The sequence below is a fragment of the Paenibacillus sp. Soil787 genome (assembly GCF_001429545.1).
GTDB lineage: Bacteria > Bacillota > Bacilli > Paenibacillales > NBRC-103111 > Paenibacillus_E.
Genome location: NZ_LMSP01000034.1, coordinates 1 through 57,671 on the forward strand (window position 1 = coordinate 1; position 57,671 = coordinate 57,671).

39 protein-coding genes and 7 pseudogenes (1 of these 46 running past the window's edge) are annotated in these 57,671 nt (G+C 41.8%); 9 read left to right on the plus strand and 37 right to left on the minus strand.

The annotated features are described in order from the left end of the window. Window positions 1-333 precede the first annotated feature (333 nt). The 3 genes and pseudogenes from sigK (ASG93_RS23850) to ASG93_RS23860 all read right to left on the minus strand — a co-directional run. Window positions 334-855 (minus strand): annotated as a pseudogene (gene sigK, locus ASG93_RS23850) (RNA polymerase sporulation sigma factor SigK); the annotation flags it as partial. 395 nt (window positions 856-1,250) lie between these two features. After that, window positions 1,251-1,858, minus strand: a pseudogene (locus tag ASG93_RS23855) (SGNH/GDSL hydrolase family protein); the annotation flags it as partial. 110 nt (window positions 1,859-1,968) lie between these two features. Next, window positions 1,969-2,298, minus strand: coding sequence for a peptidylprolyl isomerase (locus tag ASG93_RS23860; protein ID WP_056835959.1), 330 nt, complete (start codon window positions 2,296-2,298; stop codon window positions 1,969-1,971). Between the two features lie 191 nt (window positions 2,299-2,489). Here ASG93_RS23860 and ASG93_RS35370 point away from each other — a divergent pair. Next, window positions 2,490-2,622 (plus strand): annotated as a pseudogene (locus tag ASG93_RS35370) (IS1595 family transposase); the annotation flags it as partial. Here the strand turns inward: ASG93_RS35370 and sda are convergent. The 10 genes from sda to ASG93_RS23910 form a co-directional block, all read right to left on the minus strand. Further along, complete coding sequence (gene sda, locus ASG93_RS37245; RefSeq protein ID WP_056835963.1) at window positions 2,593-2,787, minus strand: sporulation histidine kinase inhibitor Sda; 195 nt, start codon at window positions 2,785-2,787, stop codon at window positions 2,593-2,595. The pseudogene ASG93_RS35370 and the gene sda overlap by 30 nt on opposite strands. Before the next feature lie 312 nt (window positions 2,788-3,099). Next, complete coding sequence (locus ASG93_RS23875; protein WP_200984522.1) at window positions 3,100-3,690, minus strand: carbohydrate ABC transporter permease; 591 nt, start codon at window positions 3,688-3,690, stop codon at window positions 3,100-3,102. Beyond that, window positions 3,687-3,878: a sugar ABC transporter permease gene (locus ASG93_RS23880; RefSeq protein WP_056835965.1), complete on the minus strand. Its 192-nt coding sequence runs from the start codon at window positions 3,876-3,878 to the stop codon at window positions 3,687-3,689. Before ASG93_RS23880 ends, ASG93_RS23875 begins: the two co-directional genes overlap by 4 nt. A 293-nt stretch (window positions 3,879-4,171) precedes the next feature. Next, entirely contained in the window at window positions 4,172-4,534 is a 363-nt protein-coding gene (locus ASG93_RS23885; protein ID WP_056835967.1) for a hypothetical protein, read from the minus strand. 175 nt (window positions 4,535-4,709) lie between these two features. Continuing rightward, window positions 4,710-4,829, minus strand: a complete 120-nt coding sequence (locus ASG93_RS35375; protein WP_235550959.1) for a hypothetical protein — start codon at window positions 4,827-4,829, stop codon at window positions 4,710-4,712. A 39-nt stretch (window positions 4,830-4,868) separates the two neighbouring features. After that, a complete protein-coding gene (locus ASG93_RS23890; protein WP_056835969.1) occupies window positions 4,869-5,156 on the minus strand; it encodes a hypothetical protein in 288 nt (95 codons plus the stop codon). Beyond that, the gene (locus ASG93_RS23895; protein WP_056835971.1) at window positions 5,134-6,681 is read right to left on the minus strand and encodes an ABC transporter substrate-binding protein; all 1,548 of its coding nucleotides are present in this window, start codon (window positions 6,679-6,681) and stop codon (window positions 5,134-5,136) included. The genes ASG93_RS23890 and ASG93_RS23895 overlap by 23 nt, the downstream gene beginning before the upstream one ends. Window positions 6,682-6,740: 59 nt before the next feature. Then, the gene (locus tag ASG93_RS23900) at window positions 6,741-7,619 is read right to left on the minus strand and encodes a carbohydrate ABC transporter permease (RefSeq protein WP_056835974.1); all 879 of its coding nucleotides are present in this window, start codon (window positions 7,617-7,619) and stop codon (window positions 6,741-6,743) included. Between the two features lie 24 nt (window positions 7,620-7,643). Then, window positions 7,644-8,564: an ABC transporter permease gene (locus ASG93_RS23905; RefSeq protein WP_056835975.1), complete on the minus strand. Its 921-nt coding sequence runs from the start codon at window positions 8,562-8,564 to the stop codon at window positions 7,644-7,646. 739 nt (window positions 8,565-9,303) lie between these two features. Continuing rightward, window positions 9,304-12,672, minus strand: a complete 3,369-nt coding sequence (locus ASG93_RS23910; protein WP_056835978.1) for an RICIN domain-containing protein — start codon at window positions 12,670-12,672, stop codon at window positions 9,304-9,306. A gap of 2,213 nt (window positions 12,673-14,885) precedes the next feature. Here ASG93_RS23910 and ASG93_RS37250 point away from each other — a divergent pair. Together ASG93_RS37250 and ASG93_RS37255 are read left to right on the plus strand one after the other, a co-directional pair. Next, window positions 14,886-15,302: a helix-turn-helix domain-containing protein gene (locus tag ASG93_RS37250; RefSeq protein WP_414858884.1), complete on the plus strand. Its 417-nt coding sequence runs from the start codon at window positions 14,886-14,888 to the stop codon at window positions 15,300-15,302. Window positions 15,303-15,304: 2 nt separating this feature from the next. Next, a pseudogene (locus tag ASG93_RS37255) lies at window positions 15,305-15,398 on the plus strand (AraC family transcriptional regulator); the annotation flags it as partial. 530 nt (window positions 15,399-15,928) lie between these two features. On the opposite strand, the gene ASG93_RS23920 reads toward ASG93_RS37255, so the two are convergent. The 19 genes and pseudogenes from ASG93_RS23920 to ASG93_RS35380 all read right to left on the minus strand — a co-directional run bounded on the left by ASG93_RS23920 (window position 15,929) and on the right by ASG93_RS35380 (window position 48,110). Continuing rightward, window positions 15,929-21,427: an OmpL47-type beta-barrel domain-containing protein gene (locus ASG93_RS23920; RefSeq protein ID WP_056835982.1), complete on the minus strand. Its 5,499-nt coding sequence runs from the start codon at window positions 21,425-21,427 to the stop codon at window positions 15,929-15,931. A gap of 166 nt (window positions 21,428-21,593) precedes the next feature. Beyond that, complete coding sequence (locus ASG93_RS23925) at window positions 21,594-23,219, minus strand: ABC transporter substrate-binding protein (RefSeq protein WP_056835984.1); 1,626 nt, start codon at window positions 23,217-23,219, stop codon at window positions 21,594-21,596. A gap of 44 nt (window positions 23,220-23,263) precedes the next feature. Then, window positions 23,264-24,145, minus strand: coding sequence for a carbohydrate ABC transporter permease (locus ASG93_RS23930; protein WP_156411017.1), 882 nt, complete (start codon window positions 24,143-24,145; stop codon window positions 23,264-23,266). A 16-nt stretch (window positions 24,146-24,161) separates the two neighbouring features. Further along, on the minus strand, window positions 24,162-25,142 hold the full coding sequence (locus ASG93_RS23935) for an ABC transporter permease (RefSeq protein ID WP_056835988.1): 981 nt from the start codon (window positions 25,140-25,142) through the stop codon (window positions 24,162-24,164). 271 nt (window positions 25,143-25,413) lie between these two features. Next, entirely contained in the window at window positions 25,414-27,804 is a 2,391-nt protein-coding gene (locus tag ASG93_RS23940; RefSeq protein ID WP_056835990.1) for a helix-turn-helix domain-containing protein, read from the minus strand. A gap of 236 nt (window positions 27,805-28,040) precedes the next feature. Further along, window positions 28,041-29,678 carry an ABC transporter substrate-binding protein gene (locus ASG93_RS23945; protein ID WP_056835991.1) on the minus strand — a complete coding sequence of 546 codons (1,638 nt, stop codon included), beginning with the start codon at window positions 29,676-29,678 and terminating at the stop codon, window positions 28,041-28,043. A gap of 39 nt (window positions 29,679-29,717) precedes the next feature. Beyond that, entirely contained in the window at window positions 29,718-32,042 is a 2,325-nt protein-coding gene (locus ASG93_RS23950; RefSeq protein ID WP_056835994.1) for a helix-turn-helix domain-containing protein, read from the minus strand. Between the two features lie 509 nt (window positions 32,043-32,551). Continuing rightward, window positions 32,552-32,959, minus strand: a pseudogene (locus ASG93_RS23955) (sigma-70 family RNA polymerase sigma factor); the annotation flags it as partial. 172 nt (window positions 32,960-33,131) lie between these two features. Beyond that, window positions 33,132-34,670 (minus strand): response regulator transcription factor, encoded by a 1,539-nt coding sequence (locus ASG93_RS23960; protein ID WP_162262878.1) that lies wholly within the window; start codon window positions 34,668-34,670, stop codon window positions 33,132-33,134. A gap of 7 nt (window positions 34,671-34,677) precedes the next feature. Further along, entirely contained in the window at window positions 34,678-36,360 is a 1,683-nt protein-coding gene (locus tag ASG93_RS23965; protein WP_056835998.1) for a sensor histidine kinase, read from the minus strand. A gap of 60 nt (window positions 36,361-36,420) precedes the next feature. Continuing rightward, on the minus strand, window positions 36,421-37,788 hold the full coding sequence (locus ASG93_RS23970) for an ABC transporter substrate-binding protein (RefSeq protein ID WP_056836000.1): 1,368 nt from the start codon (window positions 37,786-37,788) through the stop codon (window positions 36,421-36,423). 113 nt (window positions 37,789-37,901) lie between these two features. Beyond that, entirely contained in the window at window positions 37,902-38,732 is an 831-nt protein-coding gene (locus ASG93_RS23975; RefSeq protein WP_056836002.1) for a carbohydrate ABC transporter permease, read from the minus strand. A 22-nt stretch (window positions 38,733-38,754) separates the two neighbouring features. Next, window positions 38,755-39,690, minus strand: a complete 936-nt coding sequence (locus tag ASG93_RS23980) for a carbohydrate ABC transporter permease (protein WP_056836004.1) — start codon at window positions 39,688-39,690, stop codon at window positions 38,755-38,757. 239 nt (window positions 39,691-39,929) lie between these two features. Continuing rightward, window positions 39,930-43,847, minus strand: coding sequence for a discoidin domain-containing protein (locus tag ASG93_RS23985; protein ID WP_056836006.1), 3,918 nt, complete (start codon window positions 43,845-43,847; stop codon window positions 39,930-39,932). A 449-nt stretch (window positions 43,848-44,296) separates the two neighbouring features. Next, a pseudogene (locus ASG93_RS23990) lies at window positions 44,297-44,964 on the minus strand (ABC transporter ATP-binding protein). Between the two features lie 59 nt (window positions 44,965-45,023). Continuing rightward, window positions 45,024-45,545, minus strand: a pseudogene (gene sigK, locus ASG93_RS23995) (RNA polymerase sporulation sigma factor SigK); the annotation flags it as partial. Window positions 45,546-45,636: 91 nt separating this feature from the next. Further along, window positions 45,637-45,837: a hypothetical protein gene (locus ASG93_RS24000; protein WP_156411018.1), complete on the minus strand. Its 201-nt coding sequence runs from the start codon at window positions 45,835-45,837 to the stop codon at window positions 45,637-45,639. A 114-nt stretch (window positions 45,838-45,951) separates the two neighbouring features. Next, window positions 45,952-47,949, minus strand: a complete 1,998-nt coding sequence (locus tag ASG93_RS24005) for a TIM-barrel domain-containing protein (protein WP_056836016.1) — start codon at window positions 47,947-47,949, stop codon at window positions 45,952-45,954. Window positions 47,950-47,960: 11 nt separating this feature from the next. Then, window positions 47,961-48,110, minus strand: coding sequence for a hypothetical protein (locus tag ASG93_RS35380; protein ID WP_156411019.1), 150 nt, complete (start codon window positions 48,108-48,110; stop codon window positions 47,961-47,963). A gap of 47 nt (window positions 48,111-48,157) precedes the next feature. On the opposite strand from ASG93_RS35380, the gene ASG93_RS24010 reads away from it, so the two are divergent. The 3 genes from ASG93_RS24010 (at window position 48,158) to ASG93_RS24020 (ending at window position 50,470) form a co-directional block, all read left to right on the plus strand. Further along, complete coding sequence (locus tag ASG93_RS24010; protein WP_156411020.1) at window positions 48,158-48,838, plus strand: hypothetical protein; 681 nt, start codon at window positions 48,158-48,160, stop codon at window positions 48,836-48,838. Window positions 48,839-48,855: 17 nt separating this feature from the next. Further along, window positions 48,856-49,203 (plus strand): hypothetical protein, encoded by a 348-nt coding sequence (locus ASG93_RS24015; protein WP_056836021.1) that lies wholly within the window; start codon window positions 48,856-48,858, stop codon window positions 49,201-49,203. A gap of 643 nt (window positions 49,204-49,846) precedes the next feature. Next, window positions 49,847-50,470, plus strand: coding sequence for a hypothetical protein (locus ASG93_RS24020; RefSeq protein ID WP_056836024.1), 624 nt, complete (start codon window positions 49,847-49,849; stop codon window positions 50,468-50,470). Window positions 50,471-50,720: 250 nt separating this feature from the next. On the opposite strand, the gene ASG93_RS24025 is transcribed toward ASG93_RS24020, so the two are convergent. Further along, a complete protein-coding gene (locus ASG93_RS24025; RefSeq protein WP_056836026.1) occupies window positions 50,721-50,939 on the minus strand; it encodes a hypothetical protein in 219 nt (72 codons plus the stop codon). 170 nt (window positions 50,940-51,109) lie between these two features. Between ASG93_RS24025 and ASG93_RS24030 the strand changes: the two genes are divergently transcribed. The 3 genes from ASG93_RS24030 to ASG93_RS24045 all read left to right on the plus strand — a co-directional run bounded on the left by ASG93_RS24030 (window position 51,110) and on the right by ASG93_RS24045 (window position 55,372). After that, the gene (locus tag ASG93_RS24030; RefSeq protein WP_056836029.1) at window positions 51,110-51,595 is read left to right on the plus strand and encodes a hypothetical protein; all 486 of its coding nucleotides are present in this window, start codon (window positions 51,110-51,112) and stop codon (window positions 51,593-51,595) included. A 1,461-nt stretch (window positions 51,596-53,056) separates the two neighbouring features. Further along, complete coding sequence (locus tag ASG93_RS24040; RefSeq protein WP_056836033.1) at window positions 53,057-54,457, plus strand: M6 family metalloprotease domain-containing protein; 1,401 nt, start codon at window positions 53,057-53,059, stop codon at window positions 54,455-54,457. Window positions 54,458-55,153: 696 nt separating this feature from the next. After that, entirely contained in the window at window positions 55,154-55,372 is a 219-nt protein-coding gene (locus tag ASG93_RS24045; protein ID WP_056836035.1) for a hypothetical protein, read from the plus strand. 275 nt (window positions 55,373-55,647) lie between these two features. Here the strand turns inward: ASG93_RS24045 and ASG93_RS35385 are convergent, their stop codons facing one another. From ASG93_RS35385 to ASG93_RS24060, 4 genes are all read right to left on the minus strand, one after another. Further along, window positions 55,648-55,794, minus strand: a complete 147-nt coding sequence (locus ASG93_RS35385) for a hypothetical protein (protein ID WP_156411021.1) — start codon at window positions 55,792-55,794, stop codon at window positions 55,648-55,650. Between the two features lie 60 nt (window positions 55,795-55,854). Further along, window positions 55,855-56,397 carry an RNA polymerase sporulation sigma factor SigK gene (sigK, locus tag ASG93_RS24050; protein WP_156411022.1) on the minus strand — a complete coding sequence of 181 codons (543 nt, stop codon included), beginning with the start codon at window positions 56,395-56,397 and terminating at the stop codon, window positions 55,855-55,857. A gap of 15 nt (window positions 56,398-56,412) precedes the next feature. After that, entirely contained in the window at window positions 56,413-56,841 is a 429-nt protein-coding gene (locus ASG93_RS24055; protein WP_056836037.1) for a hypothetical protein, read from the minus strand. 417 nt (window positions 56,842-57,258) lie between these two features. After that, window positions 57,259-57,671, minus strand: the 3' portion of a protein-coding gene (locus tag ASG93_RS24060; protein WP_056836039.1) for an SDR family NAD(P)-dependent oxidoreductase. The gene runs 388 nt beyond the window's last position; 413 of the gene's 801 nt are visible here — the last part of the coding sequence; its start codon lies beyond the right edge, outside the window — the gene reads right to left on this strand; the stop codon is at window positions 57,259-57,261.

The window sequence follows — 57,671 nt, forward strand, 5'->3', positions numbered from 1 at the left end:
AAAAATTGAATCAATCCAAGAGTTGTCCATTTCACCTGAGCGAGTCGCCCAAATTGGTTTAGACATTGAGAAGCAAGTTGATTACGATGAAATTCATGGAACGTATACAATCCGATTAACCTTTCTAAATAATGAAGCCGAATATGTCCTTAGCAAACTTCGTTTCTTGGGTATGTAAGCGCGTGCGTGTGATCAAAGGCGAACATTTAATCTCGCCGAGATTTATTGTTTCGATTTAAACCAAAAAGAGCAAACCCCAATAATAGTCTGCTCCATGCTGCTTCTTTCTCACTTGTTCCTCAAATAATAAAGTAATACCAAATCTTTAATTCCTTACCGCTTCACCTTATAAAACTCATGATACAGCTTCATGAGCGCCCTTTTCTCAATCCGCGACACATACGATCGCGAAATCCCCAGCTCCTTCGCAATCTCCCGCTGCGTCCGCTCTTCCCCGCCAAGTTCTAGCCCAAACCGCCCAACAACAACTTCCTTCTCCCGCTCATCCAGTATTTCCAAATTACGATAGATTTTGCTCTTCTCTATCTTGAGCTGTACCTTATCCACGACATCGTCCGCTTCCGTCCCGAGGATGTCGATCAATGTAATTTCATTCCCCTCTTTGTCTGTTCCGATGGGATCATGCAAGGACACATCTTTCCTCGTTTTTTTCAACGACCTTAAGTGCATCAAGATCTCATTCTCGATACATCGTGCCGCAAACGTAGCCAATTTCGTTCCCTTATTCGGCGAAAAGGATTCAATCGCCTTGATCAATCCGATGGTCCCAATCGAGATCAAATCCTCGAGATCTTCTCCTGTATTGTCGAATTTTTTGACATTGTGAACAAGAACYGRTGTAAAAGTTCAATGTCATTCCGGGCTACCTATGATTAGCATCTCCCCTAAATAAGCGACCCAGGATAAATAATCCAAAAAACAAAGCAGCGAAGTAATCGCCTCTTCGACGTCGTCGAGTTGACCGACGCGACCAAGAGCCATAATTCCTGCGACGTGCTTGTTTATCTCAKGATTATCGCGAAGTGCTCCATCGCTGAAATCAGTAGCGATGGCTCCTCGGGCAATGGCGTTGACAGGATCATAAACGTCAAARGATGGCCAAATGACTCTCCTGTACGACGGCTAACCACTGCCGTGCGATCAGTTCGTGGCCTGCCGCCGTCGGGTGCACCCCATCCCAGATCCAGTATGACGCATCGGCTCTCTTGCAGGCATCGTCAAACACAGCNTGCCGTGCGATCAGTTCGTGGCCTGCCGCCGTCGGGTGCACCCCATCCCAGATCCAGTATGACGCATCGGCTCTCTTGCAGGCATCGTCAAACACAGCTTGTAGCGGTACGAAGACCGCGCCAAATTCGTCAGCGAGCTTTCGGACGGCTTCCTGGTACCGAGGCATTCGTTCCTGCCAAGCTTCCCATTTTGTCGCAATGGGGGCGACCTGGAGAATGAACGGCTCGCATAAGACCAAGCCCACAGCCGGGAGAACTTCTCTCGTTTCCTCCAACAGAAGACGGTAAGCACGCTCGAATCGATCGGTCGCACCTCCGGGCTCGCCGTTTACGATCCGCCAAGCATCATTGACTCCGATCAAAATACTGATCAAATCGGGCTTTAGACTGAATGTATCCTCATTCCATCGTGCATACAAATCCGATACCCGGTTCCCGCTGATCCCCCGATTGAGAAACAGCGGCCGGTTTTCTGCCAGTTCATAACCGAGCTTGCCTGCAATGATATAAGCGTAACCATGCCCCAATATATGATTAAGATCATCATTGCGTCCTCTGGCTCCATCCGTTATCGAATCACCTTGAAACAATATTCTTCTGAACTTCATCTTGTAACCTCCATTAACTTGGACTATTCGTCATGAAATCGGAATGTGGATAACTTTATTATGGAATCGACCCTTATTTTGATCTGCATGGGCAAGTGATTGTTTATTGCTTAACGCACTTTCAATCGGTCATACACGTTATGATTAATCGTTACCTCGGCTTGTCGTGCCCACTCGCTTACCGTATCCTCGTACTTGCTGTCCAGATACTGCTCCCTCACATCATTCTTGACGGATTCGAAATCCTTGAATCCACGATCTTCTCTCTCCAAGAGCTTGATTATATAATAAGCGCCGCCAAATTCGAAAATATCGCTCGTCTGTCCGCTTTCAAGACGGCTGGTACAATTAAAGCCGATTTCCCGCATCCGCTTGTAATCATCGGCCCACATCTGCTCCGGCCAATGCTTGGGGTTGGTAGTATCACACGCCCAGATCAAATTTCTCTCCCGGAATGGTTTTGTCCACGGTTCAATTCGTCACCTTATCGTTTAGTATGATATTTGAATTATTCAAAACGGATGTTGCCAGCAAACGGAAGCACCCGGATGTTGCCCGATTCGGCGTCCGTCTCCGGCTTCCCGTTGATTATGACATTCTTGAACAAGAAGTTGGTAAAATTTACGCAGCATTGACTACCAAGCATCTTCAATCCTATTAGACGGTATCTGCTTTCGCACCAACTGTCAGCAGTTGCAGGGCAGTTATTCAATCGCCTCTTATCCGCCTATATTTCAACGGATACAATCACCTATCGAGATCTTTTCCATGAGTTCTACGGAGCTATAATAAATAGTTTTCTTAATATTTTCTTCAACTTTCCGCTGATGAATCTGGTATTGAATCATTTCAATAAATTCAGTGTCTAATTTTAGTTTCGTAGCTTCATTTAAAATAGTTAACAATTCTTCATTCGATAATGACCACACAACCTGTCACCTCTATTTGAATTCGCCTTTTAGCTGCTTGTATATCTACGTAAACGATCACCTGTAAGAATCTTACTGTATGAGTAATATGGACATAACTTGATATTCAAATAATATAATTTTTTATCCTTATAATGCACCTGCGGTGAGTCCACTAACAAATTGTTTCTGAGCTAACAGATAGGCTGCCACAACAGGAAAAGTTCCGAAAAACACGAAGGCAAACATATGACCCCAATTGGAAAAATGAGGACCTATTGCAGTATAAATGGCCTAATGTGATGGTATGAACCTGCCCGATCAGGAGCGGTGTCAGGAAGTCGTTCCAAATCGAAAGCCCGATAAAGATTGCTGTTGTTGTTGTACATGGTTTAAGTAGAGGAAATATGATTGTCCAGCCCGGTCAAGTGCTGCCGATTCTTCCAATTCTCTTGGCACTGACTTCATAAAGCCATGGTACATGAAAAAGGTAAAGGATATATTGCCAGAAATAAAGACAAGAATTAGCCCGTGCAGAGTCCCAATTAAATGCAACTCACGAAAAATAATCACTAGAGGAATATAAACGATTGCATAAGGAACCATAATTCCAAGAATAAAATAGACATGAAGCAAGCTTGATAATCTACTTGATGTTCTAGAGGTATAGCATGCAGCCATTGAAGTGATAACGATAGTTAAAACTGTTGCTACAATAGTAATGATTAGTGTATTTCCATACATCGACAGCAATTTGACGTTTGGATTGTTTAATACAAAGCTCAAGTTATCCAAGTTAAAATAAGAGGGCAACTTGAACGGATTGTCGCTAATCTGATTCGTGGTTTTGAAAATATTTACAATGACTAAATATAACGGTACTGCATAAACAAGGACGGAGACAAACAAAAATAGTCGAATCACGATTGACCCAAAGACCGGTTTACCTGTAACGCTGCCAAATAAATGACCATGTTAAAGCCAACGGTTTTCCAAATTTCAATAACTGACATGCTCCATATGGCGTTATTTGCATTACCGATAAAGTCTGTTTGCCACGATTCAAGTCCGACTGCGCCTAACAGATAGTTAAGTACCCCTGTGTAAGACAATATTGAGCTCCATATGAAGGAAACAGCCATCGTACTAAGAACAAAAGGTAAAAAAATAAAGATCTAAATACATTCGTCAGTTTCCCAGCCTTATTTAATAAGATGGCAAACAAAAGCCCGAGACCATTGGCTCCTATCGTTACAACGACAACAAGGCGGAGCGTAACCCAAATGGCATGATGAAGCTTGCCGTCTTTCCAGGTAAAGCAAATAGTATCGATCTTTTCTCCATACTCCCATTCCTTTTAGAAAAGATAACCCCAGTTCATCAAACTGGGATTACTTTTATTAGATTATTTGTCAGTATTCGCTGCTGCCAATTTCTTATATTCATCGTCCCAAGTGTCAAGTTCTCCAGCTATGGGTTTTCCAGCCAAAATCAATTGCAGTGATTTCTGTGTAAAGTCTTCCATGCCTGTAGGAAGTGCATTTTCTCCAGGAAGCTTCGTGATCTCGTCCACCAGTTTCAACCCTTTAAGGTTATTAACAAACTGGGTTTGCACGGGTCCCATCGGATATGTGACAGGATCTTTCGTAGAGGACAAGAGACCATCCGCTTTAAGATATGACTTATAGACTTCCTTGTTATCAACGAGAATAAACTTAAGGAACTTATATGCAGCCTCTTTATTCTTGGAAGTGTTGGAAACAGCCATATAATTGAATGCGGCCGAATAGTCCTTAATTCCGCTTTTTGTTGGTTGAACAAGTTAAGATCCTGCCATCTTTGCAGGGCATCGATAATAGCTGGATTATTCCACTTCGTTTTACCGCTTTTCAGATCAGCATTAAAGTTCGGATTCCAATCTTCCACTTCCGGGTTTACAACGTTTACCCAATAACCGAACGATGTTGCCCATACGTCACTTGCACCGGCGTAATAAGCGGTGTGAAGCCTTTGCCCTTTAGCTTTTCACAAATAGCCACAAATTCATCCCATGTTTTGGGCATATCTGTTATGCCTGCATCTGCAAACATCTTCTTGTTATACTAAGTCTCGGAACGCAACTGCTTACTCGCCGGCAAGAGTACCTTTTGGCCCTTAAACACAGGAACCGAACCCTCTTCAAATTGTGCAAGGAGATCATCGGGAAGCGGTGCCAGCACATCTTTTATTTTAGCTAACTCGGCAGGATCCAGCATGACATCCGGAAGATTGCCAGCCGCCATAAGCGTCTTCAAAAACTGCGGTCTGCTGTCCCCTGTCATCAGCACTTTCTGAACTTGAATTGTTGGGTTCTCTTTTTGAAACGCGTCAATGGGAGGTTTTCCAGGCATCGATTTGTTTTTGCATTTCGGCAATAATTTTATCGGAGCCCGCAGCTTTAAGTTTTGCCACGAATTCGTTGTATTTGGCTTCCGAGGCTACTCCTAAATCAATTGCTCTGGAGTACTCGTCGAAAACTGCGTTGGTTTGACCGATTTCAGCTTTAACCGGCTCAGCATCAAATGTGAAACCAAGCAATTTGGATGGAATCGCATTTTCGTTAATTTTCTTCGTATCTTCCCAAATGGTTTTTGGCATGCCTTTCTCTACGTTCGCCAGATAATTGGAAGCAAACATCCATGGCACGTATGGATTATATCCTTTTTGGTCATCGCCGGGAACCATAAATCCATCGGCATCGATTTTATAGTTTTTATCTTTGATACCGAAGTTCAACAAATTAAAAAGATCTTTATCCGTGTTCATAAGCTCAAGCAGCATCATAGCTCTTTCCGGGTTTTTCGAGTTCCGGTTGATCGCCATCATCGTTGCAGTGATGCCGCCTGTCGTCAAATGCGCAATGTTAGCTGGAGCTTCCACACTTAGATATCCATTTTGCGCAAGACCAATCTGTTCTCCGCCCGGTTTATAAGCTCCACCGATGCCAATCATGCATTTACCGGCTTTGCAGGCTCCAGGATCATCAGCTTTTGAGGAAATACGCTCTTTGGAGTTCATATAGCCTTTTGCATTCCAGTCTCTCAATGTCGCGACAAATGCCTTCACTTCATCTGTTTCAAACTGATTCACTACCTTCAGGCTGTCATCTGAATAAGCTACAACGCCTGGAGTGTGGAATCCGACAATCGGTTCAAAACTGAAAGCATCCGCAACTTGGTCCATAGACATGCCAATAAATTTCTGCGGATAGTCTTTAATGACTTTTTTAATGATCGGTTCAAAAAGGTTACCTATAGTAAATCCGTTGATTTTTCCGGCAATGGAATTGATATCAAAGTTATATTGATCGGCCAAATCTTTTGGAATACCGATGGACGGCGTTCTTGCGGAAATTTGCTGATTAACGAAACCGTAGATTTTCCCTTTTACTTTCGTCGCGTCCCAAAAAGTTTTGGGAACATTGGCAAACGATTGCGGAGCGTACTTTGCAAGCAGGTCATCAAGCGGCAAGAAAGCACCTTTCCCTACATTTTGCGCATAGTTGTTGATCCAGTTTGAAGTAAATGCGAGATCATAAGGTTCGCCGGATGCAATAACAACCTTCATCTTCTGGTCATAATCGCCCCACGATAACGGTTTAAAATCTACTGTAGCATTGATCTTTGCTTTAATGACTTTATTGACTTCGGCAAAGACTTGATCCTGCTCAGGCTGTGGCCAGGGTCCTACGAAATACCAAGTTAGCTTAACTTCAGGCAGGCTAGCTGGCGTATTTGCAGCCGCTGATGGAGCTGCCGTTGCTGCTGGGGTGCCCGTTTTGCTGGACGAGCCGCATGCTGAAAGCAGCATGGTGAAAAGGAAAATCATGATGGTTAATACAATTCCTGCTTTTGATGCCTTAAAGCCTTTTGTCATGGTGAATCCTCCCTTTATTTGGTTAATATATCTTAAAGTGGACATAGTCCATCATTAAGCTAGCCTTTTACAGCTCCTACCGTGAGCCCTCTGACAAAATATTTTTGAAAGAAAGGGAACACGGCAAGCATAGGTCCTGCAGCAAGAATGGCCATTGCCATACGGGCGGATTCCGAAGGGATCACACCATTTTTTAATCCCGGCGGCATTTGATTGCTTGAACTGGTCAGGAAAGTGATATTGTTCATCATTCTATATAACATATACTGCAAAGGGACCAGGCTTTCTTTATCGATGTAGAGCAAGCTCAGAAACCAATCATTCCAATATTGCAGTATTGTGAACAATGCAATCGTAGCAAGGCCCGGTTTGGCGAGAGGCAGTATGATCTGAAAAAAGATTCTAAATTCACTGGCGCCATCCATCATGCAGGACTCGATAATATCGTAAGGAATTTTCTGCATAAACGTTCTTAAGAGCAAAATAAACCAGGGAGCGGCAACATAGGGCAAAATCAAAATCCAGATCGTGTTTTTCAGGTGAAGATAGTTGCTGATTAATATATACGTTGGCACCAATCCGCCATTAAACATCATGGTAAAGAAAACATAGAAGCTTAGCTGGTTTTTGAATTTATAATCGTCGCGGGACAGCGTATATGCTATACCTGCCGTCACAACAAGGGAAATAAACGTGCCGAGAATACTGACGATTATCGATACTTTGAATGCATTTATAATTTGAATCGGTTCATAAAGGATATACGCATAAGCGGAAATATCAAATACGCGCGGGAACAAACTATAGCCATTTTTGATAATATCGATTTCGTTGCTTAAAGAGATGGAGATGACTGATACCAGTGGAATGATACAAGCTAAACTAAATAGGATGAAAACAAAGTGAATGATCATTTGCGGCAATGTTTTTTTCGACATTCTGTACTCACCTCCATGCGATTTCTAGAATAGTTTGTTTTCTTCGTTGACTTTTCGGACGGCATAATTGCTCAGCAGGACGACGATAAATCCCAACGTAGATTGGAACAAGCCGACAGCCGAAGCCATTCCCAAATCTCCGGAAACCTTCAGCATACGGTAAACGTAAGTGTCGATAACCTGCGTCACCGGGAAAAGCTGGCCCATCTCACGCGGCACAAAGAAGAACAATCCGAAATCCGAATAAAATATTTTTCCTATCGATAACAGAGTCATAATGGTAATTAAAGGCATCAATAACGGAATCGTGATTTTACGAATCATTTGAAGCTTAGTTGCCCCGTCAATGGCCGCCGCTTCAAAATACTCTTGGGAAATGCCCATTATGCCCGCATAGAAAATAATGCTGACGTAACCGATCCCCTTCCAGATATTGATGAGCGTCAGAAGGATGGGCCAAATCCAGGTCGTCGAATAGAAATCAAAGGACGTGAAGCCCATTTTATTGATTAGACTCGAGATAATGCCATAAGGTCCAATTAAGGAGTAAGCCATGTAAGCCACGATAATCCATGAAAAGAAATAAGGAAAGAAAAAGATCGTTTGATAAACCTTCAGAAATCTTCTGCTGATCACTTCATTAAGCAGGATGGCGAAAAGGACAGAAAGCGCAGTTCCAACCACAATAAAGACTAGATTGTATCCGATCGTATTTCTAACGACAATCCATGCGTCACTGGAAGTGAAAAAAAATTTAAAATTATCGAAGCCGACCCACGGACTGTGAAAAATCCCATCTACATAGTTGATGTTTTTAAATGCAAGGAAGATTCCCGCCATCGGGATATACGAGAAGACAAAGATAACCAGAAAGGCCGGCAGCGCAAGTATGCTTAATTGAATCGATTTTTTATTTTCTCTGGAGCTCAAAATGTTTTTGATCACCTTTTCATTCTCCTTTCACCATATTTAGTAATTCATAATAGATACTATTGATTTGTCTATATCGTCCCCCTTACGGCATAACAATATCATCCGCCCAAGACAGTAACAATTTCTTATTCTCGCGATAAGTTCTGTTTGGAGTTAAAATCGAGTACGCAATTTAGGAATTTGTTCAGAAATTAGGGGTTGGCATTACTTATTGATTCTTTTTTCTCGTTTATGATAGTCTTTGTACTATAAGATTTGACTAATTGCTCAAATCATTCGTACTGTTCATAGCTTCGGAAATAGTGGGAGACCACAAAATGTATGCGATAAATCATATAAAATTAGCAGCACACACATCGAAACAGTCGATTCTATACGAAATTTCATACACAAAACGCGATTTGAGCCCGGATTCTGAAAATGTAGTCGAAAAATCATATACATTCTCTGCATGTGTACGTTTACGTTAAAACTATCAACAATTAATCGACAGCCTCATCTGTATAATCCTCATTTTTAAATCAGAAATTTTGTGAATTTTCCTTTAAATATCAAGGTGGTAACGAAAGCACCGAAAACTATATTTTAATGGTAGCCCCTTCTGCGAATAGCACAGAAGGGACTTTTCTCAATCCAGGATACGACGTAAAAAGAAAACCGCTTCCACATCGGAGTTAACCAATAGGAAACGGTTTAGATGAATGCCTTTAGGTTACATTACTGGCATTTCATATGAAGATTGTTGCACGATTTAATTCACTTTCACAAGCTGCCATTGCTGACTATTGACGCCAGTATCGCTAGATTGGATGAGCTGTGCGCCAGCTGTCGTTGAAGAGCCGGTAACATCGGCCAAGTAGGTGCTATTCGTGTTCTTGATCTTGAAATAACCATTTCCGGTTCCGACATCGATGAGTTGCCAGTGTTGACTGGCGGCATTGGTATCGTCCGACTGAATAAGATTCGCGCCAGTGGAAGTGGAACCACCAGAAACATCGAGCACTTTGCCGCTCTTTTGATTTATGATTTTGTAGTCGCCGCTTGCTGTTTTGACAAATTGCCAGTGCTGATTGAGGCCACTGGTGTCGTTCCATTGAATAATAGTCGCGCCGGAATTATAGGAACCCCCGTTTACATCCATTACCTTGCCGCTATTTTTATTTACAAGCTTGTAATAAGCGGTTTGGTCTGGAGCTGATATAGAAGCGAACGCATCCAAAGCACAGACTGTATCGCTTGAAGAAGCATTTTTGGTTCCCTTGCAAACGACCTTAATGGTGTGAGACCCATTCAGAAGATTGGAGTTTTGATACAGAACAACTTGTTTCGTTGTGCTTGGCGCATAAGCATCAATATCGGCCTGTGCAAGAACGCCGTCGATATAGACATCTACTTTCCCCATGTTGGGTTGTGTCATGCTCAGATATCGAACGCCCGTTCCGTTAAACGTATATTGCGCATAGCTATTGGCGCTTTTGATAAACGATTCAGAACCACTGTAATCACTTGAACTGTTATAGTTGCTCCATGCGGGACTATAGGTTACGCTGGCATTTTTGTCGTCAATATAATTCCATTGCTGTCTAACAAGGAATCTGGACTCTGCGGAACGATTCCCCAGTGCATCCACAACATAAAGCTTATAATCTCCGGCAGCTTTTGGTACAGAGATCGAGGTCGCCGTACCGCCTGCCTTGGTCATCGTGTTGCCTTCCGCGAAGGTAGTAGTGCCTGAAGGAGCCAACCAGACCGTTTTAGTCGCATCGCCAGCGCTGCGGATCGGTATCGTTACCGCATTGGTATCCACGTATACACTAGCAAGCAGCAGGTAATCCGGCAATGAGAAGTTGGACTGCGGTATAATATCCCGATAGGAGTCCTCAATTCCGGAATTTAGCGCAATGTTGTACGGCTGCAACGGAAAAACATCATTGGAAGTTACGCCTTCTTGGTTATTGCTATTGTACGTATTCTTAGTCCAATCACCTGCTCTGTACGTTGAACTCGAATAATTGGACGAGAATGTATTATTTCTTGATGCACTGTTGGGGTTATAGTTTTGAACATACAACCAATGCGTGCTAGGTCCAATGTTAGCTACCAGATTATTGTTTACGTTAAAAAATTGAGTTTGTTCGTCCAGATAGATTGCTCCGGCTACCTTGGTATCCTCACGAAAATAGTTGTTATTGATGGAGGAGTTCGCTTGTGCGCTTAAGGTATAGACTCCGCCGCCATCTTGTAGAACCTTCATCACGTCATGTATATAATTGTATTGAACGGTATTATTCTGGGCCACTGTAGGCGTTGTCCAGCCTCGAATTGTTCCAGCATCAGAATACCCCCAACCCCAGCCTAATGAAATCCCGTCATATGGAACGTTTGTGATTTCATTATGGGAAATGTTGGTGCCATCAGTAAAGATCACATTGATACCCGGTGCATCCATATACTCCACACCGGTCTGCGCGATATAGTTATCCTGTATCGTATTGTTTTTAACGGTTTTGACAGTCGGATCCGCTTCCGCGTAAACACCAAACGCATCAAGCCTCATCCAGGTCCCGCCCGTCTTAACGACTTTTATCGTATGTTGGCCATACGACAGCCCTGTAATAGTGTAGAGGACTTTATTATAGCGGCTGCTGGCATAATAACCATTGATCGTCTGTTGAAATGTTCCGTCAATGTACACATCTTGGGTGCCTGTAGTCGAATCTGAAGGTCCGTAATAAGTGACTCCGGAGCCCGTAAAGGTAAACTGAAAGTAATCGTTATTATTTTGGGTTTGGTGGACATCACCCTGATAATCGTCAGAATTATAATTGTAAGAACGAGAGAAGCTTCCACTATAAGTGATTGCACTATCCGTATTATTGTAGTAGGCGCTTACGTTATGCCCTTCATCAACGGCGCTACCCATCCAGATAGCAGATGCGGAAATATCCTGAAAGACGTTTCCGATAACGGTGTTGTTTTGACTCCCGTATTGGAAACTCAGCGCCGCTGCACCCAAATGAGTAAATGTGTTGCGTTCCAACCTTACATTTTTAACAGCCGAGAATATGACATTGCTTGGCGTATTGTAAATGGAACCGTTTCCTCCTCCGCCAACAGTTCCGTCATACAGCGCGCCTGACTGCCCGGCAATATAACCTTCCCCGGTACTTGTTCGCAACCAAGTCGCATAGGCGAAGGTGATGCCGTAAAATTGCACGTTATGCAACGGAGTAGCATAGGTCCCTGCTGCGTTTACAAGCGTTTCCAAAACCGGCGCTACGACTGTAGCCGTCGATATGTTTTCATTCGCAAGAGGCTTGTAGTAGAGATAGCCGGCAGTACGATCCAGATACCATTCGCCTTCCGAATCGAGCAATTCATAGGCATTCTCAATCCACAACGGATTCGCGAATTTGTTATTCCCTAGCCGTTGGTCATTGGCCCAGCACGGGTTCTGCATTATAACAGAAGTCCCGGAAATGGAGGAAACGTCGCAACGAAGGTTTCTCCATGCTGCATTGCCAACAACTTCAATATTACTTATGTTGCCCCAGCTGGCCATTGTTGAATCAGGGGCTGTAAAGCCGTTGTACACTGCCGACCAGCCTGTCGGATTCAAGGCGCCTTTGGCGCGGGTCGCGCGTACGCCGTTTACATAAAGCTGCCGGGTATTGAGTGAAGTTCCCACGTTAGCCCGATATATGTTTTTCACGCTGTCATATTGCGTCCAACCTGTAATTTGCTGGCCTCCGCTGATGACAGGATGTGAACCGGGATCCGCTTGATAAATTATGTTGTAGCCGTTCGTTCCCGAATCATGTACAGTCGCGCTTTCCGTTAACTGAAACGTAGAAGATAAAGTATAAGTTCCATCCAACAATCTAATGATAATATCTCCAGTCATATTACCATTTACAGTGCGGGCTTGATCTCTAGCTCCTTCAAGGGAACATGGCGAAGCCTGACTGCAAACAGTGCCGCTTCCGGTCGGTGAAGCATAAAGCGTTGTCTGAACTGCGGCTACTGCCTGATTGGGAGCAACAAGAGTGGCGAAACCACTAAAAGATAAGAATATGGCGAGAAAAGCAATAAACGTTGGTTTCCATCTTCTTAATATCATTTTTTCATTCCTCCATAGCATTTTTGTAGTGAAATTAATTTGAAACCAAACTTCAAATCAAGCGCTTTCATTCCTCCTTTCTAACTAACTAAAGTATCGTCGAACCGTTACCTTATTGGATGCCTTACGGCATAACAATATCATCCGCACCAGACAGTAACAATTTCTTATCCTCGCGATAAGTTCTGTTTGGAGTAAAAATCGAGTACGCAATTTAAGAATTTGTTCAGAAATTAGGGGTTGGCAAAATGAATATATTACTGATTGATTCTTTATTATCGTTTATGATAGTCTTTGTACTATAGGAGTTGACTAATTTGCTCAAATCGTTCGTACTCAAGAACCCTTATCAGTTGTTCATAACGATACTGCTGCCTTTCCTCCTCAGTACAGTCTTGCTGCTATTTGTACAATCCTCATTTTTAAATCAGAATTTTGTGAATTTTTCTTTAAATATGGTTTACAATCAACAAAAAACCGACTTGCAGAATACAAGCCGGAATGTCAGTTTAATGGCTGACTCGGTCAAGTCCTTGGCAACCACAGTTTTTTTTGACGATACGATTAAATATCTGCTGTATTCGGACGTCAATCCGGAAGACTATATGAAATATAATAATAAACTGCAAACTTATAAAAATATATATCCATTCCTGCAATCCATTTATATTTATAATGGCGATATGGTTTATGCGATTCCAAGTAAAGTCTTCGGTAATGAGCGTACGTCTTTCAGCGATCAAAGCATTTTCCCGATATTGGACGACATCCAGCATAACCGCTCACACAGCATTGTGCTTCGGAAGATTCCAAATGTCATGGCGGATATCGATGTAAATGCCCCTAAGGAAATTTACGTTTACTCTTATTTGTTCTTTGATTCTCAAGTTGTAAGCGGTAAAGTGAGCGAAGCTATTATTTTGAATATCTCACAGGATTCGATTAAGCAAAGCATCAGTTCTACGGATCCGAACAATAAAAACCGGATTTTTATTGTAGATCATAACGGGAAGCTGCTGTCTGATGATGGTTCGCATCCATTATTAAGCGATCTCAGCGGAAATTCGTATATCCATCAAATTATCTCGTCCAATGCAAAGGCAGGTAATATGCGAATCAAAGTTAATGGCGTGGATTCTTACGTCACTTATGCGTCCACGGATATTTACGATTGGAATTTAATTAGCATCACGCCTTATGACTCCATTGTCCAAGATGTTCAAAAGATGAGGGAAAAAACGTACCTGCTTGTATCTTTATTCATAATCGGCAGCATCCTGCTTTCGCTCTATTTTGCACGGAGACTTTTCAAGCCCATCAATATGGTGCTAGAAAATTATAAAATTTTAGAATCCGAGCAAAGAAATGCGTTCTACTATAGAAAACAAGATTTTTTACGCCAGATGGTTCATTCGGCCGATCTGATTCCAACAGATTCCCTTCGCAAGCAGTTTGCGAAGTTTCAAATTGCGCTTGAGCCAACCGAATGGTATGTTCTGCTTCTTATCAAACTGGATAACTATAGCAATTATTGCGCAAAATATAATCTGAAAGACCGCCAATTGTTGAAATACGGACTGGTTAATATTATTTCGGAGATTCTTGCCGAAACATACGAGCATGAATGTGTAGAGGTCGAAGAGGACCAAGTTCTTGTACTGCTTCACTACAAGTCCTCCGATTTGCCTTTCAATGATGAGCCTTTGTTTGCACTTGTCACTCAAATCCAAATTTGTACAATCAAGTATCTTGGCATCTCCACCTCAGCTACAATCAGCGAGACATTCGAAGATTTGTCGAATGTGAATTTTCATTATTTGAAAACGCTTAATTTATCCTATTACAGAATGATTTTAGGGCATCAAAGCATTATTTTCAGCGAAAGCTTAAATATTAGTACGGATGATTTCAAATATCCGCAAGACCAGGAAAAAGAATTATCGGATAGGCTAATCCAAGGTCAAACGGATGATGCCAAAGATATATTGTCGGATATGATCCGGCATGCATCTCAATATAGCTACACCATACTCAATTCCGTCCTTATCAGGTTGCTGTTATCCATCCGNGCATCTCAATATAGCTACACCATACTCAATTCCGTCCTTATCAGGTTGCTGTTATCCATCCGTTATGCGATTGAAATTCTGGAAGCCAATCATCACATTAAAGTGAATTTTAATTTCAATACGTATTTGGCCAACCTGCAAAAGATGGAAACGTTGGATAAAATCGAAGCTGATTTTTTTGAATTGTTCGAGAACCTGTCCAAAGAGCTGGAGTCCAAAAAGGATAACAAATATATCAGGCTGTTGGAAGACGTTGACCAATTTATTCAAGCAGACTTTGGAAACCCTTACCTGTCATTGGATAACATAGCGGAAAAAGTGAACCTATCCCCGGCTTATCTGGGGAAATTATTCAAAAAGCACAGGCTGATCTCTATGACAGACTATATCAATAATGTCCGGGTTACCTATGCCAGCAATCAAATTGCCGTATCGGAGGATACTATTAACGAGATTATGGAAAAGTCGGGCTTTTCAAGCCGCAGCCATTTTTTCACCTTATTTAAAAAGGCCTATGGAGTCACGCCGAATCAATTCAGAAGCAATTTTAAAGGAAAGTAAANGGGCTTTTCAAGCCGCAGCCATTTTTTCACCTTATTTAAAAAGGCCTATGGAGTCACGCCGAATCAATTCAGAAGCAATTTTAAAGGAAAGTAAAAAAGCCGCCCCTAGAGTAGTTAGTAACGAAAGCACCGAAAACTATTTTTTAATGATAACCCCTTCTGCGATTAACGCAGAAGGGGCTTTTCCTAATCCAGGAAAAGCCCACGCTTTGAATCAAAAGATCACGGTAGTAACTTTCTTGACCAAGAGTTGTCCATTTCACCTTAACGAGTTGCCCAAATTGGTTTAGACATTGAGAAGCAAGTTGATTACGATGAAATTCATGGAACGTATACAATCCGATAACCTTTCTAAATAATGAAGCCGAATATGCCAAATCTTTAATTCCTTACCGCTTCGCCCTGAATCCGGCGGTTCGTGACAAAATGTTCAAAGTGCTTTCGATGTGATACGTGACCGGCTGACATTTCAACCCGACGTCCCTATGATCATCTCCTTGATTTATCCCCCCTCTTGTGAATGGAGTCAGTTCTGTCTGCATAAGAGGGGGGGCTGAACATAAACGGTTATTCCATGATGAAGCTTACGATGTCAAATCCCGGAAGCGGTTAAAGTAAATCCCCTTATTTTTGGGACAACAAATACCGGGCATCCCGCAGTAAGTAGCCTGCGGCTTGCGCAGAGATTTGCTTGCCGCTTTGCGCCTGTACTTCGCTCGCGAAATCGGCGAGATTGTTTGCAGTGATCTTGCTCTGCAAGCTGTTCGCGATGCCCTCGTTATCGATCCATCCGGCAGTCTTAAAGCGTGTGACCAAAGCCTGTAAGGATTGGATGCTGGTCGTAGTCTGGAACGTGATCGTTTGGCTGCCCGTATTCCCTGCCAAGTCGCTTGCCGTCACGATTAGCGTGTGCGAACCGAGAGGCAGCGTATAGAGCGGAATGGTTGCTCCCGGCTGCATGCTCTGCTGTGCGCCATACGTGCTTAATGTGACCGTCGTCTTGCTGCTGTCAACTCCGGACAAGTTATCGCTAAGTGTAAGGATCGGCGTGACATCCATGGAATCGCTATACGTACCGTAAACTAAACCGGATACCGTAATCGTCGGCGCTGTCGCATCCAGATTGAAGCCGATCGTTTTCACCGTTTCAACATTGCCGGCGTTGTCCGTAGAGCGGTAGCTGATCGTATACTTGCCGTCTTGGCTCAACGTAACCGGAGACGTGCAGGCTAGCCATGTGCTGCCGCCGTCCAAACTGTACTCCGTCTTGGCCGCACCCGAGAGATTATCATAAGTGCTTAAGGTAACCGTAACCGGATGTACATACCAGCCGTTGCTGCCGTCAGGCACTGACGGATTGACGGTTCCGACAGTAACCGGCGCAGTCTTGTCAATCTTCACTGTGACCGATTGAACATCCGGCGTATTCGTCAATCGGTAGGTCAGCGTGTTGACGCCTTCCTGGTCCAGTGTGATCGGAGAAGCATAAGAATGCGATGTGTTCTCGCCATTCAGCGTATATTCCACATTCCCGTATGCCGACAACGTTACGGTAACCGGAACCGTGTACCATCCGTTCAACCCATTTGGCGCAGCGGGATTTACGGATGCCGTTGGCAGATATTGCAGACCTTCCAAAGCCGACTTCAAGCTGTCAGACACTGCATCGACCTCCGTCTGCGTTGCATCCGGTTTATTCGATACGCTTGTCGCCGACGTTACGGCAGTCTGAAGAACCGCGACGCTTTCCGATGTGTACAGGTTAGCGCTAACGGCCGCCGCTTTGCTCAGAAGAAGCGCGAGCAGCGTTCGATCCACAATCCTCTCGTGGAATTCCAGTTCGCCTACATTGGCAGAGCCGTTAGGCGTATAGTACCGCAAATAACGGTATGCGGTGCTGTTGTTAACCAATTGCGAGTACCATTTAAGTTCGGTAATGTTGTTGATTGTATACAAGGTGACAAAGTTGGTTCCATCGTTGGAGCCTTGAATCAGCGCTCCATTCATCCGGGAAATTTGGTTGGGTCTTGGTATAAACTTAATGCCGCCAACAACTTTGGCGTTTCCTGCTCCCAAATCGGCTTGGGCCCAACCCGCTGCCGTTTTCGTGTCAGGTGAAGTGGTCGTATCCCCGTCAAAAGCGCGCCACCCGTTCGCTGCCGCGTTGACCGTGCCGTCCCACGAAATGGACGAGGCCATAGCCATCGAAGACGTGATATTGATTTTCGGGTAAATGTCTTTAAGAGATACCAGCAGCCCCTGAGCCTGCACCAATTGCTTGAATAACGATGGCTTGTCAGCTCCCGGCTGGTTCAGTGCCGTCTTTATTCGATTGACTTCATTTTGGTATAAGTAGTAGCTGCCCTTGGTATAACCGTCCGGCGGCAGCAAATAGCCGGTTACCATTGTGGCGATGCTTCTCGTATCCGCTGTTGTGCCATCCGCCAGCTTCGTTACAGTAAAGACTACGTTCACCAATGTGTCATAATCAGGTTGCGTGATCGTTCCGTCTGTGCCGATAATACCCGTAGGCGTTGATTTAATCGACACTGTATAACCTGCCGGAATTTTGGGCATCGCGATGCTCGTTGCATACAATGCAGGGGGCGCCAGGCTTGTAATTTTAGATGCAAGCGTCGCTGCAGAAGCCGTATAATCCCCATAAAATTCAACTTCCGCCACGTCGCCGGACCAAGCGGAGCTATTGTACAGCCTCAGATACCGGTAAGCGTTATGGTCTACGATTTGATCATTTTCCATTACGTACCATGTGTTCGCTAGTGAGCCTTCAACGCCGGTAGTTATGTTCGTCCAATTGACATTATCGTTGGAGCCTTGAATAACCATTCCATTCATTCTTGCAGGAAACGATGCTCTTGGCATGATCACAGCTTCATCCAGCTTAACAGCCGCACCTTCACCGAAATCTACCGTGTAATAGGAACCGGAGGCGGTATTCAAATCGCCAAAAGTAGACGTATTGCCGTCAAACAGCAAGTAACCTACCTGAGCCGCAGATAATCCACTTCCAGGCCACTGCTTATCTGAAGCGGTAACTTTAGCAAGCATGGGAACATTGATGAACTTGGGGCCGGTAAGGAACAGCTCGCTGCCATCGGTAGAACCGTATGAGGTGTAGCCATTCGTTCCGTCATTCTTTTGGTAGTCTACGCTAAAATTAAGATAGCCGGAAGGAATATTTCCCGCCATCGTTGCCACGGCCGTCCAGTTGATGTTGTCTGTCGTGGTGACCGTCGCATCAATGCCTTGAATGCTGACCTTTACGTTCCAGATGGGTTCTTTGGCTTTAATCGTCACTTTTGCCGTATCCCCTACGGAAATTTTGCCGTTTTTGTTTTGATCCGAACCGATCGATACTGAGTCTAACTTGTTGCCAACATCATAACGGGTTCCATAAATGGTGAATCCCCTAGGCTCCATTAAATTTCGAACAATTCCATAAAGAACATCAGGAAGCGGCTGAACCATTTCCAACTTGATATATCGGTATTTCTCCTGTTGGTATTCAGGATCCACATCAATCGTATTGTATGCCTGGGTATAAGCTGAAACTCCCGGCGTGATCCGGGTCCAGTTGATTTCATCATTCGATGCATATATCGTCGAGTTGGCGATACGATCCGCAAAGATACTGGATCCAAACCCGAATCGATACGCTGAAATCTTGTAATCAGGGCCAAAATCGACGATATGGTACAAATGCGGCGGCGTCCCCAGCGCCAGTTTATACGAACCACCGCCCCAAGTGGCATCGTCCAAACCGGCGGCATCTTTCCCCCATGAGCTCCAATAGGCCATTTTGGACCAGTACATGCTTCCCAGGGGAGTCAAAGGCGTCATTAATCGAAGACCTTCGGTTGCAGCTCTCAGGGACTGCAATTTCTTATCGAAATCTACATCGGACGCAGTGCTAATCTGACTTATTGTGTCGTTATATGCAGTTTGATAATTGTTAAGCGATGCTTTCTCGTAAATTTGGTTTGCATCATAGGCCGCAGTTATGGCTTGTACTGCACTAGCACGGTCGCTGCCTACTATAATGTTTACATTTTTGACTGCAACTGTGGTGCCGTCAGTAGCTGTAACGACAACGGAAATGTTTCCGGCCTCTGTAGGCTGCCAGGAAAAAGCGCCGGTGTTTGCATCTATCGGAAGCCCTTTCGGATTATTCTGAAGCCCATAAGTAATCACATCCGTGCTGCTTGGATCCGTAGCGGAAAAATCTACGTTCACAGATGCTCCTACATAGGTGTATATCTTTAAATCCGAACTTCCGGCTTTAAATACCGGTGGCGTCAGCGCACTTGGATCTGCATTAACGTGATCAATATCGACGGTAATACCGGGCGCTCCTTTTACCGTCATATAGACAATATCGCCAAAAGACCCGGCAAGGGACACATATTTCCACTCCCCCTTCGTATCCGGAAGGGTGAAGGTCGAACCTAGCGCATCAAATGTGGTTACGCCATTGGTTCGAATCTTAAATCCATAAGGCCCCGAGCCGGCAGCGCCAGCAAAACTAAGAACGGCTATTTTACTTCCCGCTTCCGTTGCATGAAACCTGATGAAGGTGGTATCGCCCTCTTGCATGGTAGCCGTATTGCTGTCCAATTTCGTGTATCGGTCTTCCAGTTCCAAGATCTTACCGCTTGATTTATCCTGAGGAATGAACTTTGCCGCATCAGCCTCAGCTTCCTGCGGCAAATAGAGCCAGAAGTCATTGCCTGCATCCGTATTATGCCAGCCACCTGCAGATGGTACGAGTTTCTTGGTGAAGGCTTCATAATAGTAGGGTGCGATCTTGGATACGTCCTCATGTTTGACATAAGTGTAGTAGGAATAAAAGTCCCAGAAGTTAGCAGTCGCAAACCTTCCTCTATAACCGCCGGATAAACCATTATAGGTGTCTCTTATATACCCACCCATACCGCCATTATTAGGGTCACCGCCAGTAATGGCGTATGCCTGCGGAGTCCATGGTGTGTCATAACCGAGCATGAACTGCCAGAAATAGTCGGCGGCCGCTATAAGTCTATCATTCAGAAACTCCATGATACCTACAGCATTGTCCGCTGTAGATGAGGTACCGGCTACAGGGTCTACTTTTGTTCCTTGGGATTTAATCATACGAGTTATAATTGCCGCGTTGGTTAAATCACCGCCGCCATGGGCTTGGTCTCTACCCATCTCCATATGTTGAACGTGAGGTTCTACCGGTGTTCCTTCCCCGACTATCGTTCCCGGTTTTTGTTCCTCGGTTACCCACCGGAACAGCTGCTTAACCGATCCATTTAAACCTTGATCTTTCGCTGTAGCGTTAACGGTAAACCATTCCACAGATTTGTCATATCCCTCTTTGTTGCCGGAAAAGATATAACCCGCCATGGCTCCCATTAACGGATAATTATGCTGGTTCATAAAATGGTCTGGACTACTCATGTATGTTTTAATTACCGGAGTTATTAGATTATTGGTAAAATCAGCTGTGTCTTGATCTGTCCAAGCCAGTAATTCTGTTTGACTGCTTGTATACCTTAAAATTTCTGCTGCCATTACCATACGGTTAAGAGGTACTCCTGTGTGAATATGTGAATCTACAAAATATACGAATTTCTCAGGGTCCATCTTTTCCCAAATACGTATAATCATCATACCATTTTTACGGTATACTTCATCACCGGTTATTAAATACATAACCGCCTGTGAATATGCTTTTATGGAATCTGCTATAAATTTCGAATTAGCGCCCTGACTATCCAAATAATTAATGCTTGGATGAATACCATCACCGCTATTGCTAGACGTGATAGACCTTGCAGCATCACTAGATGGGACCAGCATGGAATTAAAGTAGGTATTCCAAGGTTCTGCTCCTGCCCTTACCTTCGTTCTAACGTTTTCAAGAAGCTCTTTGGTGAGTCCTACACCAGGATGTGTAAACCCGGCTTCATCGGTTATCTCTGTAATCGTTGGCAGATAATCTGTAAAAATCGAAGTTGTTTCCGCATTAACGGTTACCGGCAAAGCAATTAAAAGCATCTGTGCTATCATTACAATGGCTGTAGCAAGGGATAGCACTCTTTTTCCCTTTTGTTTCATCTGTAATCACCCTTTCATTTAGTTAGATAATTAAAGCGCTTACAATAACCCTCCTTTTCTTGATTTAATTATGATTCACATTGCCGGCATCAATTCAGGAAGATCTATAGATTTGATTTACCAGAATCTATAGATGTCCCTAATTGTGCTGTAGATTTAGAATAGTTTATTTCTTTTGAGCAAGGAAGGCGTTGATTTGTTTCTTCAATTCTTCTTTAATTTTATCTACACCTGAAGCCTTCAAATCCGCATTCATCTTCGACAAGTTCTCATTAACGTCGCCGAAGCCGGACAGTAAAAATGGTTGATACTTATCCATAACGGTGTTGCATTTGGCAAGTTCATTTTTTACAGGCTCTTGATCAAATGTAAAGCCGGCCAGTGCATTTTTCTTAAATGTATCCGGCTTAAATTGATATTCAACATATTTTTGAATTTGCTCCGGCAATCCTGCAGGAATTCGATGGAATGTCGGATTCCAGGTCAACTGGTAACCGGGGAAAAAGTAATTTTTCGTCGGGACTGGATCCGGAAGCTTCCACTGATTCTTTCCTACAGCAAGCCAGTTTGTACCTTCAATACCGTAGTTAAACAAATCATTGTTCTCCTGGCTGGAGAAAATCCAATCCAGGAATTCCATCGTTCTTTCAATTTTTTTAGATGTAGCAGGTATAGCAAGGAAATTCCACGCCCTGCCATCTGTAGATTGAGTACCTGGTTTCATTTCTTGATTGTTCTTAAAAATAGGCCAGAAACCAAGTTCTGCATCCGGAAATTTATTCTTTGTATTATCGTCTACTTTTCCAGTGAAACCATTTATTGTTCTGAATCCGGAAGCCAAAGGCTTTCCTGATTTAGCCGTATTAGTCACGGCATCTGCCGGGATAAATTTGTTAAACCGCTTCGCTTGATTAAACTCGTTCATAAGATAATCCAGACCGTATTTGGGATTAATGTTAGCCCATTCAGATGCCGGATCTCCATAAGCGGCCACACCCTTAACGGATTTCTCATCATCGGCTATTTGAACGTAAATGAAATTTCTCTTCGGATTTCCGCCGCCGGTAAATGGAAATACTTTCCCCTCCAGCTGTTGTGCATTGATATCGGTAAATAATTTAAAGAAAGCATTAGTTCCATAGTTATCAAACGGGATCATGTCTTTTTCATTTTCTTTCACTTTTTCAAGGTAGTTATATAAATCATCATAACTGCTAATATCCTTCATGCCATACTTCTTTAACAAATCTTTCCGGTACCAGACACCTTCCATATCCATAAACGTGTTTGTAATTGGAATGGCATAGGTTTTGCCAAAGATTTTATTGTCATTGATATAATCAGCTGAAAATGCCTTCTGAAGTCCGGGATATTTAGGGTTGTTAAAGTATTTGCTCAAATCCGCCAAAGCGCCTTCTTTAGCGTTTCTATCCTTATCAAACGGGACAAATAGATCGAAATCTTCTCCCGATGACAGCCATAATTGTTGCTTTGTACCAAAGTCGGCAGGCGGTGTCCAGATCACATCCAAGGTCGTATTTAGGGTATCCTTCGTCCGTTTCTCAAACTCTCTAAAGACGGGATCGACATTGCCATAATGCCCGTTTTCAGTCCCGAAGAAACGAATTTTAAGAGTAACCGGATCCTTCTTTGTTGCGGGCGCAGCACTTTCCGCCGTTTTGCTGGTAGGCGCTGTGCTTCCCGCCGGCTCGCTTGATTCTTTACTGCATCCAGCGATTGAACCAGCAAGCATTGTTGCAGCAAGCGGCAATACCAAAAACTTTTTGTTCATGTTTTTTCCTCCCTAATCATATATACTAAACCGCTTTTGCGGGTCTAACCCTTAACAGCTCCAACTACTAATCCTTTAACAAAGTACTTTTGCAGAAATGGATAAACCAAAATAATGGGACCTACAGTGACTACGGCAGTAGCCATTTTGGCAGAATTGGCTGGAACTATATAATTAACTACAACTCCTGGTATTTCATTAAATTGTTTTTGAAAATCCGCTTCTCTCAATACCTTCATGATCAGATATTGCAAAGAATACAGGTCTTTACTGTCAATATAAAGTACAGTTGTAAACCATTCATTCCAGAAACCAAGTGCATAAAACAATCCTATAGTTGCAAGTGCAGGTTTTGCTAATGGAAGGATGATTTTATATAAAATATAGATGTCATTAGCTCCATCTATTTTGGCGGACTCAGCCAACGAATCAGGTATTTGTGCAAAGAAATTTCTTAACAGAAACATATTAAAAGGATTAATTAACGCCGGTATAATATAAACTAAAATATTGTCTTGTAAATGTAAATACTTTGCTATCAGTAGATAGGTTGGTACTAACCCTCCGTTAAACAGCATTGTAAAATACACGAAAAAAGCAATCTTATTTCTGTGGGTAAAAGTTTTTACGGAAAGGGCGTAAGCCATAGCACTCGTAAGTATAAGGCAAAGCACCGTACCCAAAACCGTGAAAATGGTTGTTGTCTTGTAAGCGTTGAATATGGCGCTATCCTGAAATATGACCTTATAAGCAAACCAAGATATTTCTTTTGGAATAAGAACAAAGCCGGTCATTTGTAATGCTTTTTCGTCTGAAATTGAGCTTGAAATAATAATGATAAAAGGTATAACGCAAAATACGGAAAATATAATCATAAACAAATAAGAAAATATATCTATTCCTTTATCCTCAAGGCTTTTATTCACTTTAAACATTCCTTCCCTAAAAAATGGCTGAATCCGGATCATGTTTCTTTGCAAAAAAATTAGTTACGAATACGATAATTAAACCTACAACTGATTGATAAAGTCCTATAGCTGTAGACATGCTCATATCATTCAACTGTCTAAGCATTCTGAATACATAAGTGTCAATAACATCGGTAGTGTCATACAAATAAGGGTTGTCGCCTACAATCGCATAAATCATTCCTAAATCCCCGTGGAATATACCTCCGATGCCAAATATGGTCAAAAGCACTGCTGTTGTTCTAAGCTGCGGCAAAGTGATCTTTGTTATACACTGCCAACGGCTGGCTCCATCAATTTTGGCAGCTTCATATATTTCCTGGTCAATACCAGCTATAGCCGCCAAATATATAATTGAACCGAAACCTGCCCCTTTCCAAATTTTCAATACGATAAGTATCCCGGTCCATAATTTCGGATTTGAATAAAAATTTATTTCCTGCCCTTTTTGTATAAAACCAAGCGCTTTTAAAACGGAATTAACAAATCCTATATCCGTTGAAAGCAAAGCAAAAACAAACATCGAAACTAATGTCCATGATATAAAATTAGGAAGAATGACGATAGATTGTGTGATTTTCTTAAAATACTTGGAGCTGATCTCAGATAAAACAAGGGCAATAAGGACAGAAAAAAACAAACCGGTTATAAGAAATAATAGATTTAAAAACACCGTGTTCCAGGTTACTGTCAGCCATTCCTTTGAAGTGAAGAAATACTCAAAATTTTTCAACCCAACAAATTTACTTTTGAAAATTCCTTTTACTACATTATAATTTTGAAAAGCTACAATGATCCCTACCATCGGCAGGTATTTGAAAATCACAAAATATAAAACACCTGGAAAAACTAATAAGTACAAATAGAAATTTAGTTTGATCTCTGATAGGAAGGTCTTCTTTCTCTTCTTCATTACAACGCTGTCTGCTTTATTATTGCTTAAAGCTACATTCACATTTATCTTCCTCCTTTATATTTGTCGGTTTTGAATCCCCTAGAAATCGATGAAAGCCTTTCCCCTTTGACTTTAATACCAAGTTTAGGAGTGTTCAAGTTCTCGTTTTGACAAAATGCCGGTTTGATGGTTTTTGAACCTGTTCAAAATATAACTACAAAGGTTCCCGATGCTTATTGAACTCAGGCGGTTTCTGGCGAAGGTATTCTGTTACCGCTCCTTGGCAAGAAAAAACCGCTCATTTCCCGATAGGGAAACTGAGCGGCAACCGTCACTCGGCTATTGAAATCACATTATTTGGGATGCTATTTCGATAATTCTCCGGAGTACTGCCAAAGTGTTTTTTAAATATTGTAAAGAAGTGTTTACTATGTTCTGAATACCCAACCAATTCAGCTATCCTTCTGACAGGATAATCCGTTTCAATCAGAAGTCTCTGTGCTTCTGACATCCGGCATAGTGTAATATAATCTGACAATGATATACCTGTTATTTCTTTGAAAATAGACCTGACATAATTACGAGACAGCTCTACATAATCTGCTACGGTATCCGTTGATGTATTAATACCATCATAATGCTTTCCAACATAATCTTTAATTTTATTTACAATAATAACTTTGACATTTTCCTTCGAATCATTCCCTTTTGCCTCTACAACTTCGGAACAGAGTGAATAGAGATACTGTTTTATTTCCTCCAAGGTTTCGCAAGTTTGTATCTTGGAAACCAACACCTTTATGCTGTATTCTCCATTCTCAATACTAGTCTTGGTTATACTGCTTAGTGTCCTTGTAAGTAGCACTGCCAGCTGCAACAGGGTTATTTGTATTTTATCGGCACTAAATAATGCAAGCATTTCAAAAAACTCATTAAGGCTTGTGTCTATTTTTCTCAAATTGAGTTCCTTTATGGCTTCGATCAATCTCTTCTCAATTTCATACGGATATTCATGAAGATCATTATTATTTCGTTCAGCTATATCACAATAATTTATTACTGCTTCTCTACCGAATATAATTCGGTAATTCGAAGCTGCCAATGCATTATGGTAGGATCTGCCAATACTTTCAATACCTTCTACAAGATCACCTATTGCCGCAGATATAGAAATCTTCAAATATTTGTTTACTTTATCTTGTATTTCCTTTGTAGTATCGATTAATTTACTCATAATCTCGTCATTTCCATTATTCACATTTAAAATAGTACTTACATAATCGTGTCCGTTATCAATGCCCTCTACCTTAAATTGTTTTTCACGAAAGAGTTCAATTGCTATGTTAAGAATAGCAAATCTAACTAATCTTACGTCTTTCGACCATGAACCTGAAAGAACATTTTCAAAAGAATCCATTTTAAGTACAAGGGTCAAGAAGAATGGATGGTCAAAACTTACCCCGCATTCCATCAAATAATCTTTGTCGTAGATTTTTTCGTCAATATTCCCCTCAACTAATTTCTCCAATAATGTCTTCTTCTTAGTATTCAATATGCTGCTTGAATCCAGTCTGTATTTATCAACATCGTCAGCTAGCTCATTGAAAGTATGTTTCAAATAATCGTATACATCAAGAACTGAATTTTTTTTCTGATTCCTAACTCTTAGTTGTATATCATGAAGCAATTTTCTAAAGGGATTATATATACTTGATGTAAAAAAGGCTGCTATAATGACCCCCACAAAAATAAAAACAATGGTTAAAATCAATAATGTTTTTTGCATCGAATAGGCTGACGATAAAAGCTTGCTATATTCACCAATGCCTATAAATATCAAGCCTAAATGCGTTGCTTTCACATAGCTGACAAGGGATTCCTTATCGTTAATCTCCGTTATAAAACTTCCTTTTTCATCATTAGATTCCAGTATTTGTTTCGCATAGCTTTCATTGGCAATATTTTTATTGATCATAGAAGTGTCATCATGAGATAATACATTACCGTTTTTGTACATAATCAATACCTGATTAAGATCTCCGGTTCTTCCACTGGTAACCATCTGCTGTAGTATTCTTTGATTTAGATTAATGACCAATGACGATTCAATTTCACCATTATTTGCTTTGTTTGTAAGAACCAAGGTTAAGAAATTTTCACTTACATTTTTATTATCTATTACATAATCCACTTGTCTTGTAAAATATTCATCTGAAACGATATTTCCCGGTTTTCTCAGTATATGGATTATATCTTGATCTAAAAAATCAGTTGTAGTCTGAATCCCTTCCCCAAGCTCAGGAATACTGAAAATTACCCTGTCAGCCTTTGAATTATAAATATAAATGGAGCGAATAAGCGGACTTGACATCGCATATTGCTTGAGTTTTTTTAATACATCCTGATCGGCGAATATATCTGATTTATTATCATACAAACCATAATTAAGATCACTATCCAGATTATTGACAAATAACTGATAAAAATTATAGTAAACATTTATGAGCATCAGATCCGCAATATAATAAGATTGAGATATAAAATTTTCAGAGGTACGACTTACTTGCTCTATACTTTTTTGGCTGTAAGTACGAAATAATACAAAGGAAAAAACGGATAATAGAACTATAACAATAACTATATAGGATGATAAGATTTTTATTAATAAAGAATTTCTTCTATAGTGGGATTTTAGCCTGCCCCCTGCACGATCTACTTTCATTTTGCAGCCCCCTCGAAATACCTTCTCTCCGTCTTCGGGTAAAACCACATCCTCACTTTAACAAGATACTCTCTTCTCGATGCTTTCAGTATGCACAAAATAGCGCTTGCAGACTACTTTAATATATAATGAATACTGTGATCGAACTCTTTCAAACACTGCAATCGTGCATGATTGCTATGATTTTAGGACATGTGAAAATGAAAAGAGGAAGGCGCAATGCCTTCCCCTCTTAACTACTTACCGCCTTTATCAAGATACGCCTGGACTTGCTTGACCAGCTCTGCTCGAATCTTATCCAATCCGAGCGCACGAAGTTCCTTGTTCATCTTCGTGGCCGTATCCCTCCAGTTCGGATCGGAACCCGTTACGAAGAGAGGCATATATTCGCCAAGTTTGGGTGTAACTTTGGCAATTTCAGTCTTTACAGGCGTTGCGTCGAATACAAATCGGGCCAGAGGCAGCGTATAATACGCGTTATTCGTTTTTACAAATTGGAGTACCTTTTTCGCATATGGATCCGTATCAGCATTCGTGCGTTCATACATCGAGTTCATCGACAATTCATACCACGGGAAGCTGTATTTTTTAGCTTGATCATTCGAACGCGAATAGCCATTATCTCCGATCTTGGTCCAGTGTTCGCCTTCGATTCCCCAGGTGAATAGATCGTTGTTTTCCTGGCTGCTGAAAATCCAATCCAAAACTTTCATCGTACGGTCAACATTTTTGGCCGTAACCGGAACAACAGCGTGGTTGTACGGGATATAGTTGGTTCCAAGAGCTTGGGGCTGAAGCTTGGCGACTTTAGTGTTATAGACGAAGTACTCGATATCTGCGCCGGGAATAGCTTGTTGGATCGTTTTCTTAACGCCAGCCATCGCTCTTACATCCCATTCGCTTGCCGAGGCTTTGCCGGAATCGAACAGCGCTCCGGGGCTCTTCTGAGCCAAAACATCTTTCTCAAGGTATTTGTTCCATTGAACATACTTATCCAGGTATTGGTACAGGTAATCCGGTTTATTATACGGAGCAGGGAGGTTTGCATAATCCGATGCCGGGTCACCCAATGTTACAGCACCTAATACCTTCTTGCCGTCATCGGAGAGAACCACGCTGAAATTCACGCCTGTGCCGGAGATGAAGTACGGGTTGGTGCGAATGTTCTTTTGCACCTCTTCATTAGCAAACATTTCACCATCGGCAAAGCCGCGAATATTTCGTACAGCCAGAGGAACCAGCTCCGGGTTCTGCTCCTTCACCTTATCCATGAACACCTGGAACTCTTCCATGGTCTTGATCGGTTGCAAGCCATATTTCTCGCGCAAGTCCTTGCGGTAATAAATGACGTTCGGAATCTTCCAAGCCTCCGTCATTGGAATGCTGTAAAGATGGCCGTTAACTTTATTGGCTTCAATCAGTTCCGGTGGAAACGCTTTCGTAAGTCCCGGGTATGCATCATTGTTGAAATACTTTTCAACCGGCTGATAATACCCCTTTGCAATATTCTGATACAAGGTTCCGATGCCAAGATAGTCGAACGACAAGTCCACTTCCTCGCCGGCAGCCATCTTCAGTCCCAGCTTCAGCGTCAGTTCGCTGCTGGCAAACTCGATATCGAGCTTGGTATTCAGTGTATCCTTGGTGCGCTTCTCGAACTCGGCCAACACCTTATCCATCTCTACCGGCTTGCCTTGCAAGAACAGGAATTTTAATGTTACAGGTTGAAGACGTTCGGAAGATGCGGATGCTGTGGCGCTTGTAGCGGTAGAAGTTTCAGTTTCTCTCTTGTCTTTAGAACAAGCTGCTGTGGACAATGCCAGGGTTGAAGATAACAGTAGTACGGTTGCTTTCTTAATGTCCTTCCCTTTCATACTGCAATTCCTCCCTGAGGCAACCTTGTTTGTATGCCATTAATTCAACCGATGCTCCATTCGGTAATGCTGCGGCGACTTGCCTGCGAACTTCTTGAACGAGACATAAAAATAGTTAGTATTGGCTATGCCGACCATCTCACTGATCTTTGCCGCGGGATAATCGGTTTGGATCAGCAGCTCCTTGGCTTTATCAAAACGGTAATTGCTGAGATATTGACTTATGGACTCGCCACATAGATCATTGAATATTTTGCGTACATGGTTTTTGGTCATTCCGGTTTGCTTCACCAAGTCGTCAATGGTTATGTCCGGGTTACTGTATTCCGAATGGATATACTTCTTCACCTTCTCAACAACCTTGACACCTCTTAAGGAAAAATCATTGTCCCGGAAATCCATAATCTTCTCACAGATTCTTATATATTCCTCCTTTATTTGAGCTAATGTATCCCATTGGCGCAAGGATTCCGATAATGAAGACAGATCCATGTGCAGTAATTCATCATCATCTGTAATTACCTTCGCAATACGTTCCGACATCATCACCATTTGAGACAGGTACTGAATGATTTCTTCATACTGATATTCCGAAATCGTCTCGAAAAAATCGTCTGCAAGCGCTCGAAGCTTCTGTTTGTTTCCCGCCTTCATTTGATCCGTAATCATCTTTTCCAATTGGTAAGGATATTCATTCCCAGGCATCCGTTGTGACATATCCGGCACGTAAGGGATGACCGTTCCTGTCCCGTGAATAATTCTATATTGTGCCGCCTGACATGCCTGGTGCCAAGAGTAAGTCATTTGCTCGAGACGCTGTACAACAGTACCGAAGGATATGCTTACGGATAAAGGGAGATATCCCCTTATATTTCCCAGCACTTCATGGAATGCTTTAAGATAAGCATCGGCATTGTTCGGTTGATCTTTAGCCATGTTCATTAGAACAGCGATCGTATCTTCATTATATTCGAATAGCTCCGCAGTACAGTAGGGAACCAAAGTTTCGTCAACGATATTCATAATCGCATACTTGAACAATGCTTGGTCTTTCAATTGAAATCTGTTGCTTAGTGAATAATAATCATCAATCCGAATCGCAGCGGCCAGATAAGGTCCACCGGACAAATCGATTCCAAGACTATGAAGCCGCTTTAGATTATTGGGATCTTCCTTAAATAGTCCAAGTATAATCTCCTTTAGCAATTCCCTCTTGCTGGCATCTCTGTACCTTGACATGCTGTTTTGCAGGTCATGCACCCGTTCCTCTTGATGGGAAATCCATGATTCGATCAACTTATACTCGTTTGCATGCGGTTGATGGGGTGGTTTGGATGAACCCTCTCCTATTTTCCTTGCCAAGTTCCGAATGGGCATGTAGATCGCCCGAATGGAGAAAAAAGCAATAACAATCGCAATAATGACAAACAGACCGGTAATACCCAGGATGAACCGTTGAACCATGATTACAGTTCCCAAAATGCTGGTTTCTTCCACCATACTGATTGCGATCCATCCCAGTTGATCGGATTTCAAATAGGAAACCAAATAGTTATCCCCTTTGATCGAAACACTGATTTGACCCCTTGTATGTTCGGAATGCAAGATTTCATCGATATAAAGTTCATCCGCAATATTTTTCAAGAGAAATTGTGGGTCCGAATGGGAAAGTACCAGTCCATGCTGATCGATAATCATGGACTGTCTTGATATCCCTTGCCCTGATTTGCTAATGAGCTCCTGAAGTGTTTTTTGATTCAAGTTGACAACCAGCGCTCCATCTGAAGCTCCATCCTGCTTAAACTGTGTATAAATGATCGATAACAAATTCATTTCTACTGGAGTATTATTATAAGAAAACCGTTCCCTTCTTGGAATAAAAACTCCCCTGCTGCCGATTTTCTGTCCTTGTTTTAACAGTTCGGTCATCCCGTTGTCGTAGAAGGAATCTACCGTGTTTCGGGTGCTTTCGGAGGAAAATACGATGTCATGATTCATGTTATAGATATAAACCGATTCTATTAAGGGATTGGCTGCTTTTAAATCCACGAGCTTATCCCGGATCCGCTTGGATTGCATGCCGCTAAAGTCATCCCCATACATGGCGTTGAAAATCTCCATATCATTCGTATAAAGCTGCCCGAAATAGTAATAGGTGGACCGGAGAAGCACATCAACCGTGTGGTAAGCTTGTTCCGTCATGGTATCAACCGATGATCTGGCTTCCTTGGTTAAACCTCTGGAAACGGTGTTGATCACGAAATAGGAAACTAAACTAACCAATATCAGCACGAGCATGGAATGAAAAAACACCGTTTTTCCCAATACTGAATTTTTGAAAGGAATACCACTGATTCTCTTCATCGTCATCCCCCGCCTTTGCATATCCGCCATGCTTATGCCCGATACGAAATCCTCATTAAACTCTCTCCACCACTTGCCGTGTAATTGAACAGAGCAAACGCATGCTTGCTCCCGGAAAGTAAGTCCAACCGGATCATTGCCAAACGCCCGCAATAAAGATCATGTTCAAGTACTTGCTGGAGGTAATCCCAATATGCTTCTTGAAGCACATACTGAAATAATTGGCATCTGCATACCGAACCCGAGCAGCCACGTATTGAACAACTTTCTCTCCTTGATCGAAAAATAAATGTGGAATCGCTTACAGCGCAACCGATATCATGAGAAAATCTATCATAGTATGTTAATAGCATGGTCATTGTATCAAAAACTAAGCTCATTGAAAAGAGAGCCTTACGTTAAACATGACTCCCCATGAAATAGCCGCGATCTCAATAGTAATCCCTTCTACAAATATCACAGGCTACAAAAATAATCAGGAGGAAGACACATCAAGATGGAAAGCATCACCCCGAGCGAATTCCCTTCTCTCGATCGTCCAAGATCTCTAAATTCCGATAAATTTTGCTCTTCTCTATCTTGAGCTGAACCTTATCCACGACATCGTCCGCTTCTGTACCGAGGATGTCGATCAATGTGATTTCATTCCCCTCTTTGTCCGTTCCGATGGGATCATGCAAAGACACATCTTTGCGCGTTTTCTTCAACGAGCGAAGATGCATAAGTATTTCATTTTCGATACAACGCGCTGCGAAAGTCGCCAGCTTCGTACCTTTGTTTGGCGAGAAAGACTCAATCGCTTTGATCAAGCCAATCGTCCCAATCGAGATCAAATCCTCGAGATCTTCCCCTGTATTGTCGAATTTCTTGAGGTTGTGAACACGAAGCAACGTAAAAACAAACATAAGAAGCACCATTCCACACAAGTGGCTAGGTGCTTCTCGCCAAAACGCTATGGGGCTTCTCCACATGAGCCAAAGTCCATTTGGAGCCACTCGTTAACACCTGTTCCAGATTGCGGAGCCCACTTGGTACTTGTACTTCCATCTTTCGCATTATTCGGCGAATTTGAGAACTGTCGAACTGTCTTTACACCATACTCCGGTCTTTACTTGGATTAACTTTGTAATATCTCTTGTATAGTTTACTGAAATAAAATATATCTTGAACACCGATTCTATCGGCAATTTCACTAATGGCGAGTGGAGTTGTCCGTAAAAGCACCCTTGCTTGTTTCATGCGAACCCCTTCCACATATTCAATAACGGATACGCCCTGATGCTCTTTAAATAGTTTAGAGAAATGAGATCGACTTATGTTAACGTGATTACTTACATCATCCAAAGTGAATTTGTTTCGGTATTGTTCATGGATATAGTTTAATGCTTTGACAATTTCTATCCGATGTGTGCCCAAATAATGATAGTCATTTAGCCATCGTTCAAATATGGATTTATAATCAGTTAACCGAAAGGCTTGTTTGTAGCTTATTTCCGATTTCAAATCTTCTGGGACAGCAAATCCCTTTTTCTCGATAAAAGTGATCAGGAATTTTAAATCTTCTTTAACCGTACTAGGCGGACGCTTTAAATAACGGATCAAATCAAAAAAGGACTCGATCCACATCGGCAAATTTGAAATTGCAGTGTAGTTGTTATCGTTTTCCATCTCCATGTTTTGAAAAAAAGAATACAAATCTATATCTTTGCTTGTAGATTCGCACTCATTTGGTGAAATGAGGCACGCTGGCGTGCAGTAAAATAATTGTCTCGTATCGTTGATCGAATGACGGACCATCTCAAATAATGAATCTAACGTCGTGAAATCATATCCCGTTATTAATGAAGATTCCAGTTTTAAAAATTGCTGCAACGCAAGCTGAACTTCTTCCATTTTCTCGGTGTGCTTCTCCCTATTGCTTTCACCGAAATCCAGAAGTATAAATCTAGCGTTTTCTAAATGAAATAATTCATTTTTAGGATGAAATTGTTTAATGACTTCTACGGCTACATTCATAAAAGCGTATATGGCAAGATCTGTCTTTTTGTTAAATTTTGCTTCACACCATTCAGAAAATCGGTCCACTTCAAGCAGTGTAAACATCGACTGGGGTTCCTCGAACTGGAAGACTTGGACATTCAATTTCAATGACCTCTTTATTAATTCTGCCGAATTAATACGCTGATGCTGCCATTCATAAAATAATGAGTTTTGAACCATTAACTGTTCATTGGAGTCCAAACGTCCTTTGTCCGAACCTTGATTTCGCGAATCTTCGTAAGCCTGATTTAATTCGGAGACCAGGCTTTCCTTATTGATGGTTGCTTTAAGCAAATAATTTTTCGCCCCATAACGCAATGCCATCTGAGCAAGGTCAAATTCTGCATAGTTGCTTATTACAATTGACCATAACCGGGGATAGAGAATCTTACACTGTTGTATCAACTCTATACCATCCACGATAGGCATGCGAATATCTGTCAGCATAATGTCCATTGCGTTATTCTTTAATACATCTAATGCATCTCTACCATTTTCCGATTCCCATATCTCAATGCCACTGTCCTCCAACATCCACTTTATGTGTTTACGGATAGGCGCCTCATCTTCTACTATCAAAAGCTTCATCCAAGCGTCAGCTCGTTTCATCTGGAATAAATACCCGAATGCAAGTCCCTATAGATGGGGAACTCTGAATATCAATATAGGCGGATCCCCCATAGTGAAGCAACAAACGATCTTTTACATTCGCTAACCCAATGGATTTTCTCGATTTTTGTGTCTCCCTATTTATAAATCCGTCTCCATTATCTTGAACGGTTATCTCCATTCCACCCTCTTTAAACTGTGCGAATATTTGAACCCATCCGGTTGGTTTACCAGAAAAAGCATGTTCAAAACAATTTTCTAAGAGTGGCTGTATAAGCATACGTAATACAACCTTTTCCATAGTCTCCTCTTGAAAATGAATATCGACTTTATATTCGTCACCAAATCTAGCATTTTGTATCTCGATATACCTAAGTAAATACTCTTTCTCTTCTTTTATCGTCCAATGAGAATTTTCCCTATATAATTGCTGTCTTAAAAGAAAAGAAAGAGATAGTATTAATGAACTTATCCTTTGCTGTGAGGTGGAGTCGGCAATAAATCGAATCGTACTTAATGTATTTAATAAAAAATGCGGATTCATTTGTTGCTGAAGCATTTGCATTTCCAATTTCCTTTTTTCAGTAGAAGCCAGTTCAAAGTTTTTACGAGAGGTCGTCAGATTATGGACCAATTGGCGAAGTATTTCTGATAATTCAACGATTTGGTAATCGGATTGAATGGATATCGTTAAATTGGGTGAATTCGATGTTAATTGCTTGGATAAGGATCGTATTTGATTAAATATTTTTCTAGTTGTCTGAAGTACCACTGCCATAATTCCAAAATAAATAATTAATATCACTACAATCGTCATAAACACAACAAAACTAAACAATTTCAACTGGTTGTTTAAAAAATCCGTACTTTCCAATTGATATAAGTACCAATTCGTTGGATTTAGCTGCTTCATGCTGTGAGTACTCGTGCTTTTCGATATTTTCTCTATTGTTTGATCACCATCTATTTGAGTTGAAAACAAATTTTCGTGATTTTCATTTTCAATTACATAATGTCCCCCATCGTTTTTTAGAATATTTTGTATATATGAAATAGGGATAACGATTGAGATCATCCCCTTTTTTGTAGCAGTTCCAGGGTTGAACAGCCAGCGTGTGAATACAATAAAGCTTGCGGAATCTCCATTTATTTGAGGACAGTCTATCATAGACCATTTGAAACTATAAAAAATATCAGCTTCTTCCCAGTCCATGATTGTTAGAACCCGTTCCTGCAATTGTTCCTTTCTTAATCCCAGCCGAGATGTATCCGATTGATAAATATTGCCGTTGTTGTCACGTAGAATGACCGCGTATTTTTCATTGAGAAAGAAAGCATATTGCAGCCTTTCTATCGCTTCTAAATAAATTTTATTTTTCTCAATATCGTAAGGATCCTTCACGTCAAGTGAACCTAAAAATTGCCTATCGTTAATAAATAGATTTGTAGCCATAAATATTCTTTGAAATAAATCTTGAACACGAGAAGATGTTTGTTCCATCCTGAATTGATTAACCTCGTTCACCTTGCTCACCAAAGTTTGCTCGGTAAATCGATAAACAAAAAAGAGTACCAACGATAAGGGAATGAAAACGGCCACTAGCAAAAAAATTAATCTGCGCTGAACCGATTTAGGACCTGAATACCGTTTGTGACCCCACAACATCATGCTTCTTCTCCTTGTAAAAGTTCTATGCCCGCCTCTAATCAGACGAGCATAGAAAGTTACTTATTTATTTTTTTGATCTTGAATCACTTTGTCGACTTTTTGCTTAATATTTTTCAAAGTATCATCCACCGATACTTTTCCAGTGTAATATTGTGTAAGTTGATCCAAGAAGGTTGCTTCATATTCAGATGGCGCACCAAAAACCGGCTTTTCTGCGGCATTAATCACTTCAGGATCACCGCCAAACAAATATTTGATTTGTTCCACAGTGATTCCATCATCTTTTAACTTGTCAGCTAGATCTTGGAAGTACTTGTTCGCATCGATCTTATTATACATTGGAAGCGTTCCCGTACTCAAGGTGTAATCCGCGACGTACTCCTTAGCGAATATCAACGCTTCTTTGGCATGCTTTGAATTTTTGGGAACCGCCAAAGAATCGATGCTTGACCAGTTCATATGCTTGCCAGCCATTTCTTTAGGCACCGGCATTGGTGCAATTCCAGCTTTCCATTCACGCGGGAATTTATCTTTTTTCGTCGCAGCTAACTGTGCATACCATTGGGCACCAACAACCATTCCGTAATTACCGTTCCAGTAGGATAAGAAATCTGTATTGTTGGAGATATATTCCGCTACTGGCATTGCTGCTTTCTTCACATTGATAACATCATTCATCCATTCTAAGCTGCGTTTAAATTCCGGTGCATTAATATTGCTCAATCCATCTGAGGTATAGAACTTGCCGTCAGTTAATTGACTGCCGAAACCATAGTAGTACATGCCCCAATTGTTATAAAACATACCGTATACTTTGTTTTTTCCACTTTCATTGTTCGTTAGTTTCTGAGCGGTGACGGCGTATTCGTCCCAAGTCATTGGCACTTTAGGATCGGGGTATGGAACTTTAGCATCATCGAATACTTTTTTATTATAAAAAAGCATCCAGTTATTTTGTTGAATAGGAAAACGATAATATTTCCCATCTTTATCCGGTTTGAAATTACCGAAATCTTTACTCATATCTACGCCAGCTTCTTTGGCTGCTTCATCAATTGACATGAGAAATCCCTTATTAATCGCATCAAACTGATCTACACCATTGCCCCAGATTAAATCAACGACAGAGCCGCTAGCCAGCATGACATTACGTTTATTAATATATTGTTCATGGGGGACTGAGATCGGATCAATCTTAATATTCGGGTATTTTTTGTGAAAACGATCGATAAAAGCTTTAAACTCAGGTGTATCCATATACTCAGAAATATTTAATACCTCAAGTGTCACGCTGGCCTTTGAGCTTGCATCTGTATTCTTAGTATCAACAGCACTTGTATTGCTTGGCGAACTGCCTTTGGAACTGCAGCCTGCTGCCATGAAAACCAGCATACAGGACGCTGCGATAACGGACAATTTTTTAATCATTTGTGTTGTTCCCCTTTATTTATTTTATTTTTGTACAATTTAATTATAGAGTGAAATGAATTCGATATTGAATGGAATAAACGCTTGGCTCATTTGTAGAATTGTCTGTTCTTTTATCCTTTTATTCCTGAAGAAGTCACACTCTCGATAAATTGTTTTTGTAGAATCAAAAATACAGTTAGCACAGGGACAATAGCAAGGCATGCCAGCGCCATTTGTTGTGCATAGTCTTTACCGAATTGAGTTTGAAAACTTTGTAAGCCCATTGGTATTGTATAAAGATCTTTAGATTTCAAAAAAATCAGGGGCTGATAAAACTGATCCCAGATCATAAAAAAACTGAGTATGCCTAGCGTAATCAATGGAACTTTAGCTAAAGGTAGTGCTACTTTCCAAAAAGACCGTGTAATTCCGCTACCCTCCATGTAAGCAGCACTAATTAATTCACGAGGAAAACTCAAAAAAAATTGTCTCATCATGAAAATGGATAAAATATCCAAAATATTTGGGATGATTAATGCCCACCTTGTATCCAATAAATGAACAAAACGAAATGCAATAAACTGTGGTAATAAGGTAAGCTGATACGGTACAAATAATGTCATTAAGAACAGGAAAAATATGGATCCAGAATACTTGAATTTTAAAAAGCCAAATGAATATCCACCAAATGCAGCAATAATTAAACGAAATACAACTGAGAAGATGACAACAAATATAGAATTGTATAACCAAGTTAAAAAAGGCGTGTTGAGCCAAATGTTTCTGTAATTCTCGAAATTCAATTGTCCCCAATGGAAGAAGACAAATGGCTTTTCAAAAACTTGGCTTTCAAATTTAAAAGAAGTCGATACCATCCAAAGAAGCGGAGTGATAAAGATTAGTCCGATTATGATAAATATAAGTGATCTTATACCTTGTTGAACATTAAATCCATTTTCCACAGTTATCCTCCTCTCATTTATGTTATTGATAAAATACCCATTTCTTTTGTGCAATCCAATTGATCCAAATTAACAATAAGGTTATCAAGAAAAGAAACACACCGATTGCAGATGCATAGGAGAAATCAGAAAATTCAAAAGCGGAACGATAAATATAATAGGTAAGTGTGGTTGAGCTGAATGCAGGTCCACCTTTAGTCATTAAAGCCATTTGATAGAAAGCTTGAAGCCCACCGATAATTGTGATCAGTAGAAGAAAAAAGGTAGTTGGCGAGATTAATGGTAGCGTGATATGTCGGAATCTTTGCATAAGATTGGCCCCATCAATCGAAGAAGATTCATAGTAGTCGGTTGATACTGCTTGCAATGCGGCTAGAAATAAAATGCAATGATAACCAACGTCTTTCCATGCTCCGATGATAGCAAGAACAGGCAATGCCCAATGTGTATCCACCATGTATTGCGGAGGTGTAGAGACACCCAAGCTCATAAGTAAACTATTTAATGGTCCTTGCGTTGGGTGCAAAAACACATTCCAAACGACTAATGTTGCTACATAAGTGGTGATATAAGGAATAATGAAAAATGTTCGGACCAAACCTCTCATATAGAGTTTGGCATTAAGGATTAAAGCCATTGCAAGTCCAAGTACAAGGGTCAATGGGACATAAATCACCAAATAAATGCCTGTATTTTGAACTGATTTCCAAAAATCTTCTTCATGAATCATTTTGCTATAATATTTCAACCCCTCAAACGAAAAATCCCCTGACATGAGGTCTACTTTATAGAAGCTCAAGAAAAAAATTCCTAGTATCGGTAACAAAACAAACAGGAAAAATCCGATGATACTAGGGATTGCGAATATGAAACCCACTTGCTTTTCGCGTCTCTCTAATGAATAGCCATGGCGAAACTTCTTTTTTGCAGTATGAGTAAGTGTATTGATCTTCTCCACGGGTTGCCTCCTATTAAATTGATTGAATAGTTATATTATCTACTATTTCAGATGGACCCGGAATGGAGCAAATGCTTTACTCATTTGTATTATTGTCTTATTTGCTAGGGGTAGCAAGCCAAAACAAAAAGAACACGATAGCCCATATTGGGTTCCGTGTTCTTTGTTTGTGAACTACAAATTTTTCTCATAGGAAACTGACAATTCTCATCATTCATTCAACATGCTTACCAACTTGTTTATCCCTGATTGTCGGATTGATCATGAGGTACTATGACGGTAACAGATTCAACCTTTTTGTTGCCAGCTTTATCGGTAGCTGTATACGTGATGGTATAGATACGTGACTTCTCCGTACGCAAGCTAAAGGAAGTGGCCGGTGTACCGAAGTTGGCTTGGATGTCGCTTTGACCGCTATCTGGTTGATTGCTCGTGATGGACGTTAATACCACGGATTCAACGCCCGATGTAGCATCACTAGGATTCAGCGTGGCATTGATCGTAACCATTTTATGATTCGCTGGCCAAATCGACGTCTTATCTAATTGGACGGAAAGAGCTGGAGCTGTCTTGTCAACTTTAAATTCGACGGTTTTGAGATCTTCTACATTGCCTGCCTGATCCTTGCTGCGGTATCCGAGCTTATAAATTCCGTCACCGAAAGCTGGAATGGAGCCGGTGTAAACGACCCATTCACCGTCATTCACTTGGTATTCCGTTGTTACGGAGCCTCCGTAAACACTGGCGCTTACAGATAAGTTTACGGTCACATCCGTCGTGTACCAGCTGTTCTTGCCGTTAGGCGCAGCCGGACTTAACATTGCGGTGGTTACAGGAGGAACCCCCTTTAATACGTTAAGTACGAACGTCCTTGTGTCCGAAACAGTACCTTTTGTAATCGTTGCTAAAAGCCTAACAGTCGCATCTGATTCGAAAGATAACGGGCGGGTTACCGTACCGTTCGCGTCGATGACAGATGTAGCGTCACTGCTCCATGTAATTATTGTCCCGTTCGCACCGTTCGTTATCAAATGAACGTTTTTCGTTACACCTACTTCGCTGTCACCTTCCGCGAAGCCGATAGCAAGATTCGCTTTATCCAATGCGACGTCCATCTGATCGGAATCAATCTTAATCGATGTGGATCCTTGTACACCACTGCCGTCAGTGGCCGCTGCAACTACTTTTACTGTACCTCCTTTTATTGCCGTTAGTAATCCATTGGCATTTATAGTCGCTTTATCCGTTACTGTGATACCATCGGCCTCGAAGACGTTCCATGTTACTCTGCTGCTTGCATCTGCAGGGAGGACGTTGGCCTGCATTTGCAGCGTACCATTCACGGAGAGCGAATTTGCACCGCCTGCGCCATGTACATAGATCGATGTAACTAATGACTGTCCATTAATGATCAATTCCGTTATGTTCGGTTCTTTTCCCCAACCATTTGAGTCTATTTGAGTGGCAGTGATATAAAGCCTTATTTTTTGTGCAGTAATATTTACGAAAGAATGTGTGACCGACGAATTTATCGTTGTTCCAGTTACAATATCGACCCAACTTGATCCGTTATAATATTGCACTTTATACCCGGCTGTCCTGTTTAAATTTTCCTTGATTGTTACTTGATTAATCGTTTTATTTGTTCCGAAGTCCATTTGAAGCCACTCATTTACTCCGGTTCCGGACTGCGGCGACCATTGTGTGCTAGTGTTCCCATCTTTCGCTTTGCTGGGCGTAAAATCTGAATTATATTGACTCGATGCAGTTGCATCTGCACTTAAAGAAAGATTTTGGAAGTTTTGAGGCACACGTTCAATATTCAATTCGGCAGCAGACGCAAAGCCGCCATGTCCACGGGTAGCTGTCAGTTTCACATAAGTTGCTGATACTGAATTAAAAGTTGCGATCTTTTCCGCATTATCATCTGCCCACGTTCCGGATACTGCATCCGTAAACGTTACACCATCCGTACTTGTAGAAATCGTGTAATCCGTAATATTACCATTGGATTCACCATTTTGCCTTGGCAGGTACCTTAATTTCGTAATGCTGTAGGTCCCCCCAAGATTCATTGTTATGGATTGAGGAAGATTGGCCATTGGAGACCATTCAGTATGCCAGATCGTTCCATTGTCCCCGTCAAGCGCTTTGCTTGCCTCATTACCGCTATGCTGGCTGGTTGCAGTGGCTGTCATTTGTGATTGAGGGATGTCATTAGGATTAGGAACTACAGGAACATAATTGTTGTTTCTTGTTACCGTAAAACCTTGAGAAGTGTCAATTGTGTCGGTATTCGTATACATATAGGACAGAGTTATACCTTTGGTTACCCCACTCTGTGCAAACGTATTTCCTGATATAGTTACATTTTTTGAACCTTTTGCATTGATCTGAACCCCCCCTTCCTGAGCGATGTTATTGGTAAAGTTGAATCCGTTGACGCTTCCTGCAAAGATCGAGGTGGTTCCTCCCGTCTTATAAAATGAATTACCGCTAATACTGATGTTGCTGTGCACGGTCTGATCAGGGTTCGTGGAAGGCGCGCTAGGCGAAATGTCTATGACAGAATTCCCATTGTTATTGAATGTATTATTGCTTATGGTTACGTTCCTGACCATACCGGATTCATACCAACTGCTGGCATCATCGGCAATCAAGATCGCACTCATTTCCATTCTATTGAATCTATTATGATCAATTAGAACATTCCCGCGAGTCGTCACCAGGATGCCCCTTGTAGGAATGGATTCAAAAGTTGAATTGCTAATTGTGACATTCGGGTTCCACGTTGCATTTTCCACAAAGTAATCATTAACGGTTATCGAGCTTGGAACATTTTTATCAAGGGTAAGCAGGATATTATTGTCATCTACTCGAGTCACACCAGTTACGATAGCGCTGTCAGAGGATAGAAGTGTTGAACCCTTTATAAAATCGATACTGTCATTAACCGCAAAAGCATCAAATCCCCAGCTCTGCGAGTGCTTAAATCTAACCTTGATCTGGTTGGAGGCCGGTTTGTCGACAATTTGTAGATGAGTACCGTGAATATTGATCGGATCATCATGTGCTCCGAAGAAGTTGGAATTGTTTACCGTTATTTGGCCTTTGCAACCCGAAATTTGCATGAAATCGGCCATAGATGCGTTTGTCCGCCCACTTCCCGTTTTCGGTGCGAAATTTAATTGATCAAAGGTAAGGTTTTCACTATACTGCCCTACGATGCCTAGTCCAGGAGCAGCGTAAAAGTTTACCCCTGTCCAGGTTACATTCTTACTCCGGTAAATAAAAGCACCCTGTTCTTTGCGAACGTCGTTTCTAAGCTGAAAGACGTGTCCGATGCCTAAGCTCGGGGCGCTGGTGTAATTAAACCTTACTCTCCTGTCTCCTAAATCCTGCGCGCTAGAAGCGTTCGCAAAGGGATTGGATTTTCTCCACGTCTTTTTGGTATTTGGATCATATTCTTGCACTTGAGTGACGTTTGCGTACCCTCTCGCTACCCAACTGTCTGTCGCGTTGCCATTGCTGTCAACCTCACCTGTCCATTGAAGTCGATTATTTACAATCTTATACAAGGAATCCGGATGAACATTCATTTCAATATAATTGCTGCCAACTGCTGCCACCGTCATTTCAGACATAACCGGCCGTTTGAAATCAAAGCTAATGTTATTCATGTTCACATTTACGGCATGGTCAAATATAATGGGCGTCATCACGCCGTGGAACATCAGCGTCGAATCGTTTCCACGTATCGTCAAGTCGCTGATGTTATTAAACAAAAGTCCGACCTTTCTCCACCCTCCTGGTGATTGTAATGCAGTCGATGCATTGGAAATATAATATTGAGCATCCAAAGCAGACGAATCCTTAAAGTTATATGTGGCTGTCGGAAAATCCAAAATGACTGGTTTCGCGGCATTTTTGGCGGCTGCAATGGCTTCATTAACTGCGGGACCTGCATCATCCCCGGAATAAGTAACGGTGATGACCGAATAATTAACACCACCAATTGTTTCCGTGGTTTGGGTATAATTTGCAGAAGCAGCATTTGCCTTCGGTGTCTGAATAACGATTGTGAAAATAACTGCAAATACAGTGAGAATCAGATACGTAGAAATTGAAATCTTTTTCATTTGAAGCATGTTAAACATACTTTTTTCCACCCTTCTTTTTCCTGAAAATAATCTCAACTCGAATTTGCTGCATTTTCCATAGAGAAGCCTCTGGCTTAGTTTGTCCCCCCTTAGCTAAACAAGTTTATTGTAAGCATAAATAGATTATAATCCATTACAGGTAAAACGCTTTGTAATTTTAGCTGAAACTATTTGTAATTTGTTATCATCTTACAAACCCGAATAAATGCGCTTGCGTGAGAAATTTAATGTTTATTTTGATGAAGGCGGTCCATATGTCTTTTTCTATACTCCGCCTCTAGATTGCATCACATGGTTTGATTTGTAAAATTGTCTGCACAATACTTCCTGATTGTGCACTGTCTCTTGTCCTTGCACTAAGAAGTGCGCAAAAAAACCGCCATATGAATAGGCGGTAAATGTAACATACTCCTATAACAAAAACTTCGTTAGACGATACATATAATTTAATGCACCAATCTCCCATCCCGAAACCTCACAATCCGCTTGGCCTGCTCCGCAACCTGCCGATCATGAGTAATTACAATAATCGTCCTGCCTTGTTCATTCAATCTTTTAAAAATCTCCAAAATCTCCACACCCGTCTTCGAATCCAGTGCACCTGTCGGCTCATCCGCCAAAATAATCGCTGGATCTCCTGCCAACGTCCGGGCAATCGCAACCCGCTGCTGCTGCCCGCCGGACAGCTCCAATGGCAGATGGCGCCTGCGATCCACTAATCCACCGCTTCCAAAGCCTTCATGACAAGTGGCTCCCTCTCTTTCCTGCTCATCCCTCGGTAAATGAGCGGTAGCTCTACATTCTCATACGCATTTAACCGTGGCAGCAAATTAAAGCTTTGAAAAACGAATCCGATCTTCTGATTGCGAATCTCAGCAAGCCCAGAATCCTTAAGCAAATGTATTGCTTGACCATCCAGGTCATAGATACCTTTATCTACCACATCCAAACACCCGATGATGTTCATCAGCGTTGATTTGCCGGAACCTGATGGTCCCATGATGGCCACGAACTCTCCATGATCAATATCTAACGATACATCATCTAATGCTTTAATCGTTTCCTCGCCCATCGTATAATACTTACTGGCATTTTCGATATGAATTAACGTCATAACCTTCACCTCCATTACTTGCACTAAGTCCAAATAAATGAAGTTTCCGATTCGTAATCTTACCGCTTCGCCTTATAAAACTCATGATAAAGCTTCATGAGCGCCCTTTTCTCAATCCGAGACACATACGACCTCGAAATCCCCAACTCCTTCGCAATCTCCCGCTGCGTCCGCTCTTCCCCGCCAAGCTCCAGCCCAAACCGACCGACGACGACTTCCTTCTCGCGATCGTCCAAGATTTCCAAGTTCCGATATATTTTACTCTTCTCTATCTTGAGCTGAACCTTATCCACGACATCATCGGCCTCCGTGCCGAGAATATCGATCAACGTGATTTCATTCCCCTCTTTGTCCGTTCCGATGGGATCATGCAGGGAAACATCTTTGCGCGTTTTCTTAAGCGAACGCAGATGCATAAGGATCTCGTTCTCGATACAGCGAGCCGCGAACGTCGCGAGTTTGGTCCCTTTGTTCGGCGAGAAGGACTCGATCGCCTTAATTAATCCAATCGTACCGATCGAGATTAAATCTTCGAGATCTTCCCCTGTGTTGTCGAATTTTTTGACGATGTGAACACGAAGCAATGTAAATTCCCTTCACTAATTCCACATGCAAAACTAAGAACTACCCGGCGGCAGCTCTTCGAAGTTGAACTATCGTTCTTCGTTCCATCTATAGTTTGAAGTCACCGCTAACAAAAAGTCCCGCTGTGAATACCATGCCGGCCAAGATACCGGTGAAGGAAAGCTTACTCTTATATTCGTTGGACAACAGCCCGGAGTAGAGGACGGGTCCGATGGTGTTCCATTCCAGACCGACTATTCTAGTAGCTGAACCACAGCTTCTACCCTTCTGGATACGACGCGCCGTCATGCTCTGATGATATCCGGGACGTGCCTTCATATTCTTGTAGTGTATTGAAATAGAAAAAAGTCCCCCAATATTATCATTGAAGGACAAATCGTCATACTGCTGTTACAAAAGTTGCTAGAATAACAATTCTACGCCATCTCTTATGAATAATGGTATTTCATCAATAGGCGCAACGCTGTCAATCCAAGTTCCACCTTCATAAATGTGGCCCGTACTCGTTTCTCTCCAAGAGGAACCAACTGGTAAATACACCTTTCTTCCTCTCGATCCTTCGTAAAAAATAGGAGCAACAAGCAGATCCGGACCAAACATATACTGATCTTCGATGTTCCAAGCAACGCTGTCCTGAGGGAAATCATAAAAAAGCGGTCGCATAGGAGGTGTTCCTTTTAAATGAGCGGCCTCCATTAAGTTAGTGATATAGGCGCGTAACTTTTCACGAATTAACATGTACTTCTTAAATATCTCAAAAGCTTCCTCACCATAGCTCCACACTTCATTATCGGCGCCGCTATTGCAAAGTCCGCCGCCACTACTTCCTAACGGTTCTGAATGTGGCTCACGATCACCATGAAGACGGAATACAGGACAGAATGCTCCATATTGGAACCAGCGAATTATACATTCTCGGAAAGAAGGATCGTCTGGATTTCCTCCATGGAACCCACCGATATCAGTCGTCCACCATGGAATACCCGATAAGCCCATATTTAAGCCTGCTTTAAATTGATTTCGAAGTGAAGCAAAGCTAGAATCAATGTCGCCTGACCAAACAAGCGCACCATATCGCTGGCTGCCTGCCCAAGCACAGCGAACAAGATTAATTACATTTTCTTGCCCAGCTTCGGTCATCCCGTCATAAAATGTTTTGGCATACATGGCAGGATAAATATTCCCGATCTGAACATTCGGCCCTAAATGGTAGCGGTAGATGTCAAAATCATAAACGGAATATTCGGGCTCAGCCTCGTCTAGCCAGAATACTTTAATACCTTTATCATAATAGTTCTTTTTGACCGTTTGCCATACAAAGTCCCTAGCTGCTGGGTTGGTAGCATCATAAAAGACCGTATCATTCAAGAAATCCATGGTTGTACGAATACCAAGATCTGTTCTAACCAGATACCCTTTTCTTAACATCTCTTTATAATTCTCACTCTGTTTGTCTACAGTAGGCCAGATGGAAACCATCAATTCGATTCCCATTTCCTTAAGCTCACGAACCATGGCATCAGGATCAGGCCAGTAATCAGGATCAAATTCCCAGTCACCCTGCATGGGCCAATGGAAGAAATCGATGACGATAACAGAGATCGGTAGACCTCTTCGTTTATATTCTCTTGCAACATGAAGCAGCTCATCCTGTGTCTGATAACGCAGCTTACATTGCCAGAATCCCATTCCATAGTCAGGCATCATAGGAACAGTGCCCGTTGCTCCAGCGTAAGCTTCCTCGATTTCCGCAGGCGTATCCCCGGCTGTAATCCAGAAGTCAATTTGTTTACTGGATCTGGCCACCCACTCGGTCACATTTTTCCCGAATGTCACCTGTCCAATTCCTGGATTATTCCATAAAAATCCATAGCCTATACTTGATAAGGCAAAAGGCACACTTGCTTGTGAATTACGATGTGCCAGCTCCAATGTGCAGTTTTTCATATCCAGATATGGATGCTGATATTGACCCATACCGAATATTTTTTCATTCGGATCTGATTCAAAACGAAGCGTCAGCTGATAGTCTCCGCCTAGAATCGGTTTGAATTCACGGCCATCAATCATGAGAGCACTGCAGAATTCCTTTACATTATTGCGATTTCGAACATACTCTTGGAGCAGGATGTCACCCTTTTGATTATAAAACACAATTTTACCTGAGGTTGATATTTCAGCACGGATCTTCCCATTTACAATGGTGGCCATCTGCTCATCGATCGAAATCTTAACCTCACATGCTGCTGGAGACAACAACGCCCAATCCTCCTTTAGCATCGATGCCATTTGAGTTGCGCGAATTCGGAAGCTATTAAGCCCCCAAGGCTCTACCCATAGCTGTTCCATATCATACTGCCAACATAATCTGTTTTCTTCTACATGAAACACACTATCCATGAGATTCCCCCCTATACATTTGAATCAATTCCTTTAATATAACCATTTTCATCAATCGTACGAATTGTGTGGACCGTATCTACAGTGATGTTAAGATACCATTCATAGACTGATTTCCCTTTTATTTCGCTAACTCGATTCCACCTCATTGCGGTATCCAAATCATCTAAATCTCCCGTGCAGCAGTAATATACCTGTAGGATCCTGGGTGATTTATGGACAAGTATCAACTTTGCTACGTACGGATAATGTACATTTGACTTCAAATAATCAATACACAAAAGAAATCTTGATTGATTTAATGCTTGATGAACGCACCAGAGAAAATCATCGAATAAAAGATATATTTTGGTTCAGTGATAATGGTGTCCCCGTTTTCATATCCAAAATTACAGAAGTCACACGTAATGTTAGATGGAAGGTTAGATTGCATAGCCCCTTTAAAGATGATACGTATGTACTAGTTTTCGCACTCCTTGAAGAGGACAAGGGATTGGTTGAAGTCGATGAAATAGGTTCACCTGACCCTTTGTCAGAGCATGGGTTAATAGCAGTCCAATCACTTTCCGCAACACAAGGGTTTAGTGAATACTGGCGACACGTAGATGGACGTAATCCTGCTCCAGAAAGCCCTATAACCATTGCTGCATTTTCAACATCACCACCAATAAAACTTACCCCGACTGCTAATCAGCAGATTTACCGGAGGATACGTTCATGTTTCTGGGTTCCAGATAATCCCGATGCATTGATCATTTTAGGAATGAAAAAAAGAGATCCACAGATTGGTGAATGGGAAATACTCCTGCACAACAGTTACAACAAGCCTGTATCTGTCGAAGTGTACAGCATTGAAGAAGAGTATATTGGTGCGGTTAGTGTTAAGTAGATATGGAGGGCTGTTAAATGAGCACAGAAGACTTTTGGCGTAGACGTTTAAATAAAATCCCCGCTGGAGACGGTCCATTTTTGGTAAGAGCCTATAGCGTTAATGATGAGCCAATCATCATTGAACCCTCTAAAGAACAAAGCAATCTCTACAATAGAAGAATTGTCAATGTTATTTGGGAACCCAGACAAGACCCAAGCGATGTTGATATTGTTCATATTCATGCTGCCAACATTCAAACGACCATAAAGGATGGAAAAGAAGTGTGGCAACTAAAGCTATATAATGACAGTGCAAAGGATATTTATGTGGATGTATATGCATATCAAGAAGAATTGATAGGGTCTGTTCAAACTAATTACTAAAAAGCAGAGGTTGTCCGAAGGGGCATCTTCTGCTTTTTGGTTGCTTATTTAACGATTGTAATAATACGTATAGGGAATGAGTTGATTCCTCAGTCTAATGAGTCCAAGTCTATCTATAGTTTCAGATATAGTTATATACCTAAAGTCAAATCCTATCCGAGTATGAATGAAACTCACCGGTATGGCTATTTGCCCTGGAAACAGTTTATTGAAGTATACAGCTAAGCTATAGAGCGAAGCATTTTTAGCGCTAAGAGAAATTATATCTGTTGGCATACGTGGTCTGGTGACTGGTGTAAATTCATCAATGCACTCGCAGGCACATTCAGGAAGTGTATGATCACAACTACAAGTTACATCAGAAGGACAACATGCGGCACCACTTGATGATGAACCACAATCACAACAATGCCCGTCATCGAAAATCATATTCAACCTACTCACTCCCAATATTCCATTCTTCACCAACCATGATATTCACCTATATTAGGTTTCGTTCCTGTCTTGTCTAGACCCATTAAAATTTTGAATGGTGGAAGAAATTAGAAAGTTTATTAAACGTATAAACTTAAATAAGCATTGGGACAATAGCATTGAATTGAATTTCAATTTAGAGCTAGTTAAAAAAGAAATGAGGCCGACCATGCTTGAACTAGGGATAACTAAAGCAATCTTGCTTCCAACTCCTGAGCAAATGACCGCGATTGATGCATATAACTGGATAAATCCTTTTTCTGCTTTAGTTGAAGAAGGCAACATTTCAGTATTCTTTAATTATGCAAAAAATAACGGTGACGTGAACAGGGGATATGACTTTTTTCTACTAGAAACAGGTACGGTTTCAGCTAACAAAAACTTTTTACCCATTACAACTATTGAAATTAATAATAAACAATTTCATGCTTGTTTCACGGAGCGAGCGTCGGGACCAGTAGATACAGATGAACAAGGAATTGAAAAGTTACTCTTAGAGCCCACACCCAACGGAGCTACGGCAATTCAGGACTTAACGTCATTTCAACCTTTTTCAGCTTTGATTGAAGATGACGGAAAGATAGCGCTATACTATAGATATATGAAAAGCGCAAACAACGAAGATACTTATGTTTATTATGTCTATTTAAGGGAAACAGGAACTTTCCCATTTGACCAATCAGCATTACCTATTACAACTGTTATGGCATCAGGTAGGCCACTGCATCTAATGTATGATGGCCGCAGGCCAACTGACCCCCCACCTCTGATGAATTTAATCGAGATAGGTTAACTTGTCTGCCGTATCTACAACAATTCGTTACGGCCAATACGTGTCAACCCCCTACAATTACCAACCCACTAGCCTCCGACTCGCCACATGAATTGGGCAGGTTTTTTACCGTGGTCCTCTTACCCCACCGAGTTGGTGAATCCTGACTCAGAATCCTAAAATGACAATAGAAAACAAAGCCTTCGAAGTCCAATTTTTAAAAAATGGATACGAACGCCTGTTTAATTAGTTTTTATCATTGCTTTATATGTTACATAGCCGACGCCGTTTTCCACTTTCCCTTTGGTGCGTGGACGGCAAAACGGGCGAATCGTTCCTTCCATAGGGGATGCCCTTGTTCGTCGGCACCGGTGCCGACTGTCTTCATATTGTCGTAGAGTACCATTTCCATTCTTCCACCGAAGTATTGCACCGCCCGGACATGGCAGCCCATCAGGGTATCCCATTTTTCATCTTCCGTGTACTCCATGTACATTTTTCTTGAGTAACCGAGCACCATGACGAAAACATACAGCCGCTTGGATTCACAGTTCCACTCGACTTTGAAGTGACCCCATTATTTTCATTACATTATTTTATTCATGGTGGACACAATAATTTTGAAAGAAAAATAAAATTGACTACGCGGAGGCACATTTAATGTACACTTTTGGATTTAGAAATTTAAACTCCACTGTACCACTCAACCCAACTGGCTCTATAAGAAATAATGTATTTCCGGATTTTGTATCCGGACAATTTCCTCCTGATACTGTTACGAGCTCTGAACCTTCAACTCCTAATACATTTGCAGCAATTGATGGAAGTCCAATAAACGGTTGGCCATTTCCATCTCCAAATTCAATTTATAGATTAGATTTTGCAAATTATCCCATTCAAGTTTCTAAACTATATTTTATTATAGTTTCTATGGCCCCATTTGCTACGCAATTAAGTTGTTTAATTGAAGGTCAAAGCAACAATTTATGGAAAAATATTGGGCAATTTCCTATAACTGATTTTCCAAATGGACCATTATCAAATTTGCCTGTAGATGTTATACCAGGCGAATACCAAGCTTTAAGATTTTCATTTGCTGTGTTTAATAATGTCCAACCTGCGTTAATGGAAGTTAAGTATAGCTGAATATTTGATCGGTTTATGATCCATTAAAAATAATAAAAGGCTTTATTGGAAAAAGGATCAATCCAAATGTCCAATAGAGTCTTTTATTATTCAGTATAGCAACGAGTCAACAATGCAACCATTTCTGACGTTACTTTTCATTTGGGTTCATAAGTGATAAAAGCTATCTGATGAATATTTATCCTTTTGGTGCGAAAAGGGGCACATAGAGGCTTCCTATACCGATCAGTCTGCAAGGTGGCCGCCGCGGATCCGGATGCACCCGGAGCTCGAGTTGCTACGGCCTCACCGTTACAGCCGGCAGCTGTGCGGCCTGGGCAGGCTCGTATCCGGCGGTGACCTGGGGCTGGTTTGATCTTTCGCAGGATACGCGAGAACAGCTGCGTATTTTACGCAGTTTACGAAGAGACGAATACAGGCCGGCATGAGGTCATTAAACAGGTAGAATAAGGTTGAGAAAAGAATAGGGAAAGAGGCGGGCATTCTGCCTCTTTGGAAGTGAAGCTTTACTCTCGTAGTCTAATCGTGGGCTGCGAACGTTCCGAAAAGTACGTTGTACTGACTCGAGTGAACCTTGCTGGAATCTGTTCAAGGGAGAGTAGACCACGGTTAGAGAAGCAGCTGAATTTTTTGGGATAAAGTGAACTGTTTCCACCACGCACGATCCATTCTAGTTTCGGTTTTGCTGTGCATCAAGCATAATGAAGCAAAAAAACATCGAATGTAAACAGTTCACCGTTAATGTAGGGGCGGGCTAGGGGAGGCTGATTTAATTAAAATGCAAGCGAAAACTTGTTACCACAATCGATGATGGAGATCGAGATGAGGAAACAACCGGGAAGCTCTTTGAACCAAGCAAGCGAAGGCAAAAAGGGGGATCGAAATGGTTTGAACTTGGATTGTGTGAATATAAAAATAATGAGTGGCTTATACTTAAAAATTGAACCTACCTTGGAAATAAATGTTGAAGTTACCTGTAGCTGACGGCACTCCACATGTCCAATAAGTTTCAGTTCTTGGATCAATCGCCATTTCTGGAGAATAATTTGGGATAACTTGATACATATTGTAAAATATGGCAAAATTCAAAAGAACAAGCATCCACTGTTTTTATCGGCAAAGCGTTACTAAACGAAATAGCAATCGTAGTTGGCTTAGAATGGTAACGCTAGATGAATTAGGACGGGAACTGAAGTTTGGCATTCATGGATGGATGCATTTTACACTGGAGTTCAGAACCACCGACAAACCCGAATACTCTTGATTCTACTAATGATTGGCTGGGATCACCCTTTTCAAGTCATGTGAACAAGTATTTCTGGAAGCTCCACGGTTGAAACGATGATCGAATAAAAGCATGGGAAGATGCGAATGGTACAGAGGCTGATGTCTCCCAAGAAGATCCTAAACTTTTGGAACCAAGTTCTTAACAAATACTGTTTATATTAAAGGAGGACAAGCATGAACACCTTGCGTACTATGCCGCCGGCACCCGAGATTAGCTTATATCTTGTAAATGAATATCATAAAAAATGGAAGCCATTAGGGTTTTCCTTCAGGCAGTTTTTGGTGGCACGTGGCTATCAAAACCCAGCACACAATATTCAGGGCATGGATGATAACTTCACTGGGGTTACCCATGACGGAGCGGCGGAACTTCTCCGAATTCCCACTACGCCAGTTACCGGCAATCTACAAGTGATGGTGCTGTTGGTCGATTTCCCCGACAAGCAGGGCGTTTTACCAAAAGACCATTATGAAGATTTGCTGTTTTCCAGAAACTCCGACTTGCCCAGAAGTATGGCCGACTACTATGAAGAGGTTAGTCTAGGAAAAGTTCATATTCAAGGGGAGGTCCACGGTTGGTTCAGAATGCCTCAAAACTATAATTATTATACGAATGGAAACTCTGGGATGACAGACCGGTTTGGGCGGGACTTTTATCCTAATGACGCGAGAAAACTTGCAGAAGATGCCGTAAGCACGGCTCTTGCCCAGGGAGTGAGGTTCGGTTCCCAACTGGATGCCCTCGGTAACAACGCAGTTACTGCGCTGTTTATAGTACACGCGGGTCAAGGTGCGGAGAAATTGCACCCTGAGCTTAGAGGCGACCACATTTGGTCCCATAAATGGGTCATGGAAAATCCGATAACTGTTGCTCCGAATTTAACGGCCGTAACGTATTTGATGGTTCCTCAGGAAGCCATGTTAGGCGTATGCGCTCACGAACTTGGACACCTTGCATTTCAATGGCAAGATTTCTATGATCCGAATAATGATAAGGACGGAGATTATTGGGATGGAAACGGGATGTGGGACCTTATGGCTAGCGGTTCGTATGCAGGAAGGGAGATGCGACCTTCTCATCCTGCCGGACTTCATAAGCTGCAACACGGTTGGATCGAAGTAGAGGAAATTCTGGAATCTCGAACAGGTATAGAATTGGAACCTGTTACGCGCCCAGGCGGAAAGGTGCTGAAAATTAAGGGTCCGGGTTACGAGAAACAGCAGTACTTAATCTTGGAAAACCGGGTTAAGGAGAAATTTGATGGTGCTCTGCCGGGCGAAGGTTTGTTAGTCTGGAAAGTGGATGAATTTGCGGAACAGGAAGGGAGTGCCCATCCTGGAATGATGTTGATTCAGGCCGACGGAAAATCCGATCTACTTAACCCTTACGATGGAAACGCGGGCGATAGAGGTGATCCTTTTCCAGGATTAGGTAACGTGAAGGAGCTTACTGATACTGGACCAATCATCTCTACTTCCTTTCCTAGTAGCAAACCTTCTGGCGTGAGCCTTCAGAATATTACTTTCGACGAGAATACGAAGCGAATTCGGCTCGATGTCGTCATAAGTCGATAATTTACTGGTTTAATGCCATATTGTTGGCGGTCACCCGTATCTTTAATATCAACAACCACAAAACCATTGTGAAGTAATTGTGAATAAGCAATTGTTTCCTGCGGAAACAAAGCGCTTATTCAATATATTTAAAAAGCAGTCCCTTACTTCACAGAAGTAGACCCAATACCAGCGTAGCTGACACAGACCGCAAAGTAGATTAAAAAATATGGAATACAACTAATAAATACTGTAACACCAAGGATTTGAACGTAGTTCCGAATTTGATTTGGGAATTGGAACTTTACCGATCCGGGAACGTCTAAGTTCACACAATCAACCGAAAACCTTCTTCGGAAGCAAGGATTTGTTCCGTTACTCATCTTTTTAGGAAACTTTCGATGCAAAATTACCAGTGCTTTACAGACGTTTGCGGGTGGCTGCCATTATGCTGGGACTACCCCTATCGGGGAAGAAAGATAACTAGGGAGCAGGCTGCCGCGGTGGCCTGTTCCCCTTTTTTTATTGAAGTAGGCGTCCAATCGTGGATGTCATTAAGCTAACGGGCACGATAGTTCCATCATAACGAGGCTGCCGCAGTATTAAACTGGCAGCGGGAGGATAGTTTAGATAAAATAATTCTACCCCAAAAGAAGTACGGTACAATTAGAGTATATATTAAAGAAGAGTGTTGAACCACATACTGGGGGGATTGTAATGGATGACTTTGTTAGCAAGGGTGAACTTCTGCGTCGGCTTCATAATGGATATAAAGAATTTAATGAAGGAATCAAGCGGCTTTCGCCTGAGCAGATGGAAACACCATGGTTTACGTATTGTTCCGGGCGGGACTTTGCCTGCAGACCCTTCGCAGGAGACACCCTGAAAGTCCTTCCCTTACGGGTTAGGACTTCTACTTCAGCTACGGCACTTTAAAGGGTAAAGTTACCGGGTGGATTTGAACCACCTAGATTATGCGACTGTGAGGCGCACGAAAAACCTGAGGCTCTGCCTCAGGTCCTTTTGTGTAACGCATACTTTGGGTGCATGAAGAGAGGCTGGGATGGGGTTCCAACCGTTTCTTGAAATCGTCTTTCTTTGAATTTATTTAGCGGTAGGAAGACGATTTCAAATACGGACGCTATCGCTTTTCCACCCCATTCCCATCCTCTTTCTGTTCTACTCCGTGCTTACTTCAACTGCTCTTGTTCTTAACCGATCTTCGATTCGGTATTCATAGCCATGCACCTTTCAAACTCTCCATGATCAATATCTAACGAGACGTCGTCTAACGCTTTAATCGTTTCCTCGCCCATCTTATAGTATTTACTGGCTTTCTCGATATGGATTAACGACATAACCTTCACCTCCATTACTTGCACAATGTCCAAATAAATGAAGTATCTGATTCACAACCCTTACCGTTTCGCCTTATAAAACTCATGATAAAGCTTCATCAGCGCCCGCTTCTCAATCCGAGACACATAAGAGCGGCTGATGCCCAGCTCCTTAGCAATCTCCCGCTGCGTCCGCTCTTCCCCGCCTAATTCCAGCCCAAACCGGCCAACGACGACTTCCTTCTCGCGATCGTCCAAGATTTCCAAGTTCCGATATATTTTGCTCTTCTCTATCTTGAGCTGCACCTTATCCACGACATCGTCCGCTTCCGTCCCGAGGATGTCGATCAATGTAATTTCATTCCCCTCTTTGTCCGTTCCGATGGGGTCATGCAAGGACACATCTTTCCTCGTTTTCTTCAGCGATCTCAGATGCATAAGGATCTCATTCTCGATGCAACGAGCCGCAAACGTCGCGAGCTTGGTCCCTTTGTTCGGCGAGAACGATTCGATCGCCTTTATCAATCCGATTGTCCCGATCGAGATCAAATCCTCGAGATCTTCCCCCGTGTTGTCGAATTTTTTGAGGTTGTGAACACGATGCAACGTAAAATTAATCCACAAACTTCTAGCTCTAAGCTAACCGGCATAATAGACGTAGAGGCAATAACAAGAAATTAATTCTGTTTTAGAAAACAAACAAACTGTTGATGAAGCGCTCCAATCCATCCAAATCAAAGGACAGACGAATGAAGACTTCTTATTCGAAATAAGAGGGCCAACGTAATTTTGGAAAGGATCGGTCGGCGGCCCATAGTATAGTTTGAATTGATCCGCATACGCATTTAAAACGTACAAATTATTATCGTCTTTTTTCCATGTACCCAGTGAAGCATCCATCCAATTAGAGTAGGGTACCAACTTAGGCTCGCTCAAGGTAAGTCCTGATACGGCGGCGCTTGCCGGTTTACTGAACAAAACGATAGACAACATGAATACCGCTGTCATACACAGCGCTAATATCCAGGTTGAGTAGTCCCTCTTTTGCATTTTCAATATCGTTTCCATAATAAACATGCCTCACAAGATTAGTATTGACGTACAAGTACAAACTTTTAATAGCTAGAGCTTTTCAAATCCTGATATCGTAAGCCTAGTTAATAACCTCCTCCTTAAGAGTCCATAATTTAAAGCGCTTACAAATGTAAGTATATAGACATCAAATAAAAGGGTAAATGTAGAAAAAAAGAGACGTGTGTAAATTTTTAACCGCTTCAGCAAAAAAAGACAGCGTATGATAGAGGTCGAGTTACGAATAAAAAGACGACCTTCATTTCCCGTTTAATGAGACGAGATCGTCTTTTATATCTAACTCAAGTAGCACCTAGCAGCGATTTCTTCAATCCTTTGCGGGTTATGGGAGCCTCCTAGGATATTGGGCTTACCGATACGATCAATTATGCCACGCAATTGCTTAACAAATTATTACAAATAAATCGTTTCCCATTCCGCCTTCGGACCAGCCCCATAACCGAGTGATGCCCCCCCATCAACGATCACAGCTTGCCCGGTTATGAAGCTAGCATCTTCCGAGGCTAAAAATAAGACCAGCTTGGCAATCTCTTCTGGTGTTGCAATGTATCCTAGTAAATGGGACTGGGCTTGATCTTTACGCGCTTGCTCCCTATTTTCTACGGAAGCAAGCCATCCTTCTAATAGCGGTGTGGCAACACCTGCAGGACAAACACAGTTTATGCGTATGCCTTCTCTGGCATAATCGACAGCCATTGCTTTGGTCATAGCAATAACCGCTCCTTTGGTGGATGCATAGGCCGTATTCCCTTTTTGACCGATCATACCATTTAAAGAAGCTACGTTTACAATGCGTCCCCTTGTCT

Coding starts and splice junctions, on each gene's coding strand:
- ASG93_RS23885 (WP_056835967.1), bottom strand. CDS start 4,534: ATGGCTGTTTCCAACACTTCCAAGAATAAAGAGGCTGCATATAAGTTC.
- ASG93_RS35375 (WP_235550959.1), bottom strand. CDS start 4,829: ATGCCCAAAACATGGGATGAATTTGTGGCTATTTGTGAAAAGCTAAAG.
- ASG93_RS23890 (WP_056835969.1), bottom strand. CDS start 5,156: ATGCCTGGAAAACCTCCCATTGACGCGTTTCAAAAAGAGAACCCAACA.
- ASG93_RS23895 (WP_056835971.1), bottom strand. CDS start 6,681: ATGACAAAAGGCTTTAAGGCATCAAAAGCAGGAATTGTATTAACCATC.
- ASG93_RS23900 (WP_056835974.1), bottom strand. CDS start 7,619: ATGTCGAAAAAAACATTGCCGCAAATGATCATTCACTTTGTTTTCATC.
- ASG93_RS23910 (WP_056835978.1), bottom strand. CDS start 12,672: ATGATATTAAGAAGATGGAAACCAACGTTTATTGCTTTTCTCGCCATA.
- ASG93_RS37250 (WP_414858884.1), top strand. CDS start 14,886: ATGGAAACGTTGGATAAAATCGAAGCTGATTTTTTTGAATTGTTCGAG.
- ASG93_RS23920 (WP_056835982.1), bottom strand. CDS start 21,427: ATGAAACAAAAGGGAAAAAGAGTGCTATCCCTTGCTACAGCCATTGTA.
- ASG93_RS23925 (WP_056835984.1), bottom strand. CDS start 23,219: ATGAACAAAAAGTTTTTGGTATTGCCGCTTGCTGCAACAATGCTTGCT.
- ASG93_RS23940 (WP_056835990.1), bottom strand. CDS start 27,804: ATGAAAGTAGATCGTGCAGGGGGCAGGCTAAAATCCCACTATAGAAGA.
- ASG93_RS23945 (WP_056835991.1), bottom strand. CDS start 29,678: ATGAAAGGGAAGGACATTAAGAAAGCAACCGTACTACTGTTATCTTCA.
- ASG93_RS23950 (WP_056835994.1), bottom strand. CDS start 32,042: ATGAAGAGAATCAGTGGTATTCCTTTCAAAAATTCAGTATTGGGAAAA.
- ASG93_RS23960 (WP_162262878.1), bottom strand. CDS start 34,670: ATGAAGCTTTTGATAGTAGAAGATGAGGCGCCTATCCGTAAACACATA.
- ASG93_RS23965 (WP_056835998.1), bottom strand. CDS start 36,360: ATGATGTTGTGGGGTCACAAACGGTATTCAGGTCCTAAATCGGTTCAG.
- ASG93_RS23970 (WP_056836000.1), bottom strand. CDS start 37,788: ATGATTAAAAAATTGTCCGTTATCGCAGCGTCCTGTATGCTGGTTTTC.
- ASG93_RS23985 (WP_056836006.1), bottom strand. CDS start 43,847: ATGTTTAACATGCTTCAAATGAAAAAGATTTCAATTTCTACGTATCTG.
- ASG93_RS24000 (WP_156411018.1), bottom strand. CDS start 45,837: ATGACGGCGCGTCGTATCCAGAAGGGTAGAAGCTGTGGTTCAGCTACT.
- ASG93_RS24005 (WP_056836016.1), bottom strand. CDS start 47,949: ATGGATAGTGTGTTTCATGTAGAAGAAAACAGATTATGTTGGCAGTAT.
- ASG93_RS24015 (WP_056836021.1), top strand. CDS start 48,856: ATGAGCACAGAAGACTTTTGGCGTAGACGTTTAAATAAAATCCCCGCT.
- ASG93_RS24020 (WP_056836024.1), top strand. CDS start 49,847: ATGCTTGAACTAGGGATAACTAAAGCAATCTTGCTTCCAACTCCTGAG.
- ASG93_RS24025 (WP_056836026.1), bottom strand. CDS start 50,939: ATGGAGTACACGGAAGATGAAAAATGGGATACCCTGATGGGCTGCCAT.
- ASG93_RS24030 (WP_056836029.1), top strand. CDS start 51,110: ATGTACACTTTTGGATTTAGAAATTTAAACTCCACTGTACCACTCAAC.
- ASG93_RS24040 (WP_056836033.1), top strand. CDS start 53,057: ATGAACACCTTGCGTACTATGCCGCCGGCACCCGAGATTAGCTTATAT.
- ASG93_RS24045 (WP_056836035.1), top strand. CDS start 55,154: ATGGATGACTTTGTTAGCAAGGGTGAACTTCTGCGTCGGCTTCATAAT.
- ASG93_RS35385 (WP_156411021.1), bottom strand. CDS start 55,794: ATGTCGTTAATCCATATCGAGAAAGCCAGTAAATACTATAAGATGGGC.
- ASG93_RS24055 (WP_056836037.1), bottom strand. CDS start 56,841: ATGGAAACGATATTGAAAATGCAAAAGAGGGACTACTCAACCTGGATA.